Annotated in this window: 39 protein-coding genes and 1 tRNA gene (1 of these 40 running past the window's edge); 19 read left to right on the top strand and 21 right to left on the bottom strand. The window is 40.6% G+C overall.

The window, feature by feature from the left end; translation table 11 throughout:
• Positions 1–138, top strand: partial view of a mechanosensitive ion channel family protein gene (locus tag ACFSKL_RS00460; RefSeq protein ID WP_376882305.1) — the 3' portion only. It extends 1518 nt beyond the left edge of the window; the window shows 138 of its 1656 coding nt (coding positions 1519–1656); its start codon lies beyond the left edge, outside the window; the stop codon is at positions 136–138.
• Between the two features lie 33 nt (positions 139–171).
• Here ACFSKL_RS00460 and ACFSKL_RS00465 read toward each other — a convergent pair whose 3' ends face one another.
• From ACFSKL_RS00465 to ACFSKL_RS00475, 3 genes are all read right to left on the bottom strand, one after another.
• Positions 172–519 (bottom strand): hypothetical protein, encoded by a 348-nt coding sequence (locus tag ACFSKL_RS00465; protein WP_376882307.1) that lies wholly within the window; start codon positions 517–519, stop codon positions 172–174.
• Positions 520–1107: 588 nt separating this feature from the next.
• Positions 1108–1785, bottom strand: a complete 678-nt coding sequence (locus ACFSKL_RS00470) for a hypothetical protein (RefSeq protein WP_376882309.1) — start codon at positions 1783–1785, stop codon at positions 1108–1110.
• Between the two features lie 54 nt (positions 1786–1839).
• Positions 1840–3264, bottom strand: coding sequence for an SLC13 family permease (locus tag ACFSKL_RS00475; protein WP_376882312.1), 1425 nt, complete (start codon positions 3262–3264; stop codon positions 1840–1842).
• A 451-nt stretch (positions 3265–3715) separates the two neighbouring features.
• Between ACFSKL_RS00475 and ACFSKL_RS00480 the strand changes: the two genes are divergently transcribed.
• The 5 genes from ACFSKL_RS00480 to ACFSKL_RS00500 all read left to right on the top strand — a co-directional run bounded on the left by ACFSKL_RS00480 (position 3716) and on the right by ACFSKL_RS00500 (position 17262).
• Positions 3716–7843: a hybrid sensor histidine kinase/response regulator transcription factor gene (locus tag ACFSKL_RS00480; RefSeq protein WP_376882315.1), complete on the top strand. Its 4128-nt coding sequence runs from the start codon at positions 3716–3718 to the stop codon at positions 7841–7843.
• A 190-nt stretch (positions 7844–8033) separates the two neighbouring features.
• Positions 8034–10880 carry a glycoside hydrolase family 31 protein gene (locus tag ACFSKL_RS00485; protein ID WP_376882317.1) on the top strand — a complete coding sequence of 949 codons (2847 nt, stop codon included), beginning with the start codon at positions 8034–8036 and terminating at the stop codon, positions 10878–10880.
• Positions 10881–10997: 117 nt separating this feature from the next.
• The gene (locus ACFSKL_RS00490) at positions 10998–14075 is read left to right on the top strand and encodes a SusC/RagA family TonB-linked outer membrane protein (protein WP_376882319.1); all 3078 of its coding nucleotides are present in this window, start codon (positions 10998–11000) and stop codon (positions 14073–14075) included.
• 18 nt (positions 14076–14093) lie between these two features.
• Positions 14094–15683, top strand: coding sequence for a RagB/SusD family nutrient uptake outer membrane protein (locus ACFSKL_RS00495; protein ID WP_376882321.1), 1590 nt, complete (start codon positions 14094–14096; stop codon positions 15681–15683).
• 175 nt (positions 15684–15858) lie between these two features.
• Positions 15859–17262 (top strand): hypothetical protein, encoded by a 1404-nt coding sequence (locus ACFSKL_RS00500; RefSeq protein WP_376882323.1) that lies wholly within the window; start codon positions 15859–15861, stop codon positions 17260–17262.
• 73 nt (positions 17263–17335) lie between these two features.
• On the opposite strand, the gene ACFSKL_RS00505 is transcribed toward ACFSKL_RS00500, so the two are convergent.
• On the bottom strand, positions 17336–17518 hold the full coding sequence (locus tag ACFSKL_RS00505; protein WP_376882325.1) for a hypothetical protein: 183 nt from the start codon (positions 17516–17518) through the stop codon (positions 17336–17338).
• Positions 17519–17748: 230 nt separating this feature from the next.
• Between ACFSKL_RS00505 and ACFSKL_RS00510 the strand changes: the two genes are divergently transcribed.
• Positions 17749–19443, top strand: coding sequence for a cellulase family glycosylhydrolase (locus ACFSKL_RS00510; RefSeq protein WP_376882328.1), 1695 nt, complete (start codon positions 17749–17751; stop codon positions 19441–19443).
• 97 nt (positions 19444–19540) lie between these two features.
• On the opposite strand, the gene ACFSKL_RS00515 is transcribed toward ACFSKL_RS00510, so the two are convergent.
• The 4 genes from ACFSKL_RS00515 to rplU form a co-directional block, all read right to left on the bottom strand.
• Positions 19541–19849, bottom strand: a complete 309-nt coding sequence (locus tag ACFSKL_RS00515; protein ID WP_376882331.1) for an HPF/RaiA family ribosome-associated protein — start codon at positions 19847–19849, stop codon at positions 19541–19543.
• Positions 19850–19957: 108 nt separating this feature from the next.
• A complete protein-coding gene (locus tag ACFSKL_RS00520) occupies positions 19958–22684 on the bottom strand; it encodes a S9 family peptidase (RefSeq protein WP_376882333.1) in 2727 nt (908 codons plus the stop codon).
• A gap of 149 nt (positions 22685–22833) precedes the next feature.
• Positions 22834–23094: a 50S ribosomal protein L27 gene (rpmA, locus tag ACFSKL_RS00525; RefSeq protein ID WP_376882335.1), complete on the bottom strand. Its 261-nt coding sequence runs from the start codon at positions 23092–23094 to the stop codon at positions 22834–22836.
• 34 nt (positions 23095–23128) lie between these two features.
• Positions 23129–23440 carry a 50S ribosomal protein L21 gene (gene rplU / locus ACFSKL_RS00530; RefSeq protein ID WP_376882337.1) on the bottom strand — a complete coding sequence of 104 codons (312 nt, stop codon included), beginning with the start codon at positions 23438–23440 and terminating at the stop codon, positions 23129–23131.
• Positions 23441–24467: 1027 nt separating this feature from the next.
• On the opposite strand from rplU, the gene ACFSKL_RS00535 reads away from it, so the two are divergent.
• The 4 genes from ACFSKL_RS00535 (at position 24468) to ACFSKL_RS00550 (ending at position 29787) form a co-directional block, all read left to right on the top strand.
• A complete protein-coding gene (locus tag ACFSKL_RS00535) occupies positions 24468–25448 on the top strand; it encodes a ribonucleoside-diphosphate reductase small subunit (protein ID WP_376882339.1) in 981 nt (326 codons plus the stop codon).
• A gap of 36 nt (positions 25449–25484) precedes the next feature.
• Positions 25485–27887, top strand: a complete 2403-nt coding sequence (locus ACFSKL_RS00540) for a ribonucleoside-diphosphate reductase subunit alpha (RefSeq protein ID WP_376882341.1) — start codon at positions 25485–25487, stop codon at positions 27885–27887.
• A 283-nt stretch (positions 27888–28170) separates the two neighbouring features.
• Positions 28171–29388 carry a DUF4221 family protein gene (locus ACFSKL_RS00545; protein ID WP_376882343.1) on the top strand — a complete coding sequence of 406 codons (1218 nt, stop codon included), beginning with the start codon at positions 28171–28173 and terminating at the stop codon, positions 29386–29388.
• Between the two features lie 45 nt (positions 29389–29433).
• The gene (locus tag ACFSKL_RS00550; RefSeq protein WP_376882346.1) at positions 29434–29787 is read left to right on the top strand and encodes a hypothetical protein; all 354 of its coding nucleotides are present in this window, start codon (positions 29434–29436) and stop codon (positions 29785–29787) included.
• 23 nt (positions 29788–29810) lie between these two features.
• Here the strand turns inward: ACFSKL_RS00550 and ACFSKL_RS00555 are convergent, their stop codons facing one another.
• A complete protein-coding gene (locus ACFSKL_RS00555) occupies positions 29811–31439 on the bottom strand; it encodes a transcriptional regulator (protein ID WP_376882348.1) in 1629 nt (542 codons plus the stop codon).
• A gap of 202 nt (positions 31440–31641) precedes the next feature.
• Here ACFSKL_RS00555 and ACFSKL_RS00560 point away from each other — a divergent pair, with 202 nt between their 5' ends.
• The 4 genes from ACFSKL_RS00560 to ACFSKL_RS00575 all read left to right on the top strand — a co-directional run bounded on the left by ACFSKL_RS00560 (position 31642) and on the right by ACFSKL_RS00575 (position 36038).
• On the top strand, positions 31642–33342 hold the full coding sequence (locus tag ACFSKL_RS00560) for a helix-hairpin-helix domain-containing protein (RefSeq protein ID WP_376882695.1): 1701 nt from the start codon (positions 31642–31644) through the stop codon (positions 33340–33342).
• A 48-nt stretch (positions 33343–33390) separates the two neighbouring features.
• A complete protein-coding gene (locus tag ACFSKL_RS00565) occupies positions 33391–34806 on the top strand; it encodes a serine hydrolase (protein ID WP_376882351.1) in 1416 nt (471 codons plus the stop codon).
• A gap of 47 nt (positions 34807–34853) precedes the next feature.
• Positions 34854–35141 (top strand): hypothetical protein, encoded by a 288-nt coding sequence (locus tag ACFSKL_RS00570; RefSeq protein ID WP_376882353.1) that lies wholly within the window; start codon positions 34854–34856, stop codon positions 35139–35141.
• Positions 35142–35399: 258 nt separating this feature from the next.
• Positions 35400–36038 (top strand): YiiX/YebB-like N1pC/P60 family cysteine hydrolase, encoded by a 639-nt coding sequence (locus ACFSKL_RS00575; RefSeq protein ID WP_376882355.1) that lies wholly within the window; start codon positions 35400–35402, stop codon positions 36036–36038.
• Between the two features lie 323 nt (positions 36039–36361).
• On the opposite strand, the gene ACFSKL_RS00580 is transcribed toward ACFSKL_RS00575, so the two are convergent.
• Complete coding sequence (locus ACFSKL_RS00580; RefSeq protein WP_376882357.1) at positions 36362–37006, bottom strand: GDSL-type esterase/lipase family protein; 645 nt, start codon at positions 37004–37006, stop codon at positions 36362–36364.
• A gap of 257 nt (positions 37007–37263) precedes the next feature.
• Here ACFSKL_RS00580 and ACFSKL_RS00585 point away from each other — a divergent pair.
• A tRNA-Asn gene (locus ACFSKL_RS00585) sits at positions 37264–37337 on the top strand.
• Between the two features lie 105 nt (positions 37338–37442).
• Here the strand turns inward: ACFSKL_RS00585 and ACFSKL_RS00590 are convergent.
• The 3 genes from ACFSKL_RS00590 to ACFSKL_RS00600 all read right to left on the bottom strand — a co-directional run bounded on the left by ACFSKL_RS00590 (position 37443) and on the right by ACFSKL_RS00600 (position 38440).
• Complete coding sequence (locus ACFSKL_RS00590; RefSeq protein WP_376882360.1) at positions 37443–37634, bottom strand: hypothetical protein; 192 nt, start codon at positions 37632–37634, stop codon at positions 37443–37445.
• Positions 37624–37875, bottom strand: coding sequence for a hypothetical protein (locus ACFSKL_RS00595; protein ID WP_376882362.1), 252 nt, complete (start codon positions 37873–37875; stop codon positions 37624–37626). The genes ACFSKL_RS00590 and ACFSKL_RS00595 overlap by 11 nt, the downstream gene beginning before the upstream one ends.
• A gap of 313 nt (positions 37876–38188) precedes the next feature.
• Entirely contained in the window at positions 38189–38440 is a 252-nt protein-coding gene (locus tag ACFSKL_RS00600) for a hypothetical protein (protein WP_376882365.1), read from the bottom strand.
• Between the two features lie 311 nt (positions 38441–38751).
• On the opposite strand from ACFSKL_RS00600, the gene katG reads away from it, so the two are divergent.
• The 3 genes from katG to ACFSKL_RS00615 all read left to right on the top strand — a co-directional run bounded on the left by katG (position 38752) and on the right by ACFSKL_RS00615 (position 43132).
• The gene (katG, locus tag ACFSKL_RS00605) at positions 38752–41013 is read left to right on the top strand and encodes a catalase/peroxidase HPI (RefSeq protein WP_376882367.1); all 2262 of its coding nucleotides are present in this window, start codon (positions 38752–38754) and stop codon (positions 41011–41013) included.
• A 131-nt stretch (positions 41014–41144) separates the two neighbouring features.
• Positions 41145–41513, top strand: a complete 369-nt coding sequence (locus ACFSKL_RS00610) for a BlaI/MecI/CopY family transcriptional regulator (RefSeq protein ID WP_376882369.1) — start codon at positions 41145–41147, stop codon at positions 41511–41513.
• A 500-nt stretch (positions 41514–42013) separates the two neighbouring features.
• Entirely contained in the window at positions 42014–43132 is a 1119-nt protein-coding gene (locus tag ACFSKL_RS00615; protein WP_376882371.1) for a hypothetical protein, read from the top strand.
• Positions 43133–43385: 253 nt separating this feature from the next.
• Here the strand turns inward: ACFSKL_RS00615 and ACFSKL_RS00620 are convergent, their stop codons facing one another.
• From ACFSKL_RS00620 to ACFSKL_RS00655, 8 genes are all read right to left on the bottom strand, one after another.
• Positions 43386–43808, bottom strand: a complete 423-nt coding sequence (locus ACFSKL_RS00620; protein WP_376882373.1) for a hypothetical protein — start codon at positions 43806–43808, stop codon at positions 43386–43388.
• Positions 43805–44359, bottom strand: a complete 555-nt coding sequence (locus tag ACFSKL_RS00625; RefSeq protein WP_376882375.1) for a hypothetical protein — start codon at positions 44357–44359, stop codon at positions 43805–43807. The genes ACFSKL_RS00620 and ACFSKL_RS00625 overlap by 4 nt, the downstream gene beginning before the upstream one ends.
• Before the next feature lie 223 nt (positions 44360–44582).
• Positions 44583–45812: a PQQ-dependent sugar dehydrogenase gene (locus tag ACFSKL_RS00630; protein ID WP_376882377.1), complete on the bottom strand. Its 1230-nt coding sequence runs from the start codon at positions 45810–45812 to the stop codon at positions 44583–44585.
• Between the two features lie 526 nt (positions 45813–46338).
• On the bottom strand, positions 46339–47481 hold the full coding sequence (locus tag ACFSKL_RS00635; protein WP_376882379.1) for a hypothetical protein: 1143 nt from the start codon (positions 47479–47481) through the stop codon (positions 46339–46341).
• A gap of 14 nt (positions 47482–47495) precedes the next feature.
• Complete coding sequence (locus tag ACFSKL_RS00640; protein WP_376882381.1) at positions 47496–48683, bottom strand: hypothetical protein; 1188 nt, start codon at positions 48681–48683, stop codon at positions 47496–47498.
• A 139-nt stretch (positions 48684–48822) separates the two neighbouring features.
• On the bottom strand, positions 48823–49893 hold the full coding sequence (locus ACFSKL_RS00645; protein WP_376882383.1) for a DUF6340 family protein: 1071 nt from the start codon (positions 49891–49893) through the stop codon (positions 48823–48825).
• Positions 49894–50140: 247 nt separating this feature from the next.
• On the bottom strand, positions 50141–50857 hold the full coding sequence (locus tag ACFSKL_RS00650; RefSeq protein WP_376882385.1) for a gluconate 2-dehydrogenase subunit 3 family protein: 717 nt from the start codon (positions 50855–50857) through the stop codon (positions 50141–50143).
• A 10-nt stretch (positions 50858–50867) separates the two neighbouring features.
• Entirely contained in the window at positions 50868–52610 is a 1743-nt protein-coding gene (locus tag ACFSKL_RS00655) for a GMC oxidoreductase (RefSeq protein ID WP_376882387.1), read from the bottom strand.
• Positions 52611–53269: the final 659 nt, after the last annotated feature.

Raw genomic sequence — 53269 nt, forward strand, 5'->3', positions numbered from 1 at the left:
GCATTTCCTACCCAAACTTTGCACATGGAGAGTTTTCCGGAAAAGAAAACACTTGTGCCCGAATACAGTGCAGATCCCAAGACTTACCAAGCCAAATTGCAGGAGTTTGTTGCAAAAGAGTCGAACAAGAAAGATTAGTGTTGGCATTATTTCTACAATTCGATCCCTTGTCTATTTTATCCAAAAACCGACTAAACAAATTAGAATGGATATAGCCCCAAAACATACTCCATATATGTGTCTTTTATGCTTGTCTGTTTTTCTGAATGCCAATGTTGCGATACCCATCAGCAATGAGCCAAAATAAATAACCGCAAGACCAATATTGAATACATGTAGCAGTTCATTGGTGAAGGCACTGCACCCGGTACAATCCATAAGCTCAGATTTATATAATCCCCTACTGATCACATGCCCGATTAGGACAGGCCCTCCAAAAGGTGCCAATAAAAATATAAGGATTTGGATAACACATATTGAAACTGATGCATAGTAGATGTATTTGAGGTACTTTTTCATAGGGGGATTATAGACACCTTCGTGATTCATGATATACTGCACTAAAATATTTTTGTGTTACTTCTATTTTCTTCATGTCTGTCAACTAGAATATGTAATAAAAAGGTGAAGCATAAGGAGGAAACCACAGCAAAGAGGATATAGATAAAGTTTTTATACCAAGGTATCCACCACAAATTCGTGAAGGTTCCAAATAAGATAACAATCAGAATTACGATAGCTGCCAAAAAACCAGATTTTTGAAGGAATGACAATGGGTTTTTTCTTTCCACGAAGTCAGTCTTTATAAGCTGAAAAGGTAAAAATATAAACAATGCGGAGCCAAAAAATAGGAGAAAATAAGATTCACCATATATAGCAAGAATCAATTTGTTTAGCGTAGGAATATGGGCATCATAATACACATACTCTTGATGGACAATACCTCGATAAATATTCGGTAACCATCTCCCAAGAATTAGTATGGGAGCGAATAGAGAAGCTATTATATTACCTGTTGTTTTTCTGAAAATCATAGTCGCTAGTTTGTTATTCACAATCTTTATTAAGGTACTCAACGGCTTTGTGCCGTTCACTACATCTTTTATATCATTCCAAACGGATACTCTTTTGATTGATTTCTTTTACATATTCAATTGTCACATTGGGGTTGGTTCTCGATATTTCTTGTAGATCAAGTTCTGTCAGGGTCTCTTTTTCGATAGTGATATTGGATATGGAATGATTTAGGAGATTGTTGAAATTTTCAACCCCATCAACTTTAGATCCAAGTAATTTCAACTCCTTTAGTTTCTTTTGTTTTAGGATAAAAGGCAGCGCTGTTTTGAAATCACAATTGATAAGCTGTAAGTAGGCTAAATTTTCTACTGATTTGTACAGTAAATCTGGAAAATCTTTACCGTCTTGATCTGTTTGGATGAGGATCAACGCTTTTAAATTCATCAAAGATTGATCGATATTAGGAACTTCATCCAGCTTATAATTTATTTCCATCATGATGGCAAAATCTTGGAGACCATCATTTGTCTTAAGCATTTGGAATCTGTCATCTTCATATATTGGCGTTCCATTGAAGCCCATGGCATATCCGCTTTTCAGCATTGATTTGGGGAGGATTTTTAGAAAAACATACTCTTGATAAAATATCCCACGGTATAGATTGGATAACCATCTCCCAAGAATTAGTATGGGAGTGAATAGAGAAGCAATTATATTACCTGTTATTTTTCTGAAAATCATAGTCGCTAGTTTGTTGTTTACTGCCATTGTTTAAGATACTTAAGGGGCTCATATATCTTTTGCCCTTCTTTCTCGACCTATTCAGACACCGAAAATCAATGCATAGACCATTACGGAGACAAATGCCAAAATAGGTCCAAGGACAATCATCAGTAATCCGCCGCTCCGGAAACTCTTCTGCTCAACCATTCCAGTAGAAAATGCAACGGCATTGGAAGGGGTGGACACTGGCAGTAACAAAGCGCAAGAGCAGCTAAGTGCTACAATTAGGGGAGTGGCGAATCCCCAGATCCCGGGAAGTGCCAATCCCAAAGGGACCAAAATGGATGCTGCAGCTGTATTGCTCATAATATTGGAAATCAAGACGGCAATAATGGCAAATACGATACCTACTCCAAATAGTGGAATGGGCAATTGATTGATTTTGTCCATGATAATATCAGTCAGCCCCACATCTACCATGGCAATCCCAAGAGCCAAGCCTCCGGCCACAAGCATCAATGTATCCCAAGGCAATCTTCTGACATCTTCGGCATTGATGATTTGAAACAAAGTGAGAAGGACGATGGGGATGGCAGAGGTTGCTGCTATAGGGATATGATGAATAGGCTCAGTAAGCCAAGCGATGACCGTCACTGCCAATGTGAAAATGACGGCATTCTTCTTGAAACCTTTTGCTTGGGAAGTAGCTTGGTCAAGTTTTTCCAAGTCCAGTTGTATGTCTTTGATTTTAAGTTTTTTGGAAATAAATTTCCAGAAGATAAAAGTAGCCAACAAGGCAGTAGGCAGCCCAAAAACCATCCATTCTACAAAGGTGATATGAATCCCTTTTTCGTGCAATGCACCTACTGCGATAGCATTGGGCGTGCTTCCGATGATCGTACCCATTCCTCCCAGAGTGGCTGCTGCGGGAATGCCCACCAGCAAGGCTTTGGTATAGGTAGAATTTTTCCCCATCAAATGTGCCAATGGCAGTACAGAGGAAATCATCATTGCTGTGGTAGCTGTGTTGGACATGATCATGCTCCCTACGGCGGTGGTGAACATGAGTCCCATAAGTAGCTTATCGGGTTTGCTTCCGAATTTTTTTAGGGTAAAGCGGAAAAGTGATTTGTCAAGACCTACTTGGGACATGGCTTCAGCAAGGAAAAAACCTCCCAACAGCAACCATATCACATTACTCGTCCAAGTGCCAAGGTACATTTCCACTGGTGTTCGGTGATCTTCGAGGATAAAATCAGTCCCGAAACCCAGTAGCAGCCCTGCAATAATAAATATGCCTACAGCAAATGGCGGGATCGCTTCCGTTATCCAAAGTCCGATGGCCAATATGGATAGGAAAAACACATAGTTTGCATCATCAGGATAGCCAAGCTTATTGAAAAAATATCCGATTGTCAACACTAGGAGAAAATTTCCCGTGAAAGTGGAGGTATTGAAAATCCAACCAAGTTTCAGTTTTCGATAAAGCCTGATCGCTGTTTGCCGGGAATCATTATATGCCATAAAAATTGGGGTTTTTAGGTTGTATAAAGATATGGATTATCTTATTAGTATTGTTACCTGTTTCATTGGTGTCCACACCTATCTTTGTGATTGATAAGATTAAATGACACTTCCTTTATCCTATACAATCTTTTCGTAGGATGTGGCAAGCTTTTTCGTTGGGGTTTTTGTCGGTATGCCTTTTATAATTGGTAAATTCACGGAAAACAGTTGATTGGTTAAAATCAACTACTTTGTGTCAACATCTTCAGTATGCCAATCAGACCTATCACTTCTATACCGTCTTTCATTGGGAACTGATCTGTGCCAGAATATACCACAATCTTCTTGGTAGCTTTTGTTGCGTCTTGAGCCTGTCTTTGTACTACTGGAGTTAGTATTATTATTAAAGTAGGTCAAAATTGTGGTTAATGACATTTTCTGTATATTTAGTCAAATTATTGAGAGGATAATGTTTGGAAAGTGTAGTGTATTTAGAGTTCTGTTTTTAGCGGCTTTTGTTGTGACAATCTCAGCAAATGCGCAATACCAGCCTGATAGCTTTCAGTTTTCCAATTTGGGGATGCGGGATGGACTTTCCCACAATCAGGTGAATACAATCCTCAAAGACAGCCAAGGGTTTCTGTGGGTAGGGACTTTTTCGGGTTTGAACAGGTTTGATGGGCAAGAAGTGAAAGTATTTGAGCATGATCCTGATGATCCCAAAAGTCTCAATAGCAACAATATCCAGGATCTGTTTTTGGATCCCCAAGGTAACATGTGGGTAAAAACACTCATTGGACTTCAGGTATATGATCCCGTGCAAGAACAGTTTCATGCTGAATATTCACCTTACTTGAGCACTTATGGGTTATTGGCACAAGGGCTGGAAAATATTGTTCGGGATTGGGACTCATGTTATTGGTTTATCCTTTCCGGAGCTGGGGTCTCCCAGTATAATCCTATAACAAAGCAAAGTGCAAACATTGGAGCAAACCAACTTGCTTCTGGAAATGTAGCAGATCTTGCAAAAGACAAGTCTGGTGATATTTGGCTGATTCACCACAATGGACTTCTTGAAAAAATTGATGGAACAACTTTCCAAAGATCGGTTTTACATGAAAGCATCCATCACTACTTCGAAGGGAATGAAATGGAATACAAGATGGTGATGGATCGGGATGGAGATCTTTGGATCTATCTTCCAGACAATCGCACAGGTCTTTTTTATTACGACGTATCTCTGGGTGAGATGACGCATTTTAGGCAAAACCATCCTCGTCTACCACTGAATTCTGATTTGGTTACCTCTCTATTGGAAGACAAAGACGGCAATATATGGATAGGGACTGACCATGGTGGAATTAATCTGCTGGACAAAAAAGATTTTTCCCTGAGATACCTGATGCATGATGAAGGTTTGGCATACAGTCTTGCCCACAATAGTATTTATGACCTCTATCAGGATGATGAAGGTATTATCTGGATCGGTACTTATAAGAATGGGGTCAACTATTACCACAGCAACAACCTTCGGTTTTACCATTATCACCACATCCAGTCTAGGCCAAACAGCCTACCTTACAATGATGTGAACAGGTTTGCCGAAGATGAAGAAGGGAATCTATGGGTGGGGACAAATGGGGGTGGGTTGCTCTACCTGGATCGAAGTAAAGATACGTTTACCCAAATACAAAAGCGTGATGACAAAGGATTGGGCAGTGACGTGGTCGTCAGTATGTTGTTTGACAGCAATAGCAACCTGTGGGTAGGGACTTTTTATGGCGGTTTGGTCAAGTACGAAGGGGAAAAAGCCATTCGGTACGATAAGGGCATGAATGCTCCATACAGGCTGCCTGATGAGAATGTTTGGGAGTTGTATGAAGATTCCAAAGGCAATATTTGGATGGGGACATTGACTAGTGGGCTTTTTTATTTGCCAAAGGGTGAAATCGAATTCAGAAAACCACCAATCGCAACTGGTGAAAATCTGGTAAATGTAAATTATGTAGCCGCAATTTTGGAGGATTCCAAAGGCAACATTTGGATAGGGGGATCAGCTGGGTTGGATTTGATCGAAATGGGTACTGGCAAGGTTAAAAGTTTTGTGCATCAACCTGGGAATACCAATAGCTTGCCCCATGACAATGTGATGTACATTTTCGAAGACAGTAATGGGGCTATTTGGCTTGGTACGCAGAGTGGTTTGGCGCTTTACGAGCCAAGCAAAAACCTGTTTCAAAATTTCAGCACAAAGGATGGGCTACCCCACAACACCGTATTGACAATTTTGGAAAGTGAAGGGGAATTGTGGTTGAGTACTCTCAAGGGGATTACCAAAACCCAAGTTCCAACAAATCCGGATTTTCGCAATTATACTTTCAAGAACTACGATAAAGAGCCCGATCTAAAGGATTTGGCTTTCAATGAAAATGCCTGTTTGCAAACTGGCAGGGGAGAGTTGATTTTCGGAGGACCACATGGCTTCAATATATTTGATCCCAGATCGTTGCATTGGTCCTATGATCCCAAGGTTATTTTCTCCTCTTTTGAGTTGTTTAACCAGCCAGTGGAGATTGGTAAAGCTTATAACGGCAGGGTGATCTTGGACATGGCGTTGACAGGATCTCCTTCGATCACCCTGAAGCATGATGAAAATGTGTTTTCGGTTAGTTTTGTCTCCCTCAATTTTTTCCAGCATCTCAAAAATGGATATATGTACAAGATGGAGGGTTTTGATACAGAATGGCAGAAGACTGACCACCAAAATCGAAGACTGACCTATACCAACCTAAATCCAGGCACCTACACATTAAAAGTGTCCGTCATCAACGAAGATGGAGGACTGGGGATGTATGTGGCAGAGCTCCCTATCACAATCCTGGCCCCATTTTGGAAGACAGGGTGGGCTTATTTCTGCTATTCAGTATTGTTTGTGATGATTCTGGTATATGCAAGATATTTGGTAATCCAAAGGGCCAAAGGGAAATTTCTGTTGGAACAGGAGAGAAGGGAAGCACGCCAGCTTCATGAATTGGATATGATGAAAATCCATTTTTTAACCAACATTAGCCATGAATTCAGAACCCCGCTATCGCTGATTTTGGCTCCTATGGACAAGCTTATGAAAAAAGAGCAGGACATAGATCGGAAAAAACAATACCAGATGATAGAGCGTAATGCCCGCAGATTGCTTCATTTAGTCAATCAATTATTGGATTTCCGGAAGATTGAAACAGAATCCGTATCATTCCATCCTGCTGAAGGTGATATCATCGCTTTTGTCCAAGAAGCTGTATATTCATTTTCCCAGCTCTCTGAAAAACAGCATGTGAAGCTCATTTTTGAGTCAGAGATAGACAGCCTTTACATTACGTTTGATATGGATAAGATGGAGAAAATCCTATTTAATCTGTTGTCTAATGCCTTTAAATTCACACCTGAGCATGGGGTGATTCAGGTGAATGTAAAATCAGTGGCTGAACAAGGGCAAAAACAGCTTTGCATTTCGGTAAAAGACAGTGGTATAGGGATTGCCAATGACCAGTTGGATAAGATTTTCGAGAGGTTTTACCGAAGCCCAACACCAGCTGGGGTGGTCAACCAAGGAAGTGGCATTGGTCTGTCGATAGTAAATGAGTTTGTCAAGCTTCACGCTGGACACATTGAGGTGCAGAGTACTCTAGGCCATGGCAGCTGTTTCAAAATTATATTGCCCTACAGTCCACTTTGTAGAGAAGATACTGGAAAAGTAATAGGGGGGAATACAATGTTGGAAAGTGAAATACAGAGAGAACCAAAAGCCAATATTGGGCATGCCCAAGCCAAAAACATCAAGTTGTTGCTGGTAGAAGACAATGAAGATTTCAGACAATATCTCAAAGAAAGCTTAGGGGAATATTTTGAAGTAGAGGATGCAGAGAATGGCAAGTCAGGTTGGAAGAAAGTGTTGTTTGGCAAGCCAGATATTATTGTCAGTGATTTGATGATGCCCGAGATCAATGGTATCGCACTTTGTCAAAAAGTCAAAAATGATCCAAGGACTGCCCATATCCCATTTATACTGCTGACAGCATTTACTGGACAAGATAAAAAACTGCAAGGCTTGGATATCGGCGCCAATGATTATATCACCAAACCTTTCAGTTTCGAATTGCTGTTGGTAAGGATCCAAAACTTGATCAAACAAAACCAGCTTCTGCAAAAAACCTTTGAAAAGAAAGTGAGCGTGGATACCCAGGAAGTGGAGATCACTTCTATGGATGACAAGCTGATCTTGAAAGCTAGTCGTATCATAGAGGACAACCTCTCTGATCCAGAGTTTTCGGTGGAAAGCCTCAGCAGAGAGCTGGGGATGAGCCGTGTACATTTGTATAATAAATTGACTACCATTACCGGGATGTCACCTTTGGAATTTATCCGCCATCACCGCCTGGAGAGGAGTTTGCAATATTTGGAAAAAAGCCAACTAAGCGTATCCGAAGTCGCCTATCAGGTTGGGTTCAACAGTGCCAAGGTATTCAGCAAATACTTTAAAGCAGTCTATCAGGTTTCCCCATCCAACTACCAATCCAGTAAAAAGCAAATTGCAAGAGAGTGATTTTGGGAATAGAGTGGTTTTTAACAATGTGTTTTTGATGAATTAAGGCTTAATATTTGGTGAGAAATAGACCTTGAGATCGAAATTAGGGGTATTTAACATTTGAACCCTATAATCTTAACATTTCGGACAATGAGTTGAAAAAGGAATTCTGAAATTGGGTTAGAGAATTAACAAAACAATAAACCTAATGAAGATAACCTGGAAAACTATCCCCTTATGGGGCTGTGTGTTCTGTTTGTACCAATCTTTTGCCCAAACGAATTACCAAAAGACTGAAACAGGAATAGTAGTGCCCCTGTCCAATTCAACCCAAAAGCTCAGGCTTCAACCAGTCAACGAACGGGTGGTCCATGTATCCATCACTCCGGTGCAGGATTTTTCGCAAGCTACCAGTTTGATCTTGAAAGATGACTTGGAATACTCCACCGAATGGACGGTTGAAGAAGACCAGGAAAACCTAAGTCTAAAGACAAGGCAGCTAGAGGTTGTTTATTCCATCAAAACCAATCAACTCACATTCAAAAACTCTGAGGGTAAGATTCTTTTGAGGGAACTCCCCAATACCAGTAGGGGATTTGATTTGAATGAAAATGGATCCAGTACTTATTTCAGTCTGGAACAGCATTTTGAGAAGGGAAAGGATGAGAATTTTTACGGTCTTGGCCAGCATCAGGCCGGAGTGTTCAACTACAGGGACAAGCAAGTCGACCTAACCCAATACAATGGAGTGGCAGTAGTCCCGTTTATGGTTTCCAGTGAAGGTTATGGATTGCTTTGGGATAATTATTCCATTACCCGATTTGGGGATACCCGTCCTCTCAAGCCACTTTCGTCACTCAAGCTTTATTCCGGACAAAGCGGAAATCCAGAGGGCTTGTTGGCTACTTATGCCTCAGACAGGCAGCATCCCGACAAAGGACTTGAGAAACTGGAAACAGAAATAGACTATACTTTCATCTCTTCCCTGGAGAAAATGCCTGATTTCAACAGGGCAAAAGGGGCAGTTACCTGGTCTGGATACATTCAGCCAGAAGACACTGGACTCCATACTTTCAAGATGTCATATTCAGGCTACATCAAAATATGGATGGATGGTGAACTCAAAATCGATACATGGAGGGAAAGCTGGAATCCCGGTTTTGTCGAATTTGGACATCACCTGGACTCCCGCGACAAGCACCAAGTAAAAATCTCTTGGATACCTGAATCTGACCAATCCTTTTTATCTCTCAATTACCTAGATCCACAGACGGAAGCGGAGGGGAATACTTTCGGCTTCGCTTCCGAAGCGGGTGAGCAGATCGACTATTATTTTGTCTATGGAGAGAATATGGATCAGGTTATCAGTGGTTACAGAACCCTCACAGGCAAAGCACAGGTAATGCCTAAGTGGGCCATGGGGTTTTGGCAAAGTAGGGAAAGGTACAAGACCCAAGATGAGATGGTCGAAACCCTCAAGACATTCCGTGAAAAAGGAATCCCCATTGACAACATTGTGCAAGATTGGTCTTATTGGCCAGAAAATGCTTGGGGAAGTCATGAGTTTGATACTGAAAGGTTTCCTGATCCAGAAGGCATGGTGAAGGAAATCCACGAAAACAATGCCCGTGTGATGATTTCTGTTTGGCCTAAATTCTACGAAGGGATCAACAATTACCTTGCGATGAATGATAAGGGCATGCTTTATACCCAAAACATCCAAAATCAACAAAGGGATTGGATCGGAGAAGGGTATGTGTCAACATTTTATGATGCCTTTAATCCCGAAGCCAGAAAAGCTTTTTGGAATCAATTGGAATCCTCTCTTTTCTCGAAGGGAATGGACGCTTGGTGGCTAGATGCTACCGAACCTGATATCCATTCCAATGCCTCTATTGAAGAACGAAAAGCACTGATGAACCCAACCTCCATGGGACCGGCAGAAAAATACTTCAACGCCTACTCTCTGGTCAACGCCAAGGGGATTTATCAAGGCCAAAGAAATTCGGCACCGGACAAAAGGGTATTTATCTTGACCCGGTCGGCATTTGCAGGGATACAGCGTTATGGCGCAGCTACTTGGAGTGGGGATATTGCCTCCCGTTTTGATGAATTAGCAAGGCAAATACCTGCTGGACTCAACTTTGCGCTTTCAGGGTTGCCTTATTGGACCACTGACATAGGTGGGTTCTTTGTGGAGGACAAATATGACAGGCCCGAACCACAAGGTGAGGATTTGGAAGAATGGAGAGAGTTGAATGCCCGTTGGTATCAGTTTGGTACATTTTCCCCACTTTTCCGTGCCCATGGCCAATTTCCATATCGGGAGATTTTCCATATCGCTCCAGAGGAACACCCAGCTTACCAGTCCATACTTTATTACAATAAATTAAGGTACAGGTTGATGCCATACATCTACTCACTTACAGGAAAAGTCTACCATGACGATTATACGCTGATGCGCGCATTGGTTATGGACTTTCCGGAAGATGAAAATGTGAAAAGCATTGGGGATCAATTCCTCTTTGGGCCATCTTTCTTGGTGGCGCCGGTTACAGAGTACGGTCAGCGTGAAAAGCAAGTCTATCTTCCCCAAAACACAACTTGGTATGACTTCTATAATGGGCAATCATTTGCTGGTGGGCAGACTATCAAGGTAGAGGCTGCATATGAACGCATGCCATTATTTGTAAAAGCAGGGGCAATCGTCCCATTTGGACCGGAGATCCAATACACCAGCGAAAAACCTCAGGATCAAATCACCCTTCAGGTATATGCGGGGGCTGATGGCCAGTTTGATGTCTATGACGATGAGCATACCAACTACAATTACGAAGAAGGTCATTTCACTAAAATCCCAATTACCTACAAAGAGCAGACTGGTGAATTGACGATAGGTGACATCCAAGGAAAGGGGTTTGAAGGGAAGCCGGAAAAGATCAATTTCAAGATTCACTATATCCAAAGTGGAGTTTCTTCAGATACATCATTGGAAAGAAAGGCAGACCAAAGCTTTGTTTATGAAGGTAAGGCTGAAACATTCAAACTCCGATAAAACCAAAAAAAGTAACGAATTAAACCAATCATAACCCATGAAAGATAACCAAAATCAATTATTTGCCTGTCCCATAGGTGGACAGTGCTATCGAGTAACCTTAAACCCAACAAACCCATGAAGAAAATTATACTGATTTGTATAGGAATGTTGTTGCTCCTGCCGGAAGGATGGGCGCAACAAGGAGTCAGGGGTACAGTAACGGATGCACAGACAGGAGAAACCATGATTGGAGTAAGTATCCTGGTTAAAGGCACTTCCACCGGTACTACCACAGACTTGGAAGGTAAATACAGTTTGCCTGTAAATGACCCCAGTGCGGTATTGGTTTTTTCCTTTATAGGATATCAAATGGAGGAGATCACTGTAGGAAATAGATCTGTTATAGATGTATCGATGGCACCAGATGACCATGACTTGGAAGAAGTAGTCGTAGTCGGATATGGTGTTCAGAAAAAGAAAGTACTAACCGGGGCAACAGTCCAGGTGGATGGAAATGACCTTCAAAAGCTCAGTACTACAGATCCGATGCAAGCCTTGCAGGGTCTTGCTCCCGGAGTGCAGATCACTTCTACTTCCGGACAGCCAGGCGAAAGTATGCGGGTAGTGATCCGAGGCTTGGGTACCATTGGAAATTCCAACCCACTTTATGTAGTGGATGGTGTCTTGACAGGGGATATCTCTTATCTCAACCCTGCTGATATCGCTTCCATAGATGTTCTTAAGGATGCGGCATCAGCTGCGATCTATGGTTCCCAAGCAGCCAATGGTGTCATCTTGGTCACCACGAGGCAAGGCAGAAAGGGAGAAGCTACGAGGATCACGTATGACAGTTTCTATGGAGTGCAAAACACCCCTAGAAAAACCAACATGCTCAATAGTACCGAATACGCAACCATCATCAATGAGGCTACCATCAACTCAGGCAATGAGCCTTATTTCAGCCAGGCTGAAATAGCAGCAATGGGAACTGGGACTAATTGGATGGATGAGATGTTTGTCAACAATGCCGTTACCCAAAACCATGTGTTGGGATTGCAGGGCAGTTCTGATAATTCGGTCTATTCTGTATCCATGTCCTACACCGGGCAGGAAGGTATCGTTGGGGGTAAAGACCTCTCCAATTTTGAACGCTACAATATTAGGCTCAATACAGAGCATAAACTATATGATGGATTGGTGACTTTTGGACAACATCTAACACTTTCCAATCGACAAAACAATGGTATTGGTGTGGGAAACCAATATAACAACTCACTGAGGGCAGCTTTCAATACCAGCCCTTTTGTCCCTATGTATGATGAGGATGGCAATTTCTTTGACAATAGCAACTCCTCTTGGAATCCCAATGAAGCCAATCCTTACGCCATGATGTATTACCAAAATCAGAATAGGAACAATACCCAGCGTATTATGGGGGATGTCTATATGGTGATCGAGCCGATAAAAAACCTAAAGTATAGAACCAGCTTGGGATTGGATTATTATTCCTTCGAAGGCAGGTCCTTCACCCCAAGTTATCAGTTGTCCACTTATGCATTCAATCCATTTACGAGGGTTAATCAGTCTATGGGCAAAGGACGGACTGTGTTGTTTGACAATCTGTTAAGCTACTCTTTTAGTTTGGACGGGAAGCACAATTTTGAAGCCATGGTGGGAAGTTCGATGTTTCAGGCTCAAGGCTCAAGTATGTTTGCTGGAAATAGAGACTTGATCATCCCTCAGTTGCGGTATGCCTGGCTATCCAATGCCACCAATGTGGATGGAGCCAACATCAGTCTTGGAGGCGGTCCTACCAATCCGGATCATAGGATGTCTTATTTTGGAAGGTTGAGCTACAATTACAATGAGACATATCTTCTCAATATGACATTTAGGGCTGATGGTTCTTCGAGGTTTGCCAAGGGAAACAGATTTGGGTATTTCCCTTCCATATCTGCTGGATGGATATTGAGCAATGAACCATTCATGAAAGATATTTCCCCCGTGATGGACTTTTTCAAGCTTCGAGCGAGTTGGGGGCAAGTAGGTAATCAGGATATTGGGTTTTTCCAATATACAGCGCCGATTTCCATCGCTAATACCAATTATTTCTTTGGTCCCGGAGAAGGGACAAGTGGATTGACTCCTGGGGCATATCCAAGCAGGCTTGGAAATCCTGACTTATTGTGGGAAACTTCCGAACAAACCAACATCGGGTTTGATTCCAGGTTTTTTCAGGGCAGGTTGAGTGTCAATTTTGATTGGTATGACAAGATCACCAGGGATTGGCTCATCGTAGCACCCATCTTGGCCACGGCAGGTGCCAATGCCCCGTTTATCAATGGGGGGGATGTTAGGAATACAGGGGTGGAACTAGCCCTGTCCTATGAAGACAATATTGGGGAATTTAATTATACCATTGGTATCAATGGGGCATACAACAAAAACAGGGTTGGGAATATCCCGACTAGGGATGGAATCATCCACGGCCAGCCAAATCAATTGTTTGACAATTCCATGCAGTTTTACAGGGCGCAAAATGGCTTCCCTATAGGTTACTTCTGGGGATTGGAAACTGACGGTATTTTCCAAAGTGAAGAAGAGGTACGCAACCATCGTACAGGAGAAACTATCCTCCAACCGAATGCCCAGCCTGGAGATATACGCTATGTCGACCGCAATGGAGATGGGATAATCAATGATGCAGATCGTACCAAAATTGGCGATCCGAATCCGAATTATACTTTTGGGATTACTTTTTCTGCAAATTATAAAGGGTTTGATATCAGTTTCTTGGCAAACGGTGTGGCTGGAAACCAGATTGTCCAATCCTACCGAAACCATTCAAACCCATTTGCAAACTATACTACGGCCATTCTTGACAGGTGGCATGGTCCAGGTTCGTCCAATACGATGCCTAGGGTTACAGAAGATGCACGCAACTGGACTAATTTCTCTGATATCTATATCCATGATGGGGATTTTCTTCGAATCAGCAACATCACACTCGGATATGACTTAGGCAGACTGATCAATCACGAAAAATTCAGTCAGGTCAGGATTTATACTTCAGTGCTTAACCTCTACACCTTTACCAAATATGAAGGCATGGATCCGGAGATAGGTTATGGAAGCAGTTTTTCATCCGGTGTTGACTTGGGATACTACCCTAGGCCAAGAACGATGATGGTAGGGGCAAACATCAGATTTTAACATTTAGACAGGACAATCATGAAAAAGATATATAATTACATAATCACTATAGGCCTCGGGATCGCCGGGGGCTGTACCGGAGATTTTCTGGATACAGAACCGATAACCGAGCTGACAGATGAGAACTTCTACAGGACAACCGATGATGCGTACAGGGCATTGGTTGGGGCGTATGAGGGGCTTCACCAAATATGGTCAGGAGGAATCAGCTTCCCTGTTGCATCTGAAGTACTTTCCGACAATGCCTTTGGTGGCACAGGGGCTGCCGATGGATTTGGATACCAGCTGTTGGATGAGTTTGACAAGAATAGGGCTCCGGACCAAAACCTCTTTCAGGACAATTGGGCGGGCTACTATGGAGCTGTTTTCCGTTGTAATTCCTTTTTGGAAAAATTTGACCAAATTGACTGGGAAGGGAATGATGAACTTAGAAACACCTATGAGGCGGAAACAAGATTTCTAAGGGCATACCTCTATTTCGATATGGTGCGGCTTTGGGGAAATATCCCCTTACTGACCAGCCCTTCTGCTGAAAATATACCGCAGGCAGATCCTGCGGAAGTGTATGCTGTCATCGGGGAAGACCTTAAGTTTGCCGTTGCCAACTTGCCCTCAGTACCTTTTGCAGGACAGAATGTCAATGAATTTGGCAGGGCCACCAAATGGGCAGCACAGGCATTATTGGCGAGGGTTTATCTGTACTATACAGGGTATTACAATCAGTCTGACTTGGCAGGGACCCTGACGGCAGCTGAGGCATTGAGTCATCTGGAGGATATCATCAATAATGGGGGATTTGGTTTGGTTGAAGATTTTGCCCACTTGTGGCCTGCGGCTTCGGTGGAGGATTATGCAGGAGAGATCAATCCAGAGATTTTATTCTCAATCAGGTATACCTATACCAGTGACTACGATGGCAATACAGATGGTAACATGTGGATGGTCATGCTGGGTGTAAGGGAACAGTCTTTTTATCCTTATGGAAGAGGATGGGGAGGAGCTACCGTCAATCCCAAGCTATATCAGGCATTCCCTTCCGGAGATACCAGAAGAGAGGCTTCGATCATAGCCATCGATGAGGAAAACCTTCCATTTACCAATCAATCCAGACAAAGGGAGTATACCGGATATTATACCAAAAAATATTCACCTATGATCAATGAAGAAGGAGTTGACCTTCCAATTGATTTGGGTGCACCGAACCATATGATAGGCCAATTTCAAGACTATTTTGTGATTCGCTATGCTGACGTGCTTCTCATGGCTGCAGAGTTGGGGAGTGCCAATGCCCAGAATTATTTCAACCAAGTAAGGATGAGGGCATACAAAGAAAACTATAGCCAGCTAGCCGTTTCCCAACAAAACATCATGGAAGAAAGAAGGTTGGAGTTCGCCTTGGAGGGGATTAGATATTGGGATTTGTTGCGACAGGGAATCAACACTGCCGCTGCTGTCATCAGTGAAACCACCACAGTAGTCAATGGTGGGAATCCGAGTACCAAGACTATCTCTGCCAGCAATATTCTCGCAACGGAAGGTTTGCAACAGATTCCAGTCAACCAAATCCAGCTTTCGGACAATGTGCTGAAGCAAAATCCCGGTTGGTAATGACTGACCATCGGAAATGGGAACTGCGTAAAGCAAGAGACCATGCAAAACGATGGGGCTACAGCCAAGGTCACAGTTAGATCAACAATGTGGCCTTGGTTGAAGCCAAAATCCTCTGGGTGACGTAATGTTGGCCCAAATAGTACAAATAACCGAACAATAAACCGAAAAAATCATGAAGCATTTTAAATATATACTGGCAATGCTCCTTCCATTATGCTTGGTCATATCCTGCATTGTGGATGATAATTATGAATTGGGAGTCCTCTTGGATCCATCGGAGATCCAATTCAGGGTAGTGCAGGACTTTGAAGCCGACCCGGGAGGGAACACGGTCATCCTGATCAATGATACTCCAGAGACAATTCCTGTCTGGAATTTTGGGACAGGCAAGTCCAACAGGCAGGTGGATACTGTAAGGTATGCATTCAAGGGATCTTATGAAATACACCTATCCATCGTCAGCGGAGGTGGATTGGTACAAGTCGAACCTGTCACCATAGAAGTTACAGAGGACAACCTCAATTACGTGGATGATCCGCTATGGACAGCCATATCAGGTGGGGTAGGAGAAGAAAAAACCTGGGTACTGGATATAGATGCCAAGTTCTTCAATGGGCCACTCTTTTTCTTCGGGACAGATAATGGATATCTGGCTGAAGGAGGCCAATGGTCCGGTGGAGAAACGGGCTGTTATGGGGATGATTGCTGGTCTTGGGAGCCTGATTATGTAGGCAATGAATGGTTGATGGAGCATGGAGACTATGGTACAATGACTTTCAACCTCAAAGGAGGTCCTTTTGTGAAAGTAGAACATTTGAAGATTCCGCAGAGAGGTTCTGAAAGCGGTACTTACTTTATCGATATCGATAACAAGACATTGACCATGACCAATGCTACTCCATTGCATGACATAGGCCGTGATCCGGTAGTTTCTCAATGGGGAAATATCAGATTGATATCATTGACAGAGGATTCTATGCAGTTGGGGGTAATAAGGGACAGCGATCCGAATGATGGTACTGCGATGTTGGTGTATAATTATATATCCAAAGAATATTCAGACAACTGGGTGCCAGGGGATGAGCCTGATCCAGAGCCTCCCTATCAGGGTGATGCCAATGCAGACCTTACTACATCCGTTACAACTAGCAAACGCTGGGAAATGTCCCAGATCACTCCCTATAATTGGACTGACTTGGCTGGAGATTTCCTCAATGACTGGAATGGTCCGCAGGATTATATTGGTTCAGGTTGGGCGCCTTTTGATTTGGATATGTTGAAAAACATTTCACTGACACTGTCCAAGACAGGAAGCAATTCGGGAGATTATTCATTTACCAATGGTTCGGGGGAAGTTATTTCGGGTAGCTATAGTGTGGATGATGAAAACAATATCATCTTTGACCGCTTTATTTCCTTCGGACTTTCGGGGTGGCTTAACTTTGCTACCACTTCCGAAAATGGACTTCGTCTGATCAGGACGGAAACGGATGCCTTGGGTAATATTACAGGCATTTGGCTGGGGCAAAAGGATCCTGCCAAACCCGAATATTTGGCATACCATTTTGTGCCATAGGCGAATCATAGGGACTGATGAGGAATATTTGTCCTGGCCATAGCATGGGTTAGCAAATGATCCAAACCAGATATTACATGGTTTGTGAATTGGATAAAATCCCCTCCCGGTAGTTCTGGAGGGGGATTTTTTTCTGCTGCATTTGGAGGTGATTGTGGGCTGGGGAGACAGGGTGTATGGTTGTTTTATTGTTTTCGGCAATAAATCCTATTTGGCCAAGATCCATATGTTGGGATTTTGGATGAAAATATTGCATTAACCTTCCTTTTGGGAGGTTGACTTTAACAGATTTCTAAAATCCTCAGTATTTCAAAGATCAGTTGTTTATATGGAAAGGAGACCTATGTGGTTTAATCCTATTCAATTTTTTTTAAAACTGACATTCAAAAAAAAGGAAATGTTTGAGGGGTGTAACGAATTATAAATATTCTAATTATGAACTCGGAGACAAATGAGCCAAAATTAAAGGCTTCAATAAAACCAATAATGGCAAAAACTATTTCATTATGGTCCATTATAGGTACATTACTTTTGCTGGCGATGGCTTGTGACCCGGAAGAGCCTAGGCCAGATCCCAAGTTGATACTCTCCTTTGAGGAGGTTTTCTTTTCCCATGAGGGAGAGGCCCAAGAAGTGGAAGTGAATGCCAACTTGCCTTGGCAAGCCAGCAGTTCGGAGACATGGTGTACCCTTTCAGCACCATCCGGAGAGGCGGGAGTTGCCCAATTGGCGATCAATGTAGCTGCCAATACTGGAGCAGAGAGTAGGTCGGCAACCATCACTGTGTCTATAGATCAAGTAACCAAAAACATAACAGTGACCCAAGCAGGTGCGGAAGTGTTGCAACTGTCTGATTCTGAAATGGAAATTGGCGAAAATGGTGGAGAGTATACCCTTGGAGTTACAGCTTCTGGGATATTTGAAATTGAGACCTCTCCTACATGGCTGACGGTAAGTGCCACTTCCCAACAGGAACTTCAGATACAGGCTAAAAGAAACCCTGTTTTGGCAGCAAGGGAAGGGATCGTCCGACTTAAATTGGGAGGGGTAGTACAGGAGGTAACCGTTGTGCAAAGTGGACAGGCATTGCAGGTAGCACCTGACAAAATGGGTATGGAACTCGACGCCTTGCCATTGGCGGATCAAATACTCTTAGGTTGGAACCTGGGCAATACTTTGGAAGCAGCGAGTAGCCCCGAAGTGGCAGGTGAAACACTATGGGGCAACCCAATGGCCAGCCAAGCTTTGATAGATGCAGTGAAAAATGCAGGTTTCAATGCTGTCCGTATTCCATGTGCATGGAGTGGCTATATCGAAGACAGGGAGACACATAGACTCAGTACTGCATGGATCAATCGGGTTCAGGAAGTAGTAGATTATTGTATGAACAATGATATGTATGCGATCATCAATATCCATTGGGATGGTGGCTGGCTGGAAGAAAACCCAACTTATGACAAGCAGGAAGAAGTGAATGTAAAGATGAAAGCATTATGGGAGCAAATTGCAGTAGCATTCAGGGATTATGACCAGAGATTGTTGTTTGCAGGAACCAACGAAGTGCGCAAAGATTACGGTACGCCTACATCGGAATATATAGAGGTGCAGCAGTCATTTAATCAGACATTTGTGGATGCGGTGCGAAGCACTGGAGGGAAGAATTCATGGAGAAATATTGTGGTTCAAGCATATAATACAAACATAGAACATGCCCACAATTTCTTGGAACTGCCCCAAGATCCTACCCCCAACCGAAAAATGGTGGAGGTTCACTACTATGACCCTTGGGACTTTGCACTGGACGGGAATAGTAACAAATATCTTTGGGGAAAGGATTATGAAGGAAGTGCAAATGCTTCTGGCTGGGGGCAGGAAGCTTGGGTAGACCAGATGTTTGGCTTGATGAAAAGTGACTTTGTGGATAAGGGAATCCCGGTTGTACTTGGCGAATATGGTGCTATTTTGAGATCTTCCCTGCTTTCTGTAGCCTTGGAAAACCATAAGAAAGCCAGAAACCACTATCTTCATTATGTGACCAAATCTGCCATGGAGCATGGCCTGATTCCATTCTATTGGGACAATGGCCATACTGGCAACAATGGCTTTGGCTTATTCAATAGACATACCACAGCCATAGTGCAGGCAGATGCTGTGGAGGCTATAGTCAGCTCTTTGGATTAGGTGGTAATGGGGATTTAGGATAAATAATAAACCGGGATATGCAATAAAAATCCATTGCATTATCCCGGTTATTTTTGTGTTCCATAGAAATGGGTGGTTATTTCCCTTTTTGGATCTGTCGGATATTTTTGTCTGTGACAGATTTGAGCATTCCGATCCAGTTTTCTCCCTTTTCCTCTGCAAAAACATCAGGACCAGGGATACCAACTCTCATCCCAATAGTGGTAGTGGCTGTTCCGCCCTGTCCTTCTGATTTGAAATAGACATCCAAAGCATTGATGTCATGTGTAAACCTTGAAAGCTTATTGATGCTTGCCCGGATTTCTTCTTGAACCTCAGGGCTCACATCCAGATTAGGGGATTGAACATCAATTTTGACACCTTTATAATTTTCTGTGTAATTCATGGTTTGTTTTTTTGAAGTTTAAATGAAATATACCTCATTGTACGAAATCCACGATGGATAAGCCAAAAAAAGCCACTCAATTTGAGTGGCTTTTTGATTTATTTTTGTCTAATTGGCCTTTTCATAAAGCTTTTTCAAATGGGGAACGCCCTCTTCCATCCAATCTGGGGCAGGTTTTGCCATCAGATGATGATCAAAGTACTCTTTCATCCTTTTTTGGAAGTCTTTCTGGTTGGCTTCGTTGGCCAAATGGTGCCCTTCATTTGGATAGGACAGGAAAATAACTTCTTTGCCCATTCTTCTTGCGGCGTTGAATAGCTCTAAGCCTTGTGACCAATCTACGGCACCATCAGCTGTCCCATGCAAAATCAAAAATGGGGTCTTGATGTTGGGAACATGGTGCATTGGGTTTTCTCTTTGGTAGATGTCTCTATGCGTCCATGGAGTCACTCCGTAGCCCATCCGTACCTGGCCAATTTCCATGATGCCATGGTGGACTGTGCCTGAGCTACCGTATATGTTGTTGTAAAAACTTTCGAGATTTGTCGGTGGCGCCCCAGTTACGATGCATTTGAACATATCTGTTTGTGTGAGGATAAATGAAGTTTGATAACCTCCCCAACTATGCCCCTGCAAGCCAATATTGTCTTTGTCCGAATACCCCAACCTGATCAGTTCTTTGGCCGCTGAGGTAATGACGTCCAAAGAGCTTGTCCCAGGCTTCCCTTCTTCAAAAACGATGTCTGGCATAAAGATCAGATATCCATTGCTTGCATAGGTGGAGAAATGCGGTCTGTCGTCATATACAGGCATCGAATATTCATGGTGTCTGTCGGACATTTTTTCATAAAAATAGAAGATTGTTGGGTAGGCTTTGCCTTCTTCATAGTCTGCCGGGAGAGTCAGTGTTCCCTGAAGCTTGTTGCCCCTACTGTCAGTGAAGTCCACCAATTTCCTTTTTCCCCAAGCATATTCACTTTGTTGTGGATTAGCATCAGTGATTTTGTTTTGTTTGCTGAAATCTAGGCTTGAGGTATAGTAATCGGGAAAGTCCACAAATGTTTGCTTGGTGAAAAACAATTTATCTGAATTTTCAGCTTTTATAGGCCTTCCATAACTCATGTCTTCGTAGACGAGCAGTTTGGGCTGTGAACCAAGCGCCAAGGAGTAGAAGCCTTCTTTTTTTGTCCATTCTCCATATGCCGAAAGTAACAGTGCCTTTTTTGTATCAATCCAGTCTTCCTCTGGATCGAGATTGACATAGCGGAACCTGATCTCTTGGTCATTTCCGATCTTTGTGATGTTTTCGGCTTTGCTTCCATCTAACGCCAGCATCCACAAATCGTATTGGTGGTTTACAATTACATTTTTGCCATCTTTTGTCCATCCTGCTATCCCAAAAGGAGGTTTTTCGTGGGGATAAGGATGTTCCATATTCATAAATACCACTGAGGCTTTTTGGGAAATGTTGGTTTGTCTGTCCATGTCAACATCGTATAGTGTCAAGGCAGTGTCTTTTTGGTAGAGGAAATACCTCCCATCCGGAGATCCTCCCAAAGCCCTAGCGACCAGGTTTTCAAACTTCTTTTTCTCACCTGTATTGATATCGACTCTGTACAGGTCTGCCGGTGAGATCCCCCAATTTACATCACTCAGGTATGGACTGTCATCCCTTCCTATCCTGTATTTTGGATGTTTGGAGTCCCCAACATACTTTAAGCTTTCGTCTGCAAGCCTTACAAATTTATCTTCTTTGATGTGATAGGCGGCACTGTAAGTAAAGTTTTTGTCTCTGTTGGCCCTTACGATCTGTACTGATTGGATATAATCATCTTTCCAATGCCATACATCTACATTGGCAATAGAGTCTTTGCTCATTTTGACCTTAGCCTCCTGCTCCTTGATGCCAAGGCTGATAGATTTGCCGTCATTGCCAAAGCTAATTCTACCCTTGTCACTGATCACAAAATTTTCGGGGAAATTGTTGCTTGTATTGGTGAGGATATTCTTTTTGATGGTTTTATCCAAGTCGGAAAACACGAGCAAAGTATTGTTCTGCTGAAGGAGGGAATCAACTTTATTGCCTTTCAAGACAGCAAGTTGGTTGCCTTTGACAGGCCATTCAGTTTTTTTGGATTGCTCATCATCCCAGGTGAGGTTTTGGTAATAGGCTTTGTCACTGTCAAGGTTTTTCGTTGACATGTTGCTTAGGCTCAAAAGGAACAGGCCATTTCCAACCTGGTTCTCAGCATCTACTGTATAAGCTAACTGTGTGCTTTTTTGATTGAATGAAAACTCAACCACATTTCCCAAAGTTGTGGCAACTTTGTCGGTCAGATCGTATAGTACCAAGTCGGCTCCCTTTGTCTCTGAATTGGCGTTTTCAGGCTTGTCTTTGAGTACAGCCCAGTACTTCCCATCGTTGGAGAAAACCATTCTGCGGGCTCTTTCTACTTCGAATTGATGGTCTGAATTGAGGGCATAAAGGTGTGCTGTCTGTGAAACTGGTTTTTTTGCCTTTTTCAATTTCTCGGTTTCTCCTTTGTTTGGGCTTGTATAGTAGGCGAAAAAGTTGTTGTTTTTGGAAAAAGTAGGAGAGGATCCATAAGGGATTTTTTTGAGATCTTCCGATTGAAGGGATTTCAAATGCAAGGTGTCATCTGCTCCATTGGGCCGAAGGGCGTATGCAAACCAGTTTCCGTCTGGCGATGCTTTTGTTGCCGCTATTCTAGACCATTTTCCATAGTCTTCCAGTTGTAACGTTTTGTTTTGCGCCTGTAGAGTCCCTAGGCCTAGGAAAAAGATCAGGTATAGATAGTAATGTTTTTGTTTCATATAGATGGAGTTTGTTTTATGAAACAATATGAAGTCTGTATGCGAAAAATCAAACTGGTATTACATTGATGGTGGAGTCAATGTGTTTAAACAAAAAAAACAGGACTCTCAAACGAAAGTCCTGTTTCCAATTTATTGTAAGGAAAATCTTAGGCAGTAACTGGTACTACATTCACATAAGATTTACCGTCGAATTTTTTTCTGAATTCAACTTTTCCATCAGCAGTAGCGAAAAGTGTATGGTCTTTACCCAAACCTACATTTTCTCCTGGATGGTGTTTTGTTCCTCTTTGTCTAACGATGATGTTACCAGAGATAACAGCTTCACCGCCAAATTTTTTCACACCTAGTCTCTTGCTATGTGATTCTCTACCGTTTCTAGAACTACCGACACCTTTCTTGTGAGCCATGATTTTTAATGTTTATGATTCCTAATAGGATATCTTATAATACAATACTTTCAATCAATACTTTAGTGAAATCTTGTCTGTGACCGTTTTTCTTCTTGTAACCTTTTCTTCTTTTCTTTTTGAAGACGATTACTTTGTCACCTTTCACATGATCAAGGATTTTACCTGATACCTTTGCTCCGGATAATAATGGAGCACCAATCGACACTGTACCGTTGTCTTCTGCCAACAGTACCTGGTCAAATTCCACGGAAGCGCCAGCTTCGCCTTGCAACTTAGGTGCATAGACGAACCGATCTTTTGTTACTTTGAACTGCTTTCCTGCGATGTTAACTATTGCGTACATAGATTTTCGTTGGATACTATTTTATCAAATTGAGGTGCAAATATAGCAAGTCCAATTCATACAAAAAAATATGTTTATAAATATGATCAATATTTTACGATTATCTGCAATTCTGTCAGTTATGGGAGCGATATATTATCCGCTTTCATACCGGTAGCCACTTAAAGTGATGTGCTCACTCTAATCTGCAGCTGCTGTTGACTACGCCACGGGCCAAGTGTCCATAGAAGAACTGTGACAATTTAGTTACATTTGAATTGCCACTAATAAGAAAGCCAGGGAAATTGCTTTTAACAATTTTAAAGTAAGAATCTTCGAGGGTTTGAATTTAATAGCTTTGACCTGTGTCTCCACAGATCAACCCACCTAAATCGGACAGCCCTGAATATTTTTGGCTAAAAACAATTTCCTTGCCTTCCACCCTCATGTCAGGCAGAATATAGTTTTGTATAGCCATTTGATTTTCAGTACACTGATAATTGTAGGTGATTTTAGCATGGGTTATCTAATCTGAGGCCAAAACCTGTTTTTGGTGATTTTGAATCAAAATCAGGGTAGTTGTTGTAAGTGGTTTTGTTACATGGTTTTATGCGAAATCGGATAGTTTGGAGTACATATTTTCAATGTGTAAATGGTTGTTTTTGAGTGTGTTTAGCATTTTTCCGTATTTTATCAGCAAACCGCAGTATTTCTTGACTATTGGTCAAAAAATGGTCGAATTTTGGTCGTGAAAATTTTTTGGATTTTTTTCAAAAATATTCAATGCTGTAGTGATAGCGTATTTAATTTAATTAATGGTTGTGGTAGTAGTATGTAATTTATTGTAAATAAGTTAAATATATAAAAATGACCAATGGTCAAAAAACTAACGAAATAGACATAATCTGGGTTTTATTTTTGAAAATTGTTGGCCATATTTGTTGAGAGGCTTTGATAACTACCTGCCTCATTAGCCCTAGTCTTCGAAGCAAAATCTATATTAAAGTCTTTGTATGAAGGACTTTCATAAACTTAACTCTTTATAAAAATGCAACAGTACGAACCAATTCTTCAGGAAAATAAAAACCGCTTTGTTCTATTTCCAATTCAGCATGATGATATTTGGCAATATTATAAAAAGGCTGAAGCAAGCTTTTGGACTGCGGAAGAGATTGACCTAAGTCAGGATTTGAATGATTGGAAAAACCTGAATGACGGCGAAAGGCATTTTATTTCCCATGTATTGGCATTTTTTGCAGCAAGTGATGGGATTGTAAATGAAAACCTTGCAGAGCATTTTGTATCGGAGGTTCAGTACACGGAAGCCAAATTTTTCTATGGGTTTCAAATTGCCATGGAAAACATCCATTCTGAGACCTATAGTTTGTTGATTGATACCTATATAAAAGACAATCAGGAAAGGGACAAGTTGCTGAATGCGATTGAGCATATAGATTGCGTAAAGAAAAAGGCAGATTGGGCACTCCGTTGGATTGACAATGGAACTTTTCAGGAGAGGTTGATAGCCTTTGCTGCTGTGGAGGGGATTTTCTTCTCTGGTTCATTCTGTTCTATTTTCTGGTTGAAGAAAAGAGGGTTGATGCCAGGCTTGACATTTTCCAATGAGTTGATCTCAAGGGATGAAGGGCTTCACTGTGATTTTGCATGTCATTTATATACAGAGCATGTGAAAAACCAGATGCCAAAAGAGACTGTAACTAAAATCATCAAAGATGCAGTAGATATTGAGAAAGAATTTGTCACAGATGCATTGCCGGTAAGGTTGATAGGGATGAATTCGGATCTGATGTGTCAGTACATTGAGTTTGTTGCTGACAGGTTGTTGTTGGAATTGGGTTGTGCTAAAGTTTGGAACAGCACAAATCCATTCGACTTCATGGACATGATTTCGCTTCAAGGCAAAACCAACTTCTTTGAAAAGAGGGTTGGGGATTATCAGAAAGCGGGCGTGATGAAATCTAACGAAATCAATGAATCTCCAAAATTCTCTATCGGAGAAGATTTCTAATATTTTTATTTTTATAATACCCAAATCAATGACATTATGTTAGTAATAAAAAGAGACGGAAGAAGAGAATCTGTACGATTCGATAAAATCACAGCAAGGATAGAAAACCTTTGCTATGGCTTGGATAGCAGGTATATTCAGCCAATTGAGGTAGCTAAAAAAGTTATCGATGGGTTATATGATGGGGTGACCACTACCGAACTGGATAATCTTGCAGCGGAAATCTGTGCTTCCATGACTGTAAGACATCCTGAATATGCTACACTTGCGGCAAGGATCGCCGTTTCTAACTTACACAAAACTACAAGCCAGTCTTTTTCAAATACGATGAAAAGGCTGTATACTTATATCAATCCCAAAACCGGAGAAAATGCAGCTTTGATTGCCTCTGATGTGTATGGGATTGTGAAAAAATATGCCGCAAAATTGGATGAAGCCATCCATTATGACAGGGATTTTGCCTATGATTATTTTGGGTTCAAGACCCTGGAAAGAAGTTACCTGATCAGATTGGATGGTAAAGTAGTGGAAAGACCTCAGCACATGTTGATGAGGGTATCGGTAGGAATCCACAAGGAGGATATCGATGCGGCTATTGAGACGTACAACCTGCTTTCAGAGAAATGGTTTACACACGCTACGCCTACACTTTTCAATGCAGGTACGCCTAAGCCACAGTTGTCTTCCTGTTTCCTTTTGACTATGAAGGATGACAGTATCGATGGGATATATGATACATTGAAGCAGACGGCGAAGATTTCCCAGTCAGCCGGTGGTATTGGGTTGTCTATACACAATGTGAGGGCTAAGGGCTCTTATATCAAAGGTACCAATGGCGTTTCCAACGGAATCGTGCCTATGTTGAGAAATTTTGACATGACGGCAAGGTATGTAGACCAAGGTGGAGGAAAGAGAAAAGGTAGTTTTGCCATTTACCTGGAGCCATGGCATGCAGATGTGAAGGATTTCTTGGAATTGAAGAGAAATCACGGGAAGGAAGAGATGCGGGCGAGAGATCTGTTCTATGCAATGTGGATCCCTGATCTATTCATGAGAAGAGTGGAGCAAAACGAGTCTTGGTCTCTTTTCTGTCCGAATGAGGCTCCCGGATTGGCAGATTGCCATAGTGAGGAATTTGAGAAGCTTTACGAAAAATACGAGAGAGAAGGAAGGGCGAGAGAGACCATCAAAGCCCAAGAGCTTTGGTTTGAAATCCTCGAATCCCAAATTGAAACGGGAACTCCTTACATGTTGTATAAGGATTCTGCCAACAAAAAATCCAACCAGCAAAACCTAGGTACAATCAAGTCTTCCAACCTGTGTACCGAAATCATCGAATACACTTCCCCTGATGAGGTTGCTGTTTGTAATTTGGCTTCGATTGCATTGCCTAAGTTTGTTGTGGAAGGAAAAGATGGGGTGAAGAAATTTGACCACCAGAAGTTATATGAGATCACTAAAGTAGCAACGAGAAACTTGAACAAAGTTATCGATGTGAATTATTATCCTATTGAAGAGGCTAAGAGATCCAACTTTAGACATAGACCGATCGGTTTGGGTGTCCAAGGTTTGGCAGATGCATTTATCTTGTTGAGAATGCCATTTGATTCCGAAGAGGCAAAAAGACTCAATGAAGACATTGCAGAGACGATGTACTATGCTGCGATGGAGACTTCCATGGAGTTGGCTAAGGTTGAAGGTACCTACGAGACCTACGAAGGCTCTCCGGTTTCCAAAGGTCAATTCCAATTTGATCATTGGGGAGTGACTCCAAAATCCGGAAGATGGGCTTGGGATGAGTTGAAGGATAAGGTGAAGAAATATGGAGTGAGAAATTCACTTCTGATCGCTCCGATGCCAACTGCCTCGACTTCCCAAATCCTTGGAAACAACGAATGCTTTGAGCCTTACACTTCCAATATCTATACAAGAAGAACATTGTCGGGAGAGTTTATCGTGGTCAACAAGCATTTGATGAAAGACCTGATCAATCTTGGCATGTGGAATGACAACATGAAAAACAGGCTGATCGCAGCGAATGGCTCTGTTCAGAATATCCCTGGTGTTCCTCAGAATATCAAAGACCTATACAAGACTGTGTGGGAAATCTCCCAGAAAACAATCATTGATATGGCAGCGGAAAGAGGTGCATACATTTGCCAATCCCAGAGTATGAATGTGTTCTTGCAAGATCCAAACTTTGGTAAATTGACGTCGATGCATTTCTACGCATGGAAAAAAGGCTTGAAAACAGGGATGTATTACTTGCGTTCACAAGCTGCTACCAGCGCAATCCAGTTTACAGTGGATAAGGCTGCCTTGACAACTGATGCGCCAAACACCCAAGTATCGATTGATACATCTGTATCACAGCAAAAACAAGATGCCATTGCCTGTTCATTGGACAATCCCGATGATTGCGAAATGTGCGGGAGTTGATAAATTTTAGAGTTCGTTTATGGGAAAAAGCGTCTGGTTTTGTCAGGCGCTTTTTTTTTGTGTTATTCAAAATGGCATAGATTCATTGCTCATTGTGTCTCCATGTCACAGAACATTAGAGATCAAATATGGAAGAGTGGAGAAATGGCTAGTGAGGACACCAGCAATGGAGATAGAAGGCTCGGGGAAAAAATTGAAGTTCTTGATTGATGTATTTTTATTTTTTTGATATGCTTAACTATTTTTTTAAATTAAAGGTTGAATTCATCTTCTTTTCAATATAATGTCTATAAATACTACTATTCATCTGAGAAGTTTTTGTATCAGGGTGCTGTCTTTATTTTATATTCCATTCTTAATTCTTGGCTGTTCGGGTTCTACAGATGGTGATCAGCGGTTTGAAGTCAAAGAAGGGCAGTTTATTTCGGTACAATTAGACAACCAAACCAGCCCGGCAGAGCAATATACCCAATACATCAAAGATTATAAAGGCAGGGAAGCCTATGCCGTACATGTCAAAAACAGGGCGGCAATAAAGATATATGATTTGGCTTCAGGGGAGCTATTTGAGGAGATCAAAATCCCAACTTCTGGTCCAGAGGCAATTAGGAGCGTAGATTGTTTTTATATCCATAACTCCGATTCTATTTTTTTGAGTCAAGGATTGTTGTTCAAATTGCTTTTGGTAAATCAAGAAATGAATATCCTTAAAACTATTGATTTAATGCCAGAGGATGCAGACTGGGATCCTAAGACCTATACAACTACTTCAAATGAGTTGGGGGTTATGATATTTGATATGAAAAGAGACTTTTATGTTAACGAATTTAATGTAGCTGGTCAAATTTTACCATTCATGAGTCCCTATAAACATAAAGCTAATGTAGAGGGTTTGCTGAGAGCCATAAGCTTAGATCGAGAAATATATTCTAAGTTTGGGACTTTTCCTGAAAGTATGAAGGGGAAAACATGGACAAGCACAATGGCTTATTTTTATTCTAGGGTCAACAAAGTCAATGGTGATTTTATTCTTTCTTTTGGCGCTTCTACTGATATTCAAGTTTATGATAATTCTTATAAATTCAAATCTAGTTATTATGCGTCCTCTAAAAAGTTGAAAGATATATCCCATTATGTTAATCCAGACCCTACTCGGGAACAAGAGATGGAATATTATATGAATATGCCGGTACATGGGGGGATATACCATGATGTGGAGAACGGTTTTTTTTACAGAATAGCTAAGTATCCAAGAGGGAAAGAATATGATCTTTATAAAAGCGATTTTATAGATCCCATGGCCAACCCGAGGGATCTATGCATTATTGTTTTGGATAAGGATTACAAAAAAGTGGCTGAGTTTGATATAAAGCAACCGGAAGATGGCGTCTATTATGATATGTGCTTTGCGAACAAAAATGGTCTGTACATACCTTATGTTGACTTGAATAATGAGGATGTTCTGTATTTCAAAAACTTCAAAGTTCATGAGAAAATGTAGCATGAAGTTTATTTTTTTGTCATTTGTATTATTGGTTCATGTACTATGGACGAAAGCAGAAAATATGACAGGAAGCTTCTGGGATTTATCATTGAAGTGACAGGGGAAGGGTATCATGAAAGGGATTTTATCTTTGTTTCTGATAGTGGATGTAAAGGTTGTAGCAATATGATCGCACATGATTTGGCGAATGGAGAATTGTCTGAAGATATTAACATAATCATTGTTGATATCAAAAAATTGGGCGAAGCCAAATTGAAGTTCAATAGTGGTGAAACCGAGGTTTATTACGACAGTTTGGATGGCAAGTCAAGAGCGAAATTAACGATTCCTTCGGGGATGAATTACTTTGTTTCCACCAAAAATGGTATCATGGAGAATAAGGGTGTGGTTTTTTAGTGGAGATTGTTGAGCATGTAGGCTTAATTGTTTTCTTCCAATTGCAGCAATTCCCCATCAACAGCGACTTTTGTGAAAAAGAATACGTCCTTGTTCTGTGGCTTCCCTTGGTCGTCTTGGAAGCGGACTGTTTGCTTTCCTGCGAGCAAGTAATTGTTTTCATACCACCATTGTAGCATCAAGCTGTTTTTATCGGTTTCCCTGATCCTTTCATTTTCATTTGTCAAGCCGATTTCAAAGAGCTCATTTTCAAAAATCACCTCGCCATTATAAAGGTAACTCAAGGCTAATTTTTGTTCATCCAGGTACATGAAATGAAGTTTGTTGCCCATCAAACTCATTTCACCAAATTTACTGGGGTTACTGGTAGATTTTCCTGATAGCTTTAGGGAATTGTCCCAGATAATATTCCCATCCTTATCCAAGAATAGCAAATGTGCAGCGTGGAATTTATATTCACCTTCTCTGTGGTTGTTCATACCGCCATTGTAGGGTAGCCCTCGATAACCAAAATATGGATCTCCGTACATCATGTTGTTATAAATAGGGTTTAAAGGGCTTAACCTGTAAAAGCTATTGGCATACATTCCATCTCTGGGATAGTATCTTGGGTTGTTGGCGGTGAACAAATCGCTGTAAATAAGATATCCATTGCCGAGGGTGATGACTTCCCGTGTCGAAAAAGCAGGCCTGATATCAGGTGTGTTTCCTTTCGAGAGAGATTTTTCGAGTGAAGAGAGTCTTCTTTCCCGTGCTTTTTCCGGGAGGTAATTGTAGAAATTGGGGAAATCTTCCAGTGTGTAGTATTTCTTTGTAGGCTCACCGAATTCGTTGATTTCAACAAGATATATCCCTTGATACGCTTCTTGCTTTTGCTTTCCAAATGTCCCGATCAGGGATTGGGAATAATCTTGAAAAGGGGTGAGGATCCCTTCGATTATCTCAAGCTTTGGATTATCGAGTTGATTGATATTGACTTCCCTGAGTTTGTTGCCTTGCGTATCGAATGTCAAAACCGACACTTCTTTCATTTTGTATTGATTTCTCTTGCTGATCAGTACGTCTACTATGCCTAGTTGGTGGTCTTTCCTCAATTGCAGTATTTCTGTGTTTTTTGAATAAATCCCCTCAGCTGTAAATACATTGCTGGTTTCCAAATCAAAAAGTTGCACTACCGGTAAGGATTCGGAGATCCCCATAAAGATCACTTTTTGGTCCATAACATAAAACTCCTTGAGGTCCATTTCCAATAGGTTGTCTAGGTTGTATTCTTTGGAAAAATTGTTTTCAAGGTTGATTTCTAAGATGTAGCGGTCTTTTCCTTCCGTAGAACTCCCTTTTTGGAACAAGACATAAAAATTTTCATTGTCAAAATCATAGCCTACCAATTCGTGGCTATCCCTTATCCCCATTTTTTTGAATGGACCAAGATTCAATTCATAGTCAGCTTTAAAGATTTCGAGATTCAGTTTGGGACCAAAACTTTTTTCCCGGACAGTCCTAAAACCAAGGATGCCACCTTCACAGAAAGTGGTCATGTAATTGTTGGTGCCGTACTCGGCTTCAAACTCCAGCCTATTGGTGAAATCAACTTGTCCCAATAGACTGGAATAGATGATGGTGAAGAAGCAGAATGAAAGTAGATATTTCATAGGTTGAATCCATTGATTACCAGGTGGCCTCCTAAACGTTGTGTATAAGTTAAGCCCGAAATAAGCAGGACAGGCTATTGCCAATCCTAATGTGTGATTTTTGGTTTTATTGCTATCATTTGCTTAAGTTAAGCGTTATGATTTTATTTTAAAACAATTAATTAGGACATTTGTCTATATCGTGAATCAAGCCCAGAAAACATTGGATCAGAAAAGCATTATCAAGAAACTTAAGCTCATCATTAAATTAATGGAGCTTCATGACGAGAATACATTCAAAATCCGAAGCTATCAAACTGCTGTCAATACTTTGGAAAGGGGTGAGGATGTTTTTATAGAGGGGAAAAGCTTTGAAGAACTCCAGAAAATCCCCGGAATAGGCAAAAGTATTGCTGAAGTGATATTTCATTTGGACACGACAGAAACCCATGCTTATCTGGAGGAATTGCTGGATAAGACTCCCAAGGGGATTTTGGAGGTTTTGGAAGTGAAGGGGTTGGGTCCTAAAAAAGTAAAGGTGCTTTGGGAGGAAATGAATATCACTTCCACACATGAGCTTCTTGAGGCCTGTCAGGCCGGACAGGTAGCAAAGATCAAAGGTTTTGGGGAAAAGACCCAAGAGAGTATTGTTCAGGCATTGGAATTTAAAGCTTCCAATGAAGGGAAATGGCTGTATGCTGATATAGAAGAATCTGTGCTTTCTTTGGATAAGAGATTTGGGGATGTAGATGGTGTTTTGTCCCATGCGATAGTTGGTGGCTTTGCTAGGAAATCGGAGATTATCACAGAAGTGGAATGGCTTTTTGCTGTAGAAGATAGAGAGGAAACGCTCAAGGCGATTGCATCAATTTCTGTATTGGAGCAAGACTTGAGAAGCAGCAGTCCCTTCAAATGGAGAGGGAAGATGATTGATCCAGAGTTGCGGGTGATTATCCATTTTACAGATAGTGCTGGTTTTATAAAAGAAAAAGTTATCCGTACAGGAAGTAAAGCACATTTGCTATATCCTATGGAAGGGAATGCCCCATTTATCGATATCCTCAATTCTGGGGAATTCACGACAGAAGAGGAAGTGTACACAAAAGCAGGTTTCCGATGGATTCCTGAGGAGTTGAGGGAAGGTTTTTTTGAATTTGACTGGGCAAAAGATGAAGGAAAGTCCTTGTTGGAAGAGAAGGATTTGAAAGGGATATTACATAATCACTCTACCTACAGTGATGGAAAGCATACTTTGCGGCAGATGGCAGAGTATTGCAAGTCTTTGGGGTATGAATATTTGGGGATTTCCGACCATAGCCGCACCGCAAGTTATGCTGGCGGATTGGATATCGAAAAAGTCCAAAAACAGCAAAGGGAAATAGATGAATTGAATAAAGAATTGGCTCCATTCAAAATTTTCAAGGGGATAGAAAGTGATATTTTGACAGATGGCAGCTTGGATTATCCCGAGGATGTATTGGCTAGTTTTGATTTCATCGTTTCATCGATCCATTCAGGATTGAGTATGGATAGAAAAAAAGCCACAGCACGCTTGCTCAAGGCGATCGAAAATCCATTTACCACGATTCTGGGACATCCAACAGGCAGACTTTTGCTGAGGCGTGAAGGGTATCCTATAGATCATAAAGTGGTCATCGATGCCTGTGCGGCAAAGGGTGTTGTCATAGAGATTAATGCAAATCCTTGGAGGTTGGACTTGGATTGGCGCTGGGTTCATTACGCTCTGGAGCAGGGAGTCATGCTTTCCATCAACCCTGATGCGCATGCCATGGAGGGTTATTCAGATATGCGGTATGGGGTTTTGGTTGGGAGAAAAGGAGGCCTGACCGCTGATATGACTTTCAATGCAATGAATCTTGAGGAGATTGAAAAGCATTTTGCCAAAAGGAAGACAACTCGTTGAGAAAACCTTTTGATTTCAAATCAGGAGCTCATTCTAATCTAAAATAAAATGAAGAGAATACTTGCACTATTTCTAATAGTATTGATATCGCCGTTTGCAATCGCCCAGAATGAAAAACATGATGAGGTGGCAGCAGGCTTTGTCGGAAACTACAATGCAGGGGAATTTGCTGAAATCTTCGACTTGTTTTCTGTGGAAATGAAGGATGCGCTACCACTTGAAAAATCGATAGCATTCCTTTCTGGCTTGAAATCACAATTTGGAAATATAAATAATACGGAGTTTGTCCAATTTCAAAATGGATCTTATGCCTCCTACAAAAGCAGCTTCGAAAAGGGAGTTTTGTTGATAAATATTTCTCTTAATGAAAAGAAAGAGATCAATGGTTTTTTGGTTCAGCCCTTTCAAGAAAAGAATATAACCCAAGAAAAGCAGGTTTCGAATGCATTGATTGGATTGCCAAGAAAAGACCTTGATCTGATATTCAATTACAGTAAAGAATTTCCGAACAATACGCAACTGTCCATTGCCTTGATAAAGAAAGGAAAGACACAATTCTTTGGGGTGCTGATTGAAAATGACTCTGTGAAAAACGTTGTCAATGAAGATAAAATATTTGAAATAGGCTCAATCACTAAGGTTTTCACAGCGACATTGTTGGCAGAGGCATTGGAAAAGGGTGATGTGGAAATTGATGATAAAATCAATCCTATTTTTCCTTTTTTCTTCAGGGATTCAATAGAAATCACATTCGGCAGCTTGGCAAACCATACTTCTGGATTGCCAAGATTGCCGCCTAATCTGAACTCCTCTAATTTTGATCCGCAAAATCCATATAAAAATTATGGTCAGGAGGAAATAGAAGTATATTTGAAAAGTGAATTAAGGCTTACCAGTACTCCTGGGGGCGTGTATGAATACTCCAATTTGGGAATGGGCTTGTTGGGTTATTCATTGGGAAGGAAGTATGGCAAGACATACCAACAGCTCTTGGAAGAGAAAATATTTGATAAATATAAAATGACAAAATCTACAATTATCAATGATTTTGATGATAAAGAAATGGTCAAAGGATTGGATGCGTCTGGAAATGAAACTCAAAATTGGGAGTTTGACGTGTTGGCAGGTTTAGGAGGGATACTTTCGACAACTAATGAAATGTCAAATTTTGTGCTGGCACAATTTGATCCAAATAATAGAGAGCTGAAAAGATCTCGGATACCTACCTTTACAGCCAGTGAACAAATGAAGTTGGGGTTAGGTTGGCATTTGATGAAGCTGGATGCCCAAACAGAAGTGTATTGGCATAATGGTGGCACTGGAGGCTATTCTTCCTCACTTGTGATGGATGTGGAAAAAGAAAATGCGGTTATTGTACTTTCAAATGTTTCTGCATTCAATGCCAATAAACAAAATATAGACAATCTAGCTTTTGGGCTTTTGAAAAGTTTTGGGACAAATTGAATTATGACCAGGTTGTTTTGGTTGTATTATTTATTAAAAAATGACTTATGAATTGGATGGAAAAGGACGAGGGATTGCTATTGCAAAGATCGTTTTTGTTTGGAGCTACAGGGATAGTTTTATGTCTTTTGGCATTGGCAAATACATATTATCAAGTGTTGGAAGCACCTATGGGGCCATTGAATGGTGTCGGGATAGCCTTACAGTTTTTTGGATTGAGCATCGCCGTATTGGTGCTTCGCAAAAGAAAAATTACAGAAGCGGTGAAGGATAAATCAAAGAAGATGATTTTGGTGTTGGGTGTTTCTTTGTTGTTTTTCTTTTTGGTTATTTGAAAGAAGGATTTCAAGGTTGGAAGGTTAGAAAGTTAGCTGACGCACGAGAGTGGGTAAATAGAATTCTTTGTACCTTATAAATCTCGTCCGCCGTGGCCGATGCTACTATTTTCAACTGATAGTTAAATTGGAAGATTGAAAGATTGAAAAATTTTAAGATTATATTAAGTGAAGTGCGAAAGTGAACAGATAGCATTATTTGTACTTCATACATTGTTTTATTTCTCTTTGGTTGTCAAATTCTAAATATTTATTCAAATGAGATTAAAGTTTTCTCTAGTACTATATTTCCTAGCTATAATCAGCTTTTCCTGTTCTACAGAATTTCAATTTCAGGAAGGGGATATTCTTTTTCAGGATGGGAATTGTGGAGACTTTTGTGATGCTATCAGAAAAGTAACCCAAGGATATGAGGGAAGGGACTTTTCTCACAATGGATTGCTGATGAAGGAAGACGGCGATTGGTTTGTATTGGAAGCGATTGGAAAAGGAGTGAGCAAAACGCCACTCCAAAGCTTTTTGGATAAGCATGTGGATGAAGATGGAAAGCCAAAAGTGATGATCGGAAGGTTGAAAGCTGAATACAGGCATTTGATATCACCAGCTATAGAAGAAGCGCAAAAGCACTTGGGGAAGCCTTATGATTCAGTTTTTGATTTTGAAAATGATGCTTTCTATTGCTCTGAATTAATCCATTTTTCCTTTAAGGCGGCAAATGGGGGAGAAGACTTTTTTACCCCATGGCCAATGACTTACAATGATCCGGATACAGGAGAGATTTTTCCCATTTGGGAAAAATATTTTGAAAAATTGGGTGTGGAAATTCCAGAAGGAAAGCCGGGATTGAATCCAGGAGGGATGTCTTTGGAACCTGTCTTGGAGATGATTGAGCTCTAATTTTAGATTTGAGAGAGTAGATTTTAGATTTGGGGAATCTGTGAAATGAGAAGCGAGAGACTAGAAGCGAGAGACGAGAAAAAAGATACAAGAACAATATAACCCTGAAGAGCCAGTCCCGCAGAAAATTGCGGGAAGATGTCTCATTTTCCCTCTCTGAGTATGTTTAATACGAGAAAGTCATATCGACCGAGAGGGAGATATCTCCCTCTCGGTCGATATGACTTGACTATAAAATGAGGTGGTAAATATAAAAAAAGTGTCAAGTAAAATCAGGACATGAGATTAAAATTATCCTTAGAGTTCTCTGCCCCTCAGCAATCTTAGCGAGAGGAAGTGATTTCGGTTGCGATGGTCTGTGCCATGATTCCCAATCCTTCTGTATTGGGGTGTACGCCATCAGGGAGAAGCTTGGGTAAGTTACTTAGAGGTTGGTGCAGGTCGATAAGTTTAGCTCCTGAGATTTGGGCGATTTCAAGTAAGATGGGCCTGATTTCCTCAACCATTACTTTTTCATTGATCCCCCAATTGTCCTTGGCAACAGGGACTGGGATGCAGATGTAAACTTGTCCATCTTCCGGCATAGTTGATTTGAAAGTGGCTATCAAGTCAAGGTAATCCTGTTTGAAATCCTTTTTATGCTTCCAGTTTTGTGGTTTAGAATCATTGGTACCCAGTTTCATGATAAGAATGTCAGGCGAGAACTTTTTTACCTCTTCGAATTGCGGTTCGTTCCAATATGGGTGATCACCTTTTTTTAAAAGTGTTCTTCCGCTCACGCCAAAATTTTTGACCAAATAGTCTTCTCCAATTATTTCCTGCAACTGAAGCGGGTAGCTATCTTGATGGTCTCTCCCCGGTCCTTGTGTGATACTGTTGCCTACACAGGCTACTTTAATCTGGTTTTGGGCAAATACAGGGCTTAGGGAAAAAAAGGCTATTGCCAATAAGAGGAATCTGGTTTTCATAGGTATTGGGAATTTATTGAAGGTGAAAGATAAAGAATTTTTAGTAATGTTGATGATGAAACTTTTGTAAATACAAATATGCAATTATTGTAAAAATATTCTTTTTTATCCTGAAAAAATAAGTGTCTGATTAATAGGTTCAAAAATGATTGAGGGCTGAGAAGGTGATTTTTTTTGATGTTAGTGTTTGGAAAAAATCAAACATCCTGTTATGTTTGCATCACGTTAACGGAAAGCGTTAGCAAAACAAATAAAATTCCTCCTTAGCTCAGTTGGTTAGAGCACATGACTGTTAATCATGGGGTCCTAGGTTCAAGCCCTAGAGGGGGAGCAAAAGCCTCAGAGAAATCTGAGGCTTTTTGTGTTTTATGTCCCTTTATTTTATTTACAGGAGGTCTTCCCGACTGCAAGTTTTTTTAAAATTCACTCTAATGAATCACCCTTGATTTCGCTTATATGAAATAGTGGGAGGTACATCATTTGGGTCAATCTCCACAATTTTACCATTCCTTACGACAACCAATGGACTGTTCTTTGCTTTTTTAAACTCAATCAGCTTTCGGTATGCTTCTTCAAGTCCCTTAATTATTTTGTCCCTTTCTTCTTTTAATTGTTCCTTAGTCTCCATAATATCTTTGTTTTAAAACCTCCCACAATTCATTATTATTAATTGTAACATCATTAACAACTCCTTCTGCCACTACTTCATAAGTGTCTCCAGAATTATTTACAAATAGCCAGTTATCCACTTTGGTTAAGAATAATCTGAAGAAACTCTCCAGTCCACTTTTATATCTTCTCCTAATTACGTTTTCAGGAATGTGATGCCCTCCTTCTTTTACACGTCTTGCTACTCTCGAAACAGCCAAGTCATCAGAATCTAACCAAAAAAATAAACAGGTAACCTGCTATAATGTAAAGTTTCTTCATCCACTACAAATGTACACTTTACTGCTCAATCATCATTTTACTTTATGTTTTAAGCTAATGTTGTTTCATCAATTCTTTCAATCTTGCTCTGGGAAAGATTGAAGGATGTTCTCATTTATTAAATAATTCTTTTAAAACCCAATAGGCCCTGTTTCAGTTGTAACTATCATTGTTGGAGAGAGCTCAAGCCTTGCAGAAATGCAGGACCTTTTGCAATTTAGGTTGTTTTAAAAAATGAAGCTTTGTAATAATTCAAATCACCCTAGTCTCGGAATACAAATCATATGCTGCCACCAAGAGTTGGTGGTCAGGGGCTTGGCCATACCGTGCAAATCGGTATAATTCACTCCTTTCTTCTGCATAGACTGGAGAGTAGATGTTGTCAAGTTCGTCCCAAATGACCATCAGGTAAGTATAGGGGATTTTACTTTCCCTGCCTTTTTCCAGCCATTCATCAAAAAGCGATTCATCTAGTGATTTTGGATAATCCGACCCGTCAAACATGCATAGTTTTTTATGTGATTCTCAAAGATAAGGCTAGTTGGTGAGGTGGCAAAATCAAGCACTCTTTTCCATAAAGACCAAAGAAAACAAGGTCAGGTAGCAAGTTTCATTGATTTGATGAAAATGGCAATCCAGATAAATAGACTGAATCACTTTTATCTTCCTGGTTTACTACAACTTCCAATTTTTATTTTGTTCGGTCATTTGTTTTGTCAATTATCGATAGAAAATAACGATTTCCAACACAAGACAGAAGGGGGTACTTTTGTTTCCAGAAATTCAATCACCCGATAAATCAATCTAAAAATTATATGAGAAAAGTAATTCTAATATTCGCGATGTTGGTCAGTTCTGTCTTGACGGCAGTGGCCCAAGAGAATACGGCAGTGGACGGATGGTCTGGGGCGACCAAGAAAAGTCCGAGTGCAGCTAAAGTCACCCAAAATACTGAATGGTGGCCAAATCAACTCAATTTGTCTATTTTGAGACAAAACTCCGAGTTGTCAAATCCCCAAGGAAAAGACTTTAATTATATAGAGGAGTTCAATAGCTTGGACTATGAAGCTTTGAAAGCGGACTTGAGGGTGCTGATGACAGATTCACAAGATTGGTGGCCTGCAGATTTTGGGCATTATGGTGGGTTGTTTATTAGAATGGCTTGGCACAGTGCGGGGACTTACAGATCAGGAGACGGTAGAGGGGGTTCCCGTTCAGGGCAGCAGCGTTTTGCGCCATTGAACAGTTGGCCTGATAATGGGAATTTGGATAAAGCTAGGAGGTTGCTTTGGCCGATCAAACAAAAATATGGCAATAAGATTTCATGGGCTGATTTGATGGTGTTGACCGGCAATGTAGCCTTGGAGTCAATGGGTTTTGAAACCTTTGGTTTTGCTGGCGGGAGAGAAGATGTGTATGAGCCGGAATTGGATGTTTACTGGGGAAAGGAAAAAATTTGGCTGGATGATAGCAAGCGTTATTCAGGGGATCGTGAACTGGAAAATCCTTTGGCAGCAGTACAGATGGGCTTGATTTATGTCAATCCAGAGGGACCAAACGGAAATCCAGATCCGTTGTTGGCAGCAAAAGACATCAGGGAGACTTTTGGGAGAATGGGGATGAATGACGAAGAGACAGTAGCATTGGTAGCTGGTGGGCATACTTTGGGTAAAGCCCATGGAGCAGGGCCAGCGGAGCATGTTGGGGCAGATCCTGAGTCTGCTCCGATAGAGGAACAAGGGTTTGGTTGGAAAAGCTCTTATAAATCAGGGAAAGGTGCTGATGCCATCACATCCGGACTTGAAGTAACTTGGACTTCTACACCGGCACAATGGAGCCATGATTATCTGACTTTTTTGTTCAAGTACGATTGGGAATTGACCAAAAGTCCTGCAGGAGCACATCAGTGGGTAGCAAAAGATGCCGGGAATATCATCCCAGATGCCTTTGATGCAGAGAAGAAACAGCCTCCCTATATGTTGACAACAGATTTGTCATTGAGATATGATCCAATCTATGAAGAGATCTCTAGAAGATTTTTGGATGATCAGGACGCTTTCAACGATGCTTTTGCTCGTGCATGGTTTAAATTGACACATAGAGACATGGGACCAAATACAACTTATTTGGGGCCTGAGGCACCTACTGAAGATCTGATTTGGCAAGATCCAATACCCGCAGTAAACCATTCTTTGGTGAACTTAAGTGATATTTCTAATTTGAAAAACCAGATTTTGAATAGTGGTCTGTCGATCTCTGAAATGGTATCCACAGCATGGGCTTCAGCATCTACTTATAGGAATTCGGATAGAAGAGGTGGTGCCAACGGTGCTAGAATTCGCTTGGAGCCTATGAGAAATTGGGAAGTGAACAATCCATCCCAATTGGAAAAAGTATTGACTGCTTTAGAGAGAATCCAGTCTGACTTCAATGCAAAATCAGGTGATAAAAAAGTTTCTTTGGCAGATTTGATTGTGCTTGCTGGTAATGCAGGAGTTGAGAAGGCAGCTAAAAATGCTGGCTATAATCTTGAGATTCCTTTTACACCTGGGAGAATGGATGCATCTGCTGAGCAAACAGATATAGAATCTTTTGGATTGCTAGAGCCTATGGCGGATGGTTTTAGAAATTATCTAAAAACGCAATATACAATAGCCACCGAAGAATTGTTGGTAGATAAGGCCCAGCTTTTGACTTTGACAGCACCTGAGATGACTGTTTTGGTAGGAGGGATGCGCTCTTTACATGCTAATTTTGATGGATCCAAGCATGGGGTTTTCACTGAAAAGAAAGATGTGTTGACAAATGATTTCTTCGTAAATCTTCTAGATATGGCTACCGAATGGAAAGCTACTGATGATACAAAAGAAGTATTTGAGGGACGGGATAGAAAAACTGGAGCATTGAAATATACAGCTACAAGAGCTGATTTGATTTTCGGTTCCAATTCAGAATTGAGAGCTTTGGCGGAAGTGTATGCGCAAGAGGATTACAAGGAAAAATTTGTAAAAGACTTCGCTGCAGCTTGGAACAAAGTGATGAATTTGGATAGGTTTGATTTGGTTTACAAAAAGTAACTAATCTAATTAAGTATTTAAAAAGCCAGTTTTTCAATGAAAACTGGCTTTTTAATTTTTATTTTCAATCTACACTTGTAGATTTAAGTTATTTGTCTACATTTGTAGATGTAAATATCAATTTGTAGATTATGAAATTATCTCCAGCCGAAGAAGAATTAATGAATCATTTGTGGAGCCTCAAAAAGGCATTTATGAAAGATCTTTTGGATGCCTACCCAGAGCCTAAGCCCGCATCGACAACCTTATCCACGCTTTTGAAAAGAATGCAGGATAAGAATTATGTTGGCTACAAAGTGTTTGGAAGCTCGCGACAATATTTCCCTTTGGAGTCCAAAGAGTCGTATTTCACGAAGCATGTAAATAATCTGATCAAGAATTTTTTCAATGACTCTCCTGCTCAGTTTGCATCATTTTTTACCCAAAAATCAAAGTTTAGTGAAGAGGAATTGAGGCAGATTAAGGCAAGTATTGATGATCAACTAAACAAGAAAAAATGATAACCTATATTCTAAATTCTGGGCTTTGTTTGTTGATTCTTCTATTGATTCACAGATTCTTTTTACAGAAAGAGTCAATGTATCATTTCAATAGATATTTTCTCATTTTCTCGATATGTTTTTCCTTTCTGATCCCATTTTTCACAATTGAGACAGCAGAAGTTGAGGGGTTAATTAATAGTGGGAATCAGCCAGTGTATTCTTCTGTGATTACAAATGGAGATTTGTCTCAGCAAGATCTTTCAACATCGTCGTCTAGACTTGCATTTGACTGGCAAGTTTTGATCTATGCGATTTATTTTTCTATCTCAGGTCTTCTTTTTTTTCGATTTGTACGAAGTCTTTTGCTGATTTTCAAGAATGTCAGTAAAAATAAAGTAATTAATTACAAAGGAGAAACACTTGTTTTATTGGAAGAGGAATGTCTTCCATATTCTTTTTCGAAATATATATTTGTTTTCAGGTCTGATTTTGAAAACGGGAGATTTTCAGACCCAATTTTGAAACATGAAGTTGCCCATGTTAGGGGGTGTCATAGTTTGGATAATATTTTTGTCGAATTGCTATTTGTTTTTCTTTGGTTTCATCCAGGGCTCTATTGGGCAAAGAATGCGATCAAACTCAATCATGAATTTTTGGCAGATCAAGCAGTATTGCAAATCGTACCGATCGATGACTATAAAAATGTCCTTTTATCGATGATCTTTCCCGATCAAGGTCTGACTTTGATTAGTAGTTTGAAATTTTCCTTAACCAAAAAAAGAATGAATATGATGAAGCGCAAAACAACCTTGAGCACAAAATTGATAAAAATTGTAGCTCTAATTCCGATTTTTGGAGTGATGATTTACTTCTTTAGTGAAAAAGTGCCAGCACAAAACCAAACTCAACAAAGTAGAACTATAAGTTTCAACTCAGAAGTAGAGGAGAGACAAGTGAGTGATCTGGAAATCTATATAAAACCTGATGGAAAAATCGTAATTGATGAAAAGACCTATCGACAAGCTGAAGTTAATGATGTATTGGATAGGATTAGGATGGCAAATGATCTATCAACGATCAATCTGAATGTAGATAATGGAACTCCAATGGGAGAGATCTCAGATATGCAAAAGCTATTGCTCGAAAAAGGTGTACATCATATTGAAGTCAATATTTTGGGGAAAAGTGGAGAGGTAACGAACCCAATTCAAGATATCGATAAGGCTACATTTTACAAGGACGTTACGTTTAAAGTTGTAAGAAAAGATGGTACAGAATCAACCAAAACTTTTGAAGAGCTTTCAGAAGATCAAAAAGCGAGGCTGATGCCACCTCCTACAATTCCTGAGAAAAAAACTCCTTCGGCAGCTTTGTTTTCGGATTGGCAAAACCCAGAAAAATATGCAGTGTGGGTTGATGGAAAATATACTCCAGCGGAGCAGTTAAAGAAAATATACCGGATTCACATCGTGTATTATTTAAAAAGCTATGTCCATTTAAATGCACGAAGTGTAAAATTCCCACAAGAGCATCAAGTTAGCATCTATACTGAAGAAGGATTTGAGAAAACATTTGGTGAGGAATCAGATTTTTCCAAACCCAAGAAAGGGACAATTACTTTGAGGGATCAAGGTTGAAGGTCAGGTTTTGGGTAACTGTTATTTTGTCTATAGGAAAGATTTATATACAATTGATATTCGTGGATATTTTTCACGCACATTTATCTGTGGCAAAAACTGATTTTGAGGAAAACCAATGAATAGGGATGCTACTTTAGCCTATTCAAAAGATAGGATTTGGATCATTTGGCTTTAGCTAAATTTTCCCAAATCCTTTTTTCTGTTTCTAAGGATAGATTCTTCCTAAATACTGTCGTCTTTGTCTTTTATCTCACATATCCCTTTTTAATTTCCTTCTTGCAAAATACCTAGTCCTTTTGAAAAATTGGCGAAAACTGATGACAGAAAGCACCGAAATACATGCAGAAGTCCCCAAAGCTCCACCAAACCCTTCAAAAAATGCACTTGATCGGAGATAAATCAAACTAAAAATCAAGCCTGCAAGTAAGATGTATTTTGCTTGTTTGATTTTTTTTCGAGAACTCATCCCTATAAATGTCCCACCAATGCACAGGTAGGGGACATGATGGAAAATAGCTGGGAAATCGTCGGCGAATAGTTGATACAATCCTGCGACAATAAAAGTCAAAGCGGATGAAATCAATACGGGGTTTTGAGAATACCTTGTGTGGAGCAAGTATGTCGCAAATGCGGAGAGCGTACCAACAGAAATAGTGAGCAATAAAAGGATCATAGGAAATTCAAACCAAAATAAACACTGTAAGTAAGAACCACTCCAATAAAGGCGAGTGTGCCAAGTTTGCCTCCTATTCCCACAAGGATAGGTTTACTCAAAAAGTACAAAAGACAAGTGAATGTGGCGGCAATCAGTATGAATATAGGATCGCTGGTGAAGTTCGTCATCCCAATAAATGAACCGCAATAAATTGGAGCGGGAAGGAGTTTTAGGGTTGGGTTTGATTTTTGGAGTTTGGGGATCAATGCTCCTGCCACACCTATACATGCGGCTGAGAGTACGGCATCTAATCCTGCCAGCTGTAATCCATAAGTTCCCAGTGCTCCAAGATAAATAAATGTACAATCCCACCATTTGGAGAAATCTATTTGGTAATCTTTTGGGTAAGCTTGGAAGGAAGCTGCTATCAATAAAACAAACAAGACTACAAAAATCCACGCTTCTAGTTTTTGAGCTTGCTCATAGACGATCATTCCCATAAAAAAACATTGTATGGAGAAGATCAGGAGGATGATGCTGTAAAATGCGGTAGTTCTGGACTTCATCATAGAAGTCTACAAAGCTACTATATAAAAACAGGTTTCACCAAAGTTTTTCACTTTGAATCAGCAGGTCTGCTATGAATCAACAGATAGTTTGGGGATTCATTTGGAGGGAAAAGAAATGGGGAAACCTGTTTTAGAAATTGTGATTCAATGTAGTTAAGATAAAACCTGGCAGGTCTCATTTTTAAACTTAACGGAATCGAAATACGATGATTGATCAATCGGATTATTTGATTTCTTCCACTTTGTAAAGACCACCGTCGCTTTCGTCTGTCAGTAAATACAAGTGTCCATCAGGACCTTGTCTGACATCACGGATTCTTCCAAGTTTTTTTGTAAAAAGCGCTTCGACTGATTTGATCTCACCATTCTCAATTTCTATTCTATAGACTTCTTCTTTGAGTAGTGATCCTGCAAAAAGGTCGCTGTTCCATTCAGGGATGGAGCCATCTTTGAAGAATGCCAATCCAGAAGGAGCCATGTTTTCTTCCCAAATATGTTTTGGAGCTGTTACTCCGGGAGCTTTCTTTCCAAGTCCAATTTTTTCATCTGTATCGTATTCTGTCCCGAAAGTGACTTGCGGCCATCCATAATTATTGCCTTTTTCAACTAGATGCAAAAGATCACCTCCGTTTGGGCCATGTTCTGTTGCCCAAAGTTCACAGGTATTTGGATCCAATGCCATTCCTTGGTTGTTTCTATGGCCAAAAGAATATATTTCTGGCCTCAAATTGCCCGGAGCCAAACCGGTTAATGGGTTTCCTTCCGGGATACCTCCATCTTCCTTGATTCTAATGATCGAACCGGCGGGATCAGTCAAATCTTGTGAGTTCCATCTCAACCCACGATCACCTATCGAAAACATGACAGTGCCATCTCCGGGAAATACAATCCTGGAGCCATAGTGTCTTCCCGGGTTTGTTCTTGGAACCTGGGCATAGAGAGTTTCCAGATCCGTCAGTCTATTGTTGTTCAGGTCTATTTTTGCCCTTGCCAGAGCAGTTCCTGTTCCGTATTCTGAGCCATCAGTAACAGAATCATCATCACCCGGACTAGAGTAGGTGAAATAGACCCACCCATTTTGGGCATATTCAGGATGGACGACCACATCCAATAGACCTCCTTGGTTTCCGCCTTGTGGAGCTGTCAGCTGATCTTCGTCCGAGTCTATTTTGGGTAATCCCGATAGTTCGGTGATATGCTTCCCATCGACTAAATATAGTTTGCCAGGTCTTTCTGTGATGAGCATTTTTCCGTCTGGAAGCCATGAAACTGCCCAAGGATGCTCTAATCCTTCTACTATTTTTGTGATTTTGACTTTTGCTTTTTCAGTCTGTACCTGGCTTTCGACGACTTTTTCTACAGATTTGACTTGGGCAAAGACTGGTAAACCGATGCCAAAAAACACACAGAGTAGCAGTAATTTTAAGTTTCGACAATCTGAGTTGTAATTCATTTTTAGTTGGTTTAGTGGTGGTAAATAATTGGGTGTCCGCGTGGAAGTGAATGAAAAAACCAACATTCACTTCAGACTCAATGAGATTGATGATTTATCCAAAAGGGTTTAATTGTTTTGGTAATAGTATTTTACGTATAAAAAATTGAATTGTTTAGAATATAATTGAGGTGATAACCTGAGTTCGACTATTCTCACTTTGTCAACCTGCCTGCCGGCAGGCAGGAACGGTTTTAAATGATGAGAACAATCGAACTCAGGTTAATAGGAAAAATCAACCCCACAAAATTATTAGATAAGCACTGCTAAAACGGGGGCATCTAAACAGCATTTGTTTTATGGTCTTGGAAATCAATTTCATACAAAAAAAACTTTGGGGGATAAGCTTAAATACCTTGGTCTGTGCCCCTACAAACCAATCCATCAAATTGGACAACCCCAGAATGATTCCCTATTTTGAAATTGAAAAAGGCAATTTTCCCGATTTTATGGATGATCATTCATTTTAAGAGATAGTGGATTTGTATTAATTTTCAAGCTCCTTTTTGACTAATTTCAATTCGTACAAAGTCACCAAATCCGGTTCATAATCAAGTGCATTGGTGTTTTGATGTGCCCATATTCTGCCTTTGGAATCGGCCCTCGAAATTCGGTATAAATTAGAAGCAATAGTTGGCTGACTATATTTTCCATTTGATTCCCTCACAAGATATTTCTGTTGGTTTAGTTTCATAATCTTGTTCCATCTTTCTTCATCCGAAAACTCTGGTCCTGGCATTTCTTCCAATTTCAATCCAGACTTATACCCGATCAAATGCTTGTCTCCAATTTGGAAAAACTGTGTTATATCTCCTTCCAGATCTTTTGGGGTGTTATAATCTTCTTGACCTCCAATCGCAAAGCCCTTGTTCAAAAGAAACTTGTCAAATGGTATTTTTTCTGCATGAAATGTTGTTGCATGATTGTCTAGATCAAATTGGTAGAAGTAAAAATCATTTTGATGTACAAAGGATATAATGTTGTTTTTTACCTGAAAAAGTGGCTTGATGAAGTTGTAAGCTTCTTCACCTTTGGCATACCTACTATTTGGGTGGAACGGAATGATCGGTTCAAAAGACTCTTTTTGGGAATCAATCAAATCCAAAGTATTATAATTTTGATAATAGTTTTTGGAATTTGGAGAGGCTTCTGTCTGCGGCCCTCCGGTAAAAGTCAAAAGGACGGTTGTGTCATTTTTCGTGCCCACTTGCAAATGGTCAAAGCTTGAATAAATCATTCCCCTATGAGGGTAAGTTTTTTTGAAGCTTTTTTCCAGTTTAAGTTCTTTATCATAAATATTGAACAGAGATCTCCCGAGAATCGCAATTTTGTCGTCTACAAATGTACCACCCAATACAAATTGGCCAAATGCATCAGGGGCATCCTTCGGTTTGTTGAATTCTGAGATTATGTTCCCTGATCTGTCTACTGTCAAAAGGTGGCTTTTATCCCCGCCACCGTCAAACAGAAACAAATCATTATCAGCATCTACACTTATTAGTTCAAGACTTCCCAAAAAATCTATCATCAATGAATCCACAATTTCCAGTTCATAACCGAAATTCCCATCATAGATTTCTTCTGTTTTGTTGTTGCAAGAATAGTGAACCAGCAAAATGCCAATTAACAAATAAATTGGGATTTTTATTTTTTAGCCTTTAGTTTTGCTTTGAATATCAATTCGTAATCCAATTCTTCTTCGCCATTGTAGCTGAGCCAAAAGTTACCTTCGCTATCGATGAATTCAATGTTTTGCATTCTACCGGGGATCTCCAATGGTATGAGTTGTCCGTTTTTGGAGAGTATCGCATAATGTGCTTTGTTAGCTTGAAAAATTTTATTGAAACCCTCTGATGGGTTGTCTAATCCTTCCATGATGTCATCGTATTGCTTGGTTGTAACACCTGAGTTGTAGTAGAGGATTATCATTCCTTCGTGAATAAATATTCTATTGATGCTTCCATAAGAAAAGTCTTTAGCGTTGATATTGATATTGTCCTTGTCAAATGTTTTAGCATCGATAGGGTCCTTTTCAACGAATTGATCAAATTGGATATCGATTTCTTCAAGTGGATTGTCAAGGTCGTTTATGTCATAAACCCATAGCTTTGGTTCATTTTTGAATGATAGGTATAATTTGTTCTCGGCTATTCTTAAAGCTGGTGTGGCAGTAACAACATTGTTTACTTTCTCAATATCTCCAAATTTGGAACTTGCGGGCATAGGAAAGGTTGGTGAGAATTTTCCGTTTTCTAAATTGGCTCTTTCCAATTGAGTGGAAGAAGGGTTTATATAAAAAGATCCTTCCCCATCTCTACCTAAAAAATAAACAAGAGCTTCATTTTTATTTACAAAATGTAGAATATCAGCATTCGAAATTAATAGGGACATTGTGACTGGAAATTCCGGTTTGGCAGTATTCAAAAGTTGACCATTTAAATCAAATGAAAAAAGACCACTTTTCCCCAAGATCGCCCATTCTTGATTGTTTCTAAATTGTGGTCTCGAAAGAGGACTTCCACCAATGGCGTCAGGCTGATCTTCAGATTTGTTGAAAGTCCCCAGGACTTCTCCATCTGTAGAAAAAATCAAGGTTTCTTTTTTTTGATAATCATAAGCAAGAATGTGCTTTCCATCTTTACTGATATCGGACCAACTCATTGATCCCAAGTAATCAACCATCAATGAATCTTGAATCTCAAATTCAAAAGATGCAGCAGACTGGATTGAAGTCTCTTCTGTTTTCTTCTCTCCACAAGATTGAAAAGTCAAAATCCCGAAGATACCAGTCAAAAAAGATAGAGAAACAGATTTAAATGTATGCTTATTCATAATTGGTTTGGAGCAAGATTGAATGGCAATCACCTCAAAAACAAAAAGTGACTGAACCTTATGAGTCTCAAATAATGTGATAGATCAGGAAAAAATAAATTTAGTTAAAAAAATAAAAGAACCAAGCCAATTATTGAAATCAATATTCTTTTTCCAGTTGTTGCCTTAATCTTTCTTCTTGCATTATCCGGGTACTCAATTCCTGTGCGTATGCCCTTCCCTGTTTGAAACCATATGCAGTATAGGCTCTTCCAGCCCAGCTTTTGGCAGCTTCTAGATCTCCAAGTACTTCATATCCCACTGCGATATTGTAACATATTCTTGCTGCAGTTTTTGGGTCATTTGTGTCATTCAACCCTGCTTCCCAAGTATCGATTGCATCTTCCCATTCATTGACTTCTGCCATTCTAGTACCCATGGCTAGTGCGAGATTGTCTTTTGGTTTTTGGAATAGGTTTCTGTTGATGTTCAGGTACATAGGAGCAATCCTTCTTGCGTAACTTGCCCCAGCCAATTGACCGACGTATTGGGTTGCCTTTACTTTATCTATCATCAGTGCAAGCGCCTGTGTTTTTGTCTCCGCCTCTGCTGACCAAAGATTCGTTTTTTCGAAATCTTGTTGGTCTGTAATATTGCGGTTTTGGGGGTCATAGAGCCTGAACCCAACTTTCACAGAAGCAATTCCTTCCGCATAAATCCCTTGGACTTCCACCTGTCTGGTATTTCGTCCTTCCCCTTCTGTCTTTTTGATCAGCTGTTTTTTTTCGGTGATGATAAAGTCTGAACTGAATTTTTCCAATGAAAGTACCGCATCTGCATTGTAGGCCTCACACAATTCCTCGATTTGTCTCCATGTCAGAGGGGTGGGGAAGGTTTGTGCAAAAAGTCCGCCTTTGAGTCTTTCCCTTGCCCTGATTACTTCAAATCTTGGCGAGGTGTTCAGCTCTTGCTGTACTGTTGCAATGGTGGATTCGATTGCATTTTTCACTTCAAATGGGGCTTCTCCTGTAAGAATACCCTCAATAATTGAAAATCCCTCACTTTGGGGGGCCGTCCTATCTACTATGAGGAGCCTTTGTACATAGGTGGGGACACTGATTTCTGCCGGCATCAATCTGCTCATAGTGATGTTCTTTGTGCAAGATGTTGCCAAGATCAGAACCAAGAGAAATGTACTCAATAAGCTTTTGGTGAATTTGAAATTATCCATAAGAGCGACTAGGTTTCCCAAAATTAAAAAAGCCTCTGCATTGCAGAGGCTTTTTTGTAAAATATATTTTATGTATATCCGCTTTCTTACCAGTAGCCATTTAAAATAATGTATCCATATTGTTTCCAGGGCAAGTTGACTGTCAACCGTTGACACTCGTGCGCCGTGGCGTAGTTGTCGATTATCCGCATAATTCTAAGCGTTTAATTTACCTACTGGTATCATTGCGGGTAATCATAATATATTTTTAGGAATTGGCCCTTATGATATTCCCGGCATCATCCCATTGGGCCAGTTCACCTCTCTCTTCAGGCTTGAGGTAGGCTTCGAGGTATTGTTCGGGCAACTCAAAGCCATGTTTTTTCATGACTTCTGCAGGAACTCCATCCCAAACATTGGGGGTGTTTCCTATATAGCCCAAATACTTGAATCCTGCTTCAGTTGTGAAATACCCTGTGGAAGTCAAGTTTCTAAGCATGTTGAAGAATTTGACTCCACCCACCATTTCGGGTTTGGCTTTGTCAGGCCATGCGATTTGATCGATGATTGCAATCCTTTCGGTCTCGTTGAGAGCCAAAAAGACTTTGCCATAACTGTCTTCGCTTACAAGGTCCAACCACATCAAACCGCCTTGCATGGGGGTTTGGTAGGCAGGGTAGTCTTTCATCATAAACTCGATAAAATCCACTACCCCAACTTCAGTTGCACTTGGTGAATCTGCATCTGCAGGCATGATTATATCCACCAACACATCCAGTTTCTTTCTTTCTTCTTCCGTAAAAAAAGTTTCAGACAACAATTTCTGGTCAATAAGCTTTTCTTCTTCAGTCCTTCCGCCTACTGTGCCACCTTCTATTCTCGGTGTGTAATCTATTTTTTTGTCCTCAGGTGCACAGTTTGTCAATAAGAATCCAGATGCCAGTGTTCCTGTAAAAAGCAGCTTTAAGTTTTCTCTTCTGTTCATGGGTTGAGGGTTAAATGTTTTTCTTTTTCAATTCTGAAACGATGAAATCTGAAGTTCTCCAGCTGAGTGCTAGGATTGTCCAAGTTGGGTTTTTGTCTGCTTGGGAGACAAAAGGACCGGCATCTACCACAAACAGGTTGTTGCAATCATGCGCTTGGCAGTTACTGTTCAATACAGAAGTATCTGGATTGTTGCCCATTCTTGTAGTTCCTACCTCATGGATGATCCTGCCAGGTGTTGCCAATCCATATTTGGATTCTGGTCCAGGTTTTTCGCCCATCAATACAGCGCCGGCATTGGTCAGGATCTCTTCAAATGTATCATGCATGTGTTTGGCTTGCTTGATTTCGTGGTCTGACCATTGGTAATTGAATTTTAGTACTGGGATTCCATATTTGTCTACAACATTGGGGTCAATCTCACAATAGTTGCTGTACATAGGGATGCTTTCCCCTCTTCCCGACATACCCAAGGTAGAACCCTGAATCCTTCTGATGTCTTTTTTCAATCCTTCCCCATAACCTCCATTCGGGCTTGGGTTTCCAAACTCATCTTTGACGAACTTGCGCATTGTATCCATGGAGAAGCCTACGCCATACGATGGCATTCCCATTCCACCCCAATACTCTATATGGTATCCTCTTGCAAAGTCCAACTTCTTGTTGTCCAGCCACCATGGTGTGTAGACATGCATGCCACCTACACCATCTTCGTTGTATCTTTCCCTGTCAATCAAATCTGGCAATATCCCCATCCTATCTGCCCCTGTTGAATCATGGAGGTATCTCCCTACCATTCCGCTGCTATTGCCAATGCCGTTTGGATGTGATTTGGATTTGGAGTTAAGCATAATACGTGCAGATTCGCAGGCAGATGCACCCAGTACGACCACTCTTGCTTTGAGCTTGTATTCTTTCATATCCATCTTACTGATGAAAGATACGCCGTTTGCTTTGCCCGAATCATCAGTGGTTACTTTTCTGACCATTGAGTTGGTGAACAGATCAACTTTGCCTTTTTTCATCGCTGGGTGAACCAAGCAGGTGCCTGATGAGAAATCTGCGTATGCTTGACAGGCTCTGTTGCATTGCCTACAGAAAAAACAAACGCCCCTGTCATTGTTGATAGGTTTGGTAAGTACCGAAAGTCGGGAAGGGATGACAGGTATACTGGCTTTTTTTGCCCCTTTCATCATAAAAAGTTCATGGAGTCTTGGCTTTGGAGGAGGTAGGAAAAAACCATCAGGTTCATTGAAAATCCCTTCTTTGGAACCGAAAACACCAATCAGTTTGTCAACTTTATCATAATAAGGCTTGAGGTCGTCATAGCCTATCGGCCAATCATGTCCAAGACCGTCTATACTTGCTCTCTTGAAATCATTTGGACCAAATCTTAAAGATATTCTCCCCCAGTGATTGGTTCTTCCCCCAACCATTCTGGACCTGAACCAATCGAAACTCGTACCTTTTTCTTTTGTATAGGGTTCACCTTCAATATCCCAACCTCCAATGGCTGCATCAAAATCTCCAAAGGGTCTGATTCTGGTGGCATTGCCTCTCCTGGGAGACTCCCATGGGTAGCGTAATTGGGTGCGGTCTTCATCTTTTGCAGGGTCGAAATCGCCCCCAGCCTCTATGACTGCTACGGATAATCCTGCTTCGGACAAAATTTTTGAGGCCATTCCACCTCCTGCTCCAGATCCAACTATAATCACATCATAGGGTTCGGATGAAGATTTGATTTCTATACTCATTCGGGTTATTTTTTATTATTTATCGCGTAAGTTTATTAAAATTTATTAAAATGTAAAAGAAGTTGTGGAAAATATTCCATAAAGTTTAGAGGTCATGATGTGAGATTGAAGACATAAGATACAAGACATAAGGCCGAGGGGGTGCTGATAGCTTTCCAACATTCCAACCTAATCTCTTATCCCAATCATCCAATCACCTATTCAACCAATCCCAAATAATGAGGCACAAGATCAGAGATTAGCCAACAACCTTCCAACATTTCAACCTTGCAACGTTATAACCACCCAACCCAACCAATCATCCAATCACCAAATTCAACCAATCCCAAATAATGAGGCACAAGATCAGAGATATGCCACCAACCTTCCAACATTTCAACCTTCCAACGTTATAACCACCTAATCTAACCAATCATCCAATCACCAATTCAACCAATCCCTTATAATGAGGCACAAGATCAGAGATATGCCACCAACCTTCCAACATTTCAACCTTCCAACGTTATAACCACCTAATCTAACCAATCATCCAATCACCAATTCAACCAATCCCTTATAATGAGGCACAAGATCAGAGATTTGCCACCAACCTTCCAACATTTCAACCTTGCAACGTTATAACCACCTAACCCAACCAATCATCCAATCACCAAATTCAA

Source organism: Belliella marina (genome assembly GCF_042682445.1).
GTDB lineage: Bacteria > Bacteroidota > Bacteroidia > Cytophagales > Cyclobacteriaceae > Belliella > Belliella marina.

What these genes read in the sequence shown, in the direction of transcription:
- ACFSKL_RS00465 (WP_376882307.1), bottom strand. Translation starts at nt 519, where the DNA reads ATGAAAAAGTACCTCAAATACATCTACTATGCATCAGTTTCAATATGT.
- ACFSKL_RS00555 (WP_376882348.1), bottom strand. Translation starts at nt 31,439, where the DNA reads ATGAAATATCTACTTTCATTCTGCTTCTTCACCATCATCTATTCCAGT.
- ACFSKL_RS00520 (WP_376882333.1), bottom strand. Translation starts at nt 22,684, where the DNA reads ATGAAACAAAAACATTACTATCTATACCTGATCTTTTTCCTAGGCCTA.
- ACFSKL_RS00510 (WP_376882328.1), top strand. Translation starts at nt 17,749, where the DNA reads ATGGCAAAAACTATTTCATTATGGTCCATTATAGGTACATTACTTTTG.
- ACFSKL_RS00490 (WP_376882319.1), top strand. Translation starts at nt 10,998, where the DNA reads ATGAAGAAAATTATACTGATTTGTATAGGAATGTTGTTGCTCCTGCCG.
- ACFSKL_RS00600 (WP_376882365.1), bottom strand. Translation starts at nt 38,440, where the DNA reads ATGTTTGACGGGTCGGATTATCCAAAATCACTAGATGAATCGCTTTTT.
- ACFSKL_RS00470 (WP_376882309.1), bottom strand. Translation starts at nt 1,785, where the DNA reads ATGGCAGTAAACAACAAACTAGCGACTATGATTTTCAGAAAAATAACA.
- ACFSKL_RS00630 (WP_376882377.1), bottom strand. Translation starts at nt 45,812, where the DNA reads ATGAATTACAACTCAGATTGTCGAAACTTAAAATTACTGCTACTCTGT.
- ACFSKL_RS00475 (WP_376882312.1), bottom strand. Translation starts at nt 3,264, where the DNA reads ATGGCATATAATGATTCCCGGCAAACAGCGATCAGGCTTTATCGAAAA.
- ACFSKL_RS00650 (WP_376882385.1), bottom strand. Translation starts at nt 50,857, where the DNA reads ATGAACAGAAGAGAAAACTTAAAGCTGCTTTTTACAGGAACACTGGCA.
- ACFSKL_RS00565 (WP_376882351.1), top strand. Translation starts at nt 33,391, where the DNA reads ATGAAGAGAATACTTGCACTATTTCTAATAGTATTGATATCGCCGTTT.
- ACFSKL_RS00500 (WP_376882323.1), top strand. Translation starts at nt 15,859, where the DNA reads ATGAAGCATTTTAAATATATACTGGCAATGCTCCTTCCATTATGCTTG.
- ACFSKL_RS00505 (WP_376882325.1), bottom strand. Translation starts at nt 17,518, where the DNA reads ATGCAATATTTTCATCCAAAATCCCAACATATGGATCTTGGCCAAATA.
- ACFSKL_RS00655 (WP_376882387.1), bottom strand. Translation starts at nt 52,610, where the DNA reads ATGAGTATAGAAATCAAATCTTCATCCGAACCCTATGATGTGATTATA.
- ACFSKL_RS00495 (WP_376882321.1), top strand. Translation starts at nt 14,094, where the DNA reads ATGAAAAAGATATATAATTACATAATCACTATAGGCCTCGGGATCGCC.
- ACFSKL_RS00550 (WP_376882346.1), top strand. Translation starts at nt 29,434, where the DNA reads ATGGACGAAAGCAGAAAATATGACAGGAAGCTTCTGGGATTTATCATT.
- ACFSKL_RS00545 (WP_376882343.1), top strand. Translation starts at nt 28,171, where the DNA reads ATGTCTATAAATACTACTATTCATCTGAGAAGTTTTTGTATCAGGGTG.
- rplU (WP_376882337.1), bottom strand. Translation starts at nt 23,440, where the DNA reads ATGTACGCAATAGTTAACATCGCAGGAAAGCAGTTCAAAGTAACAAAA.
- ACFSKL_RS00540 (WP_376882341.1), top strand. Translation starts at nt 25,485, where the DNA reads ATGTTAGTAATAAAAAGAGACGGAAGAAGAGAATCTGTACGATTCGAT.
- ACFSKL_RS00590 (WP_376882360.1), bottom strand. Translation starts at nt 37,634, where the DNA reads ATGGAGACTAAGGAACAATTAAAAGAAGAAAGGGACAAAATAATTAAG.
- ACFSKL_RS00620 (WP_376882373.1), bottom strand. Translation starts at nt 43,808, where the DNA reads ATGATCCTTTTATTGCTCACTATTTCTGTTGGTACGCTCTCCGCATTT.
- ACFSKL_RS00645 (WP_376882383.1), bottom strand. Translation starts at nt 49,893, where the DNA reads ATGGATAATTTCAAATTCACCAAAAGCTTATTGAGTACATTTCTCTTG.
- ACFSKL_RS00515 (WP_376882331.1), bottom strand. Translation starts at nt 19,849, where the DNA reads ATGAATTACACAGAAAATTATAAAGGTGTCAAAATTGATGTTCAATCC.
- ACFSKL_RS00480 (WP_376882315.1), top strand. Translation starts at nt 3,716, where the DNA reads ATGTTTGGAAAGTGTAGTGTATTTAGAGTTCTGTTTTTAGCGGCTTTT.
- ACFSKL_RS00610 (WP_376882369.1), top strand. Translation starts at nt 41,145, where the DNA reads ATGAAATTATCTCCAGCCGAAGAAGAATTAATGAATCATTTGTGGAGC.
- rpmA (WP_376882335.1), bottom strand. Translation starts at nt 23,094, where the DNA reads ATGGCTCACAAGAAAGGTGTCGGTAGTTCTAGAAACGGTAGAGAATCA.
- ACFSKL_RS00485 (WP_376882317.1), top strand. Translation starts at nt 8,034, where the DNA reads ATGAAGATAACCTGGAAAACTATCCCCTTATGGGGCTGTGTGTTCTGT.
- ACFSKL_RS00575 (WP_376882355.1), top strand. Translation starts at nt 35,400, where the DNA reads ATGAGATTAAAGTTTTCTCTAGTACTATATTTCCTAGCTATAATCAGC.
- katG (WP_376882367.1), top strand. Translation starts at nt 38,752, where the DNA reads ATGAGAAAAGTAATTCTAATATTCGCGATGTTGGTCAGTTCTGTCTTG.
- ACFSKL_RS00640 (WP_376882381.1), bottom strand. Translation starts at nt 48,683, where the DNA reads ATGAATAAGCATACATTTAAATCTGTTTCTCTATCTTTTTTGACTGGT.
- ACFSKL_RS00625 (WP_376882375.1), bottom strand. Translation starts at nt 44,359, where the DNA reads ATGATGAAGTCCAGAACTACCGCATTTTACAGCATCATCCTCCTGATC.
- ACFSKL_RS00580 (WP_376882357.1), bottom strand. Translation starts at nt 37,006, where the DNA reads ATGAAAACCAGATTCCTCTTATTGGCAATAGCCTTTTTTTCCCTAAGC.
- ACFSKL_RS00570 (WP_376882353.1), top strand. Translation starts at nt 34,854, where the DNA reads ATGAATTGGATGGAAAAGGACGAGGGATTGCTATTGCAAAGATCGTTT.
- ACFSKL_RS00535 (WP_376882339.1), top strand. Translation starts at nt 24,468, where the DNA reads ATGCAACAGTACGAACCAATTCTTCAGGAAAATAAAAACCGCTTTGTT.